Origin of the sequence: Phycicoccus sonneratiae (assembly GCF_016887965.1) — a bacterium.
Lineage (GTDB): Bacteria > Actinomycetota > Actinomycetes > Actinomycetales > Dermatophilaceae > Phycicoccus > Phycicoccus sonneratiae.
In genome coordinates this window covers 57,378-113,280 of the sequence record NZ_JAFDVD010000007.1, presented here as the reverse complement: position 1 = coordinate 113,280, position 55,903 = coordinate 57,378, and the positions used below count along the sequence as shown (strand labels likewise).

Annotated in this window: 54 protein-coding genes and 1 pseudogene (1 of these 55 running past the window's edge); 39 read left to right on the top strand and 16 right to left on the bottom strand. The window is 73.6% G+C overall.

Features of this window, described 5'->3' with window-relative positions; translation table 11 throughout:
- Positions 1–1,059, bottom strand: partial view of a hypothetical protein gene (locus JQN70_RS05970; protein WP_239110854.1) — the 5' portion only. It extends 210 nt beyond the left edge of the window; the window shows 1,059 of its 1,269 coding nt (coding positions 1–1,059); its start codon is at positions 1,057–1,059; the stop codon falls past the left edge of the window.
- Between the two features lie 109 nt (positions 1,060–1,168).
- Between JQN70_RS05970 and JQN70_RS05965 the strand changes: the two genes are divergently transcribed.
- Positions 1,169–1,630, top strand: a complete 462-nt coding sequence (locus JQN70_RS05965; RefSeq protein ID WP_204130412.1) for a DUF1203 domain-containing protein — start codon at positions 1,169–1,171, stop codon at positions 1,628–1,630.
- 270 nt (positions 1,631–1,900) lie between these two features.
- Here JQN70_RS05965 and JQN70_RS05960 read toward each other — a convergent pair whose 3' ends face one another.
- Positions 1,901–2,440 (bottom strand): YceI family protein, encoded by a 540-nt coding sequence (locus JQN70_RS05960; RefSeq protein WP_204130411.1) that lies wholly within the window; start codon positions 2,438–2,440, stop codon positions 1,901–1,903.
- A 175-nt stretch (positions 2,441–2,615) separates the two neighbouring features.
- Between JQN70_RS05960 and JQN70_RS05955 the strand changes: the two genes are divergently transcribed.
- The 8 genes from JQN70_RS05955 (at position 2,616) to JQN70_RS05920 (ending at position 9,548) form a co-directional block, all read left to right on the top strand.
- Positions 2,616–3,107 (top strand): MarR family winged helix-turn-helix transcriptional regulator, encoded by a 492-nt coding sequence (locus tag JQN70_RS05955; RefSeq protein WP_204130410.1) that lies wholly within the window; start codon positions 2,616–2,618, stop codon positions 3,105–3,107.
- Positions 3,108–3,122: 15 nt separating this feature from the next.
- On the top strand, positions 3,123–4,445 hold the full coding sequence (gene hemL, locus JQN70_RS05950; RefSeq protein WP_204130409.1) for a glutamate-1-semialdehyde 2,1-aminomutase: 1,323 nt from the start codon (positions 3,123–3,125) through the stop codon (positions 4,443–4,445).
- A gap of 78 nt (positions 4,446–4,523) precedes the next feature.
- Complete coding sequence (locus JQN70_RS05945; protein ID WP_204130408.1) at positions 4,524–5,192, top strand: histidine phosphatase family protein; 669 nt, start codon at positions 4,524–4,526, stop codon at positions 5,190–5,192.
- Positions 5,189–5,788: a TlpA family protein disulfide reductase gene (locus tag JQN70_RS05940; RefSeq protein ID WP_307835842.1), complete on the top strand. Its 600-nt coding sequence runs from the start codon at positions 5,189–5,191 to the stop codon at positions 5,786–5,788. The genes JQN70_RS05945 and JQN70_RS05940 overlap by 4 nt, the downstream gene beginning before the upstream one ends.
- A complete protein-coding gene (locus tag JQN70_RS05935) occupies positions 5,785–6,546 on the top strand; it encodes a cytochrome c biogenesis CcdA family protein (protein ID WP_307835841.1) in 762 nt (253 codons plus the stop codon). The genes JQN70_RS05940 and JQN70_RS05935 overlap by 4 nt, the downstream gene beginning before the upstream one ends.
- Entirely contained in the window at positions 6,543–8,147 is a 1,605-nt protein-coding gene (gene resB, locus JQN70_RS05930; protein ID WP_307835840.1) for a cytochrome c biogenesis protein ResB, read from the top strand. The genes JQN70_RS05935 and resB overlap by 4 nt, the downstream gene beginning before the upstream one ends.
- The gene (ccsB, locus tag JQN70_RS05925) at positions 8,144–9,142 is read left to right on the top strand and encodes a c-type cytochrome biogenesis protein CcsB (RefSeq protein WP_204130407.1); all 999 of its coding nucleotides are present in this window, start codon (positions 8,144–8,146) and stop codon (positions 9,140–9,142) included. Before resB ends, ccsB begins: the two co-directional genes overlap by 4 nt.
- 16 nt (positions 9,143–9,158) lie before the next feature.
- Entirely contained in the window at positions 9,159–9,548 is a 390-nt protein-coding gene (locus tag JQN70_RS05920; RefSeq protein ID WP_204130406.1) for a DUF4229 domain-containing protein, read from the top strand.
- A 381-nt stretch (positions 9,549–9,929) separates the two neighbouring features.
- Here the strand turns inward: JQN70_RS05920 and JQN70_RS05915 are convergent, their stop codons facing one another.
- From JQN70_RS05915 to menE, 3 genes are read right to left on the bottom strand one after another with little or no spacing between them, the layout of a single operon-like run.
- Entirely contained in the window at positions 9,930–10,814 is an 885-nt protein-coding gene (locus tag JQN70_RS05915) for a 1,4-dihydroxy-2-naphthoate polyprenyltransferase (protein ID WP_204130405.1), read from the bottom strand.
- A 7-nt stretch (positions 10,815–10,821) separates the two neighbouring features.
- A complete protein-coding gene (locus JQN70_RS05910; protein WP_204130404.1) occupies positions 10,822–11,142 on the bottom strand; it encodes a PLD nuclease N-terminal domain-containing protein in 321 nt (106 codons plus the stop codon).
- A gap of 4 nt (positions 11,143–11,146) precedes the next feature.
- Entirely contained in the window at positions 11,147–12,313 is a 1,167-nt protein-coding gene (menE, locus tag JQN70_RS05905) for an o-succinylbenzoate--CoA ligase (protein WP_204130403.1), read from the bottom strand.
- A 91-nt stretch (positions 12,314–12,404) separates the two neighbouring features.
- Here menE and JQN70_RS05900 point away from each other — a divergent pair, with 91 nt between their 5' ends.
- Positions 12,405–12,860: a hypothetical protein gene (locus tag JQN70_RS05900; protein ID WP_204130402.1), complete on the top strand. Its 456-nt coding sequence runs from the start codon at positions 12,405–12,407 to the stop codon at positions 12,858–12,860.
- On the opposite strand, the gene JQN70_RS19875 is transcribed toward JQN70_RS05900, so the two are convergent.
- Genes JQN70_RS19875 through JQN70_RS05890 form a run of 3 tightly spaced genes read right to left on the bottom strand, consistent with a single transcriptional unit; the run spans position 12,857 to position 15,270 of the window.
- Positions 12,857–13,006: a hypothetical protein gene (locus JQN70_RS19875; RefSeq protein ID WP_239110852.1), complete on the bottom strand. Its 150-nt coding sequence runs from the start codon at positions 13,004–13,006 to the stop codon at positions 12,857–12,859. The two genes, JQN70_RS05900 and JQN70_RS19875, sit on opposite strands and share 4 nt — an antisense overlap.
- Complete coding sequence (locus tag JQN70_RS05895; protein ID WP_239110850.1) at positions 12,934–14,289, bottom strand: TIGR00366 family protein; 1,356 nt, start codon at positions 14,287–14,289, stop codon at positions 12,934–12,936. Before JQN70_RS05895 ends, JQN70_RS19875 begins: the two co-directional genes overlap by 73 nt.
- A gap of 39 nt (positions 14,290–14,328) precedes the next feature.
- Entirely contained in the window at positions 14,329–15,270 is a 942-nt protein-coding gene (locus JQN70_RS05890; protein ID WP_204130401.1) for a 1,4-dihydroxy-2-naphthoyl-CoA synthase, read from the bottom strand.
- 68 nt (positions 15,271–15,338) lie between these two features.
- Here JQN70_RS05890 and JQN70_RS05885 point away from each other — a divergent pair, with 68 nt between their 5' ends.
- The 3 genes from JQN70_RS05885 to JQN70_RS05875 are packed head-to-tail and all read left to right on the top strand — an operon-like array spanning position 15,339 to position 18,387.
- Positions 15,339–16,610, top strand: coding sequence for an Nramp family divalent metal transporter (locus tag JQN70_RS05885; RefSeq protein WP_204130400.1), 1,272 nt, complete (start codon positions 15,339–15,341; stop codon positions 16,608–16,610).
- A gap of 32 nt (positions 16,611–16,642) precedes the next feature.
- A complete protein-coding gene (locus tag JQN70_RS05880; protein ID WP_204130399.1) occupies positions 16,643–17,644 on the top strand; it encodes an o-succinylbenzoate synthase in 1,002 nt (333 codons plus the stop codon).
- Entirely contained in the window at positions 17,641–18,387 is a 747-nt protein-coding gene (locus tag JQN70_RS05875) for a VOC family protein (RefSeq protein WP_204130398.1), read from the top strand. The genes JQN70_RS05880 and JQN70_RS05875 overlap by 4 nt, the downstream gene beginning before the upstream one ends.
- Positions 18,388–18,390: 3 nt before the next feature.
- Here JQN70_RS05875 and JQN70_RS05870 read toward each other — a convergent pair whose 3' ends face one another.
- A complete protein-coding gene (locus JQN70_RS05870; protein ID WP_204130397.1) occupies positions 18,391–19,791 on the bottom strand; it encodes a mycothione reductase in 1,401 nt (466 codons plus the stop codon).
- Between the two features lie 135 nt (positions 19,792–19,926).
- Here JQN70_RS05870 and JQN70_RS05865 point away from each other — a divergent pair, with 135 nt between their 5' ends.
- From JQN70_RS05865 to JQN70_RS05850, 4 genes are read left to right on the top strand one after another with little or no spacing between them, the layout of a single operon-like run.
- Positions 19,927–20,196 (top strand): hypothetical protein, encoded by a 270-nt coding sequence (locus JQN70_RS05865; RefSeq protein WP_204130396.1) that lies wholly within the window; start codon positions 19,927–19,929, stop codon positions 20,194–20,196.
- The gene (locus JQN70_RS05860) at positions 20,193–21,329 is read left to right on the top strand and encodes an alpha/beta hydrolase family protein (RefSeq protein ID WP_204130395.1); all 1,137 of its coding nucleotides are present in this window, start codon (positions 20,193–20,195) and stop codon (positions 21,327–21,329) included. The genes JQN70_RS05865 and JQN70_RS05860 overlap by 4 nt, the downstream gene beginning before the upstream one ends.
- A complete protein-coding gene (menD, locus tag JQN70_RS05855) occupies positions 21,326–23,047 on the top strand; it encodes a 2-succinyl-5-enolpyruvyl-6-hydroxy-3-cyclohexene-1-carboxylic-acid synthase (RefSeq protein WP_204130394.1) in 1,722 nt (573 codons plus the stop codon). Before JQN70_RS05860 ends, menD begins: the two co-directional genes overlap by 4 nt.
- 47 nt (positions 23,048–23,094) lie before the next feature.
- Complete coding sequence (locus JQN70_RS05850; protein WP_204130393.1) at positions 23,095–24,330, top strand: geranylgeranyl reductase family protein; 1,236 nt, start codon at positions 23,095–23,097, stop codon at positions 24,328–24,330.
- 119 nt (positions 24,331–24,449) lie between these two features.
- Here the strand turns inward: JQN70_RS05850 and JQN70_RS05845 are convergent, their stop codons facing one another.
- Positions 24,450–25,766 (bottom strand): isochorismate synthase, encoded by a 1,317-nt coding sequence (locus JQN70_RS05845; protein WP_204130392.1) that lies wholly within the window; start codon positions 25,764–25,766, stop codon positions 24,450–24,452.
- Positions 25,767–25,826: 60 nt separating this feature from the next.
- Here JQN70_RS05845 and JQN70_RS05840 point away from each other — a divergent pair, with 60 nt between their 5' ends.
- The 16 genes and pseudogenes from JQN70_RS05840 to JQN70_RS05765 all read left to right on the top strand — a co-directional run bounded on the left by JQN70_RS05840 (position 25,827) and on the right by JQN70_RS05765 (position 44,171).
- A complete protein-coding gene (locus JQN70_RS05840) occupies positions 25,827–26,543 on the top strand; it encodes a demethylmenaquinone methyltransferase (RefSeq protein WP_204130391.1) in 717 nt (238 codons plus the stop codon).
- Positions 26,544–26,788: 245 nt separating this feature from the next.
- Entirely contained in the window at positions 26,789–27,151 is a 363-nt protein-coding gene (locus JQN70_RS05835) for an NADH-quinone oxidoreductase subunit A (RefSeq protein ID WP_204130390.1), read from the top strand.
- Between the two features lie 40 nt (positions 27,152–27,191).
- Positions 27,192–27,791 carry a NuoB/complex I 20 kDa subunit family protein gene (locus JQN70_RS05830; protein ID WP_204130389.1) on the top strand — a complete coding sequence of 200 codons (600 nt, stop codon included), beginning with the start codon at positions 27,192–27,194 and terminating at the stop codon, positions 27,789–27,791.
- On the top strand, positions 27,788–28,621 hold the full coding sequence (locus tag JQN70_RS05825) for an NADH-quinone oxidoreductase subunit C (protein WP_204130388.1): 834 nt from the start codon (positions 27,788–27,790) through the stop codon (positions 28,619–28,621). Before JQN70_RS05830 ends, JQN70_RS05825 begins: the two co-directional genes overlap by 4 nt.
- Positions 28,621–30,030: an NADH-quinone oxidoreductase subunit D gene (locus tag JQN70_RS05820; protein ID WP_204130387.1), complete on the top strand. Its 1,410-nt coding sequence runs from the start codon at positions 28,621–28,623 to the stop codon at positions 30,028–30,030. Before JQN70_RS05825 ends, JQN70_RS05820 begins: the two co-directional genes overlap by 1 nt.
- Positions 30,030–30,890 (top strand): annotated as a pseudogene (gene nuoE, locus JQN70_RS05815) (NADH-quinone oxidoreductase subunit NuoE); the annotation flags it as partial. The gene JQN70_RS05820 and the pseudogene nuoE, both read left to right, overlap by 1 nt.
- Positions 30,891–31,240: 350 nt before the next feature.
- Complete coding sequence (gene nuoF, locus JQN70_RS05810) at positions 31,241–32,569, top strand: NADH-quinone oxidoreductase subunit NuoF (protein ID WP_204130386.1); 1,329 nt, start codon at positions 31,241–31,243, stop codon at positions 32,567–32,569.
- Complete coding sequence (locus JQN70_RS05805; RefSeq protein WP_204130385.1) at positions 32,566–35,046, top strand: NADH-quinone oxidoreductase subunit G; 2,481 nt, start codon at positions 32,566–32,568, stop codon at positions 35,044–35,046. Before nuoF ends, JQN70_RS05805 begins: the two co-directional genes overlap by 4 nt.
- Positions 35,043–36,425, top strand: a complete 1,383-nt coding sequence (gene nuoH, locus JQN70_RS05800; RefSeq protein ID WP_204130384.1) for an NADH-quinone oxidoreductase subunit NuoH — start codon at positions 35,043–35,045, stop codon at positions 36,423–36,425. The genes JQN70_RS05805 and nuoH overlap by 4 nt, the downstream gene beginning before the upstream one ends.
- Positions 36,418–37,032 carry an NADH-quinone oxidoreductase subunit NuoI gene (nuoI, locus tag JQN70_RS05795; protein ID WP_204130383.1) on the top strand — a complete coding sequence of 205 codons (615 nt, stop codon included), beginning with the start codon at positions 36,418–36,420 and terminating at the stop codon, positions 37,030–37,032. Before nuoH ends, nuoI begins: the two co-directional genes overlap by 8 nt.
- Complete coding sequence (locus JQN70_RS05790) at positions 37,029–37,799, top strand: NADH-quinone oxidoreductase subunit J (protein ID WP_204130382.1); 771 nt, start codon at positions 37,029–37,031, stop codon at positions 37,797–37,799. The genes nuoI and JQN70_RS05790 overlap by 4 nt, the downstream gene beginning before the upstream one ends.
- A complete protein-coding gene (gene nuoK / locus JQN70_RS05785) occupies positions 37,796–38,095 on the top strand; it encodes an NADH-quinone oxidoreductase subunit NuoK (protein WP_204130381.1) in 300 nt (99 codons plus the stop codon). The genes JQN70_RS05790 and nuoK overlap by 4 nt, the downstream gene beginning before the upstream one ends.
- A gap of 40 nt (positions 38,096–38,135) precedes the next feature.
- Positions 38,136–40,049, top strand: a complete 1,914-nt coding sequence (gene nuoL, locus JQN70_RS05780) for an NADH-quinone oxidoreductase subunit L (protein ID WP_204130648.1) — start codon at positions 38,136–38,138, stop codon at positions 40,047–40,049.
- Entirely contained in the window at positions 40,046–41,587 is a 1,542-nt protein-coding gene (locus JQN70_RS05775) for an NADH-quinone oxidoreductase subunit M (protein ID WP_204130380.1), read from the top strand. Before nuoL ends, JQN70_RS05775 begins: the two co-directional genes overlap by 4 nt.
- An 11-nt stretch (positions 41,588–41,598) precedes the next feature.
- Positions 41,599–43,146 (top strand): NADH-quinone oxidoreductase subunit NuoN, encoded by a 1,548-nt coding sequence (gene nuoN, locus JQN70_RS05770; RefSeq protein ID WP_239110848.1) that lies wholly within the window; start codon positions 41,599–41,601, stop codon positions 43,144–43,146.
- Positions 43,143–44,171: a polyprenyl synthetase family protein gene (locus JQN70_RS05765; RefSeq protein WP_307835839.1), complete on the top strand. Its 1,029-nt coding sequence runs from the start codon at positions 43,143–43,145 to the stop codon at positions 44,169–44,171. The genes nuoN and JQN70_RS05765 overlap by 4 nt, the downstream gene beginning before the upstream one ends.
- Here JQN70_RS05765 and JQN70_RS05760 read toward each other — a convergent pair.
- Positions 44,155–45,474 carry an MFS transporter gene (locus JQN70_RS05760; protein WP_204130378.1) on the bottom strand — a complete coding sequence of 440 codons (1,320 nt, stop codon included), beginning with the start codon at positions 45,472–45,474 and terminating at the stop codon, positions 44,155–44,157. The genes JQN70_RS05765 and JQN70_RS05760 overlap by 17 nt on opposite strands.
- 28 nt (positions 45,475–45,502) lie before the next feature.
- Here JQN70_RS05760 and JQN70_RS05755 point away from each other — a divergent pair, with 28 nt between their 5' ends.
- The 4 genes from JQN70_RS05755 (at position 45,503) to JQN70_RS05740 (ending at position 49,472) form a co-directional block, all read left to right on the top strand.
- Positions 45,503–46,666, top strand: coding sequence for an alanine racemase (locus JQN70_RS05755; RefSeq protein WP_204130377.1), 1,164 nt, complete (start codon positions 45,503–45,505; stop codon positions 46,664–46,666).
- Positions 46,659–47,972, top strand: coding sequence for a D-arabinono-1,4-lactone oxidase (locus tag JQN70_RS05750; RefSeq protein ID WP_204130376.1), 1,314 nt, complete (start codon positions 46,659–46,661; stop codon positions 47,970–47,972). The genes JQN70_RS05755 and JQN70_RS05750 overlap by 8 nt, the downstream gene beginning before the upstream one ends.
- A gap of 136 nt (positions 47,973–48,108) precedes the next feature.
- Positions 48,109–49,137, top strand: a complete 1,029-nt coding sequence (locus tag JQN70_RS05745) for an aldo/keto reductase (RefSeq protein WP_204130375.1) — start codon at positions 48,109–48,111, stop codon at positions 49,135–49,137.
- A 158-nt stretch (positions 49,138–49,295) separates the two neighbouring features.
- Positions 49,296–49,472, top strand: a complete 177-nt coding sequence (locus JQN70_RS05740; RefSeq protein WP_204130374.1) for a YegP family protein — start codon at positions 49,296–49,298, stop codon at positions 49,470–49,472.
- A 36-nt stretch (positions 49,473–49,508) separates the two neighbouring features.
- On the opposite strand, the gene JQN70_RS05735 is transcribed toward JQN70_RS05740, so the two are convergent.
- Entirely contained in the window at positions 49,509–50,090 is a 582-nt protein-coding gene (locus JQN70_RS05735) for a DUF8817 family protein (protein WP_204130373.1), read from the bottom strand.
- 53 nt (positions 50,091–50,143) lie between these two features.
- Here JQN70_RS05735 and JQN70_RS05730 point away from each other — a divergent pair, with 53 nt between their 5' ends.
- Positions 50,144–50,638 (top strand): GNAT family N-acetyltransferase, encoded by a 495-nt coding sequence (locus JQN70_RS05730; protein WP_204130372.1) that lies wholly within the window; start codon positions 50,144–50,146, stop codon positions 50,636–50,638.
- Positions 50,639–50,687: 49 nt separating this feature from the next.
- Here JQN70_RS05730 and JQN70_RS05725 read toward each other — a convergent pair whose 3' ends face one another.
- Entirely contained in the window at positions 50,688–50,975 is a 288-nt protein-coding gene (locus JQN70_RS05725) for a hypothetical protein (RefSeq protein ID WP_204130371.1), read from the bottom strand.
- 84 nt (positions 50,976–51,059) lie between these two features.
- Here JQN70_RS05725 and JQN70_RS05720 point away from each other — a divergent pair, with 84 nt between their 5' ends.
- The gene (locus tag JQN70_RS05720; protein ID WP_307835838.1) at positions 51,060–51,755 is read left to right on the top strand and encodes an alpha/beta fold hydrolase; all 696 of its coding nucleotides are present in this window, start codon (positions 51,060–51,062) and stop codon (positions 51,753–51,755) included.
- Here the strand turns inward: JQN70_RS05720 and rarD are convergent, their stop codons facing one another.
- The 3 genes from rarD to JQN70_RS05705 all read right to left on the bottom strand — a co-directional run bounded on the left by rarD (position 51,756) and on the right by JQN70_RS05705 (position 55,784).
- Positions 51,756–52,715, bottom strand: a complete 960-nt coding sequence (gene rarD / locus JQN70_RS05715) for an EamA family transporter RarD (RefSeq protein ID WP_204130369.1) — start codon at positions 52,713–52,715, stop codon at positions 51,756–51,758.
- Positions 52,716–52,812: 97 nt separating this feature from the next.
- Positions 52,813–53,889, bottom strand: coding sequence for a 2-oxoacid:ferredoxin oxidoreductase subunit beta (locus JQN70_RS05710; protein ID WP_204130646.1), 1,077 nt, complete (start codon positions 53,887–53,889; stop codon positions 52,813–52,815).
- Between the two features lie 17 nt (positions 53,890–53,906).
- Entirely contained in the window at positions 53,907–55,784 is a 1,878-nt protein-coding gene (locus JQN70_RS05705; RefSeq protein ID WP_239110847.1) for a 2-oxoacid:acceptor oxidoreductase subunit alpha, read from the bottom strand.
- Positions 55,785–55,903 lie beyond the last annotated feature (119 nt).

The following is a 55,903-nucleotide window of genomic DNA, read 5'->3' as shown; positions in this document are numbered from 1 at the left end:
GATGACGGGGATGCGGCGGGTGACCGTCGCCGCGTCGACGTCCACGACGGCGAGCGAGCCGTCGTCGGTCAGCACGACGCCGTCGCCGTCGGCGCTGCGGCCGAGCGAGCGGAACCAGTAGGACGACCCCAGGTCGACGAGCCGCAACCGGTCGGTGCGGGTGTCGACGAGCGCGACGCGGGTCGTGCGCTCGACCGGGTCGGCGTCCGGGTCGACCTTGTAGTCGGTCAGCACGACGGGGGAGGCGGGGCTGCCGGCCGCGTTCCCGGTGCGGGCGTAGGCGTCCTTCACCGGGACCTTGTGGAACCCGCCGTCGCGGAACACGATCGGGCCGTCCTCGCACCCGAAGAGCACGACGTCCCCGTCCGCGTCGGGGGCCGCCGCCGCCTCGCCGTGGACGCCGGTGCAGTCGTCGGTGGAGGCGAGGACCTTCCCGTCGCGCACGAGCCGCACGCTCGAGCGGGCCTCCTCGGTGCCGTGCGTCGTGAGGACCCCGCCCCCGACGGGGACGGCGACGCCGTGGTGGGGCGCGGGCGTCGTCATCCTCCGGACGGGGGCGACGTCCGAGCCGATCTGCTCGGTCGGCACGAGCTGGATGGAGCCGTCGCCGTCGCCGAACAGCGCGGTCGTCCCCTCGTGCGGCACGACGTGGCCCGCGTGTGCCGCCGGGTACTCGACGTCCGTCAGGCCGGGGGTGTACTCGAAGGCGTGGTCGTGGTCGCCGTGCGGTTGTCGCTCGATTCCGGTGTCGTACACGCGGAAGACGTCACCGTCGGCGACGACGACGTGGCGTCCGTCGCCGGCGTCGCTGAGCCGGAGGAAGCCCGCACGACGCTCCTCGTGGACGGTCCTCCCCGTCGACGCGTCGAGCAGGGTCAGGCCGCCCTCGTGGGCGAGGAGGACGCGGGGCTCGACCCCGCGCACCTCGCGCTCGTTCGCGCCGACCGACGCGGAGGGCGCGGGTGAGCGAGAGCCGTCCGTGGAGACACAGCCGGCGAGGACGACGACGGGGGCGAGGAGGAGGGCGGCGGGGCGCAGGGCGCGGGGGCGGGATCGCATGACCGGCACCCTAGATCATAATGACAATCATTCTCAACTGAGGAGTGACCGGTGACGGGAGGACTCACGTCGAGGGCGGCTCCGGCGTTCCACGAGCATGGATGACGTCGTGCTGCTGCCCATCGGTCCCGACGAGCTCGAGGTGGTCCGCCGCGACCGCGTCGACGCGTGGGGCCGCCGCGCCGAGGAGTCCACCGACCTCGAGGGCGGGTCGCAGCTGAGGTGCTGCCTGGCTCGGGCGGAGCCGGGTGAGCGGATCCTCCTCGTCGGCCACGCGCCGTCCGGGATCGAGCGCCCGTGGCAGGAGGTCGGGCCGGTGTTCGTCCACGCGGGCCGGTGCCCCCACGCTGCCGACGGAAGCGTCCCGGCCTGGTTCGACGAGGACGCCCGGGTGCTGCGGGCCTACGACGCAGAGGGGGCGATGCGCTACGACCACAACCGGGTCGTCGCGGCGGGCGAGGGCGTCGAGGCGGCGTTGCGCGAGGTGCTGGCGCACGCCGAGGTCGCCGAGGTGCACGTGCGCAACCTCCTCGCACAGTGCTTCATCGCGCGGGCGGTCCGTCGGCCGTGACGTCACCGGCGTCCAGGCACTGGCGCAGCCGCTCGACCCCCCGCGGAGCATCGCCCCGTAGCCGTCGTCGCCGAGGTTGAGGTGCAGGCTCGGGGCCAGGCCCGACGCCGACGGGTAGTGCGCCAGGACGCACCGCTGGGCACCCGCTCCGACGGGCCGGGACGACGGACCGCCCGCCACGCGGTGCGTGACGGGCGGTCGGGCGACCTCGCTCGGGCCCTGCCCCGAGGGTCGCCGGGCCCCGCCGGAGGGTGCGGGGCGGAGGGAGGCTCAGGCCTGCTTGGCGAGCTGGACGTCGATGACGAGCTTGATCTTCTCGGAGACGAGGACGCCGCCCTTCTCGAGGTTGGCGTTCCAGGTCAGGCCCCACTCGGTGCGGTCGATCTCGCCGCTGGCCTCGAAGGCCGCCTTCTCGTTACCCCACGGGTCGGTGGCGACGCCGCCGAACTCGACGTCGAGGGTGACCGGCTTCGTCACGCCCTTGATGGTGAGGTCGCCGACGAGGGTGTCGCCGTCGAACGAGGTCGAGCGGAAGGTCATGTCCGGGTGGGCGTCGGAGTCGAAGAAGTCGCCGCTGCGCAGGTGGGCGTCGCGGTCGGCGGTGCCGGTGGCGACCGAGGCGGTCTTGATGGTGACCTCGGCGGTGGAGTCCGCGAGCGAGTCGGCGACGACGACGGTGCCGGCGACCTCGGTGAAGGAGCCGCGGACCTTGGTCACCATGAGGTGGCGGGCGACGAAGCCCACCTCGGTGTGGGTCGGGTCGATGGTCCAGGTGCCGGTGCTGAGGCCGGTGAGGGTGGCGGTGCTCATGGGAACTGCTCCTTCGGAGGTGGCGAGGGCCACAGGTCGACGGGTTCGACCCGGTAGTTGACGCTTCAACTATGACCCATCGACGTCTATTCCGCCTCCCGGGTGCCATCTCGCGGGACACGGCGGCCGCCGGCGCCACGGCGGTCCCGGGGCTCCGACGTGCGACGATGGCCCCGTGGTCGACGACGTTCGCTGGCTCAGCGTCGAGGAGCAGTGGTCGTGGCGCGCGTACCTGCGCGCCACCCGCGAGCTCGACGCCGCCCTCGACCGCGACCTCCAGTGCTCCGGGGTCTCGCTCCCGGAGTACGAGCTGCTCTCGATGCTCTCCGAGGCCGACGGCAGCCGGCTGCGCATGTCGACCCTCGCCGAGCTCATCGTCCAGTCGCGCAGCCGCGTCACGCACACCGCGGCCCGCCTCGAGCAGCGCGGGTGGGTCCGGCGCACCCCCGCCCCGGACGACCGCCGCGGAGTCGTCCTCGAGCTCACCGACGAGGGGCGCGCGGCCATCGAGCGGTTCGCCGTCGTCCACGTCCGCAGCGTCCGTCGCCACCTCGTCGACGTCCTGAGCCCCACGCAGTTCCACGCCCTCGGCGAGGCGATGCAGGCGGTGCGCGTCGCCTACGCCGCCGACCCGACGACCCCGGACCGACCCGCCGCGCCCTGCTGACCCGACAATGGACGGGTGACCGACCCCACCGCACCGTCCACCGCCGAGCGCGCCCCCGCCTCCGCCGCCCTCCTCGCCCGCGCCCGCGCGGTGACTCCGGGAGGCGTCAACAGCCCGGTGCGCGCGTTCCGCTCGGTCGGCGGCACCCCGCGCTTCATGGCGAGCGGCCGCGGCCCGACCCTCACCGACGTCGACGGCCGCGAGTACGTCGACCTCGTCGGCAGCTGGGGGCCGATGATCCTCGGCCACGCCCACCCCGAGGTCATCGCGGCCGTGCACGACGCCGCCGCCCGAGGCACCTCCTTCGGCACGCCGTCCGAGAACGAGGTGCTGCTCGCCGAGGAGATCGTCGAGCGGGTCGCCCCCGTCGAGCGCGTCCGGCTCGTCTCCAGCGGCACCGAGGCGACGATGAGCGCCATCCGCCTGGCCCGCGGCTTCACCGGCCGCCCGCTCGTCGTGAAGTTCGCCGGGCACTACCACGGCCACGTCGACTCGCTGCTCGTCGCCGCGGGCTCCGGCGTCGCGACGCTCGCGCTGCCCGACTCGGCCGGCGTCCCGGCCGAGATGGCCGCCGAGACGGTCGTCCTCCCGTACAACGACGTCGCGGCACTCGAGGCGGTGTTCGCGGCACGGGGCGAGCAGGTCGCCTGCGTCATCACCGAGGCGGCCGCCGGCAACATGGGCGTCGTCCCGCCGGACCCGGGCTTCACCGAGGCGCTGCGCCGGGTCACCGCCGAGCACGGCGCGCTGCTCGTGTCGGACGAGGTGATGACCGGCTTCCGCTGCAGCCGGGCCGGCTGGTGGGGTCACGAGGACCTCGACGTCGCCCCGGACCTCCTGACCTTCGGCAAGGTGATGGGTGGTGGCTTCCCGGCCGCGGCCTTCGGCGGCCGGGCCGACGTCATGGCCCTCCTCGCCCCGGACGGTCCGGTGTACCAGGCGGGCACGCTCTCGGGGAACCCGGTGGCGACCGCGGCGGGCCTCACCACGCTGCGCCTCTGCGACGACGCGGTGTACTCGCGCCTCGACGAGGTGTCGTCGACCATCCGCGAGGCCGCGTCCGAGGCGCTGACGAAGGCCGGTGTGCCGCACCGGGTCCAGACGGCATCCTCGATGTTCTCGGTGTTCTTCCGCGACGGCACGGTGCGCGACTACGACGACGCGCGGGCCCAGGACACCGAGGCCTTTGCGCGCTTCTTCCACGCGATGCTCGACGCCGGCGTCTACCTGCCGCCGAGCGCCTACGAGTGCTGGTTCGTGTCCGCCGCCCACGACGACGCCGCCGTGGAGAGGGTCCTCGCCGCGCTGCCCGGCGCGGCCGCCGCGGCGGCCGGCTGAGGCGCGGTCCGACCAGGCGCCCGACCGGCCGTCGAACCCCGGTCGGGACGCTCAGGAGGGTTTGCGACAATCGCCGCCATGACCTCGTCCCCGGGCGCGCCCGCCGAGCCGCAGCGCACCGTGGTGCACCTGCTGCGCCACGGCGAGGTCGACAACCCCGCGCACGTCCTCTACGGACGGCTGCCCGGGTACCACCTCAGTGCGCTCGGCGTGCGGATGGCCGAGCTGGCCGCCGAGCACCTCGCCGACCACGACGTCGTCCACGTCGTCTCCAGCCCCCTCGAGCGAGCCCGCGAGACGGCCGCCCCGGTCGCCGCCGAGCACGGCCTCGAGGTGCACACCGACGAGCGGCTGCTCGAGGCCGAGAACGCCTTCGAGGGGCTGCCGGTGGCCGGTGGCAAGGGCCTGCTGCACCACCCGCGGCTCTGGCCGAAGATGCTCAACCCGCTGCGTCCGTCGTGGGGCGAGCCGTACACCCGCATCGTCGAGCGGATGCGCGACGCCGTCGTCTCGGCGCGCGAGGCGGCCCGCGGGCACGAGGCGGTGCTCGTCAGCCACCAGGCACCCATCTGGATGATCCGTCTGGCCACCGAGGGGCGCTCCCTCGTGCACAACCCGGCCCGGCGCGAGTGCAGCCTGGCCAGCCTCACGTCGCTGACCTTCGTCGGCGACGAGCTGCTCTCGCTCGAGTACTGCGAGCCCGCCGCCGCCCTGCTCCCGCAGGCGCAGAAGGGGGCCGGCGCATGATGTCGGGTCGCGCCCGTCGGGCCGCCGTCGTCCTCGCCGCCACCGGTGCGGTGGCGCTGGCCGGCTGCAGCGAGGACCCCAACTCGGTCGCGGCACAGGCCAAGTCGGGTGACCAGAAGGGCTTCGTGTCCGGCGACGGCAGCGTCGAGACGATCGCCGCCGCCGACCGCGCCGAGCCCGTGACGATGACCGGCGAGCTCCTCGACGGGTCGGCCTGGGACATCGCCTCGACCCGCGGCCAGGTGCTCGTCCTCAACGTCTGGGGGTCGTGGTGCGCGCCGTGCGTCGCCGAGGCCCCCGACCTGCAGAAGGCGTGGGAGGGACAGCAGGCCAAGAAGGCCCCGGTGCAGTTCCTCGGCATCGACTTCCGGGAGGAGGCCGAGCGCGGCGCCGCGTTCGTCCGCAAGGCCGGCGTCACCTACCCGAGCCTCAGCGACGAGGCGGGCGTGACCCTCCTGCGCCTTCAGGGCAAGGCGCCGACCACCCCGAGCACGCTGGTGCTCGACCGGCAGGGCCGGATCGCCGCCCGCGTCAACGGCCCCGTGTCGACGACGACCCTCACCGGCCTCGTCGACGACGTGGTCGCCGAGTCGTGACCCCCGCGCTGGCCGCCGCCGGTGGTGAGGCCGTGACGAGCGGCGCCCTGCCGCTGGCCGTCGGCGTCGCCGCGCTGGCCGGCCTCGTCTCCTTCGCCAGCCCCTGCGTCCTGCCGCTCGTCCCCGGGTTCCTCGGGTACGTCACCGGGCTGACGGGCGAGTCGGCCGCCGAGCGCTCGCGCGGCCGCACCCTCGCCGGGGCGCTGCTCTTCGTCGTCGGCTTCACCGTCGTCTTCGTGCTCGGCTCGATCTTCGTCACGACGCTGGGCCAGGGCCTCGTCGAGCACCGCGAGGCCCTCATGCGGGTCGGCGGCGCCGTCGTCGTCCTCATGGGGCTCGTGTTCGTCGGGCTCGGCCGGCAGGGCGAGGCGCGCATCCACTGGCGGCCGCGGGCCGGGCTGCTCGGGGCGCCGCTGCTCGGGGCGGTGTTCGCCCTGGGCTGGGCGCCGTGCACCGGCCCGACGCTCGCCGCCGTGCTCGTCATGGCCACCGCGTCGGCCGACCCCCAGGTCGCCCGCGGCGTCACCCTGGCCGTCGCCTACGGCCTCGGGCTCGGGCTGCCCTTCCTCCTCGTCGCCGCCGGGCTCGACCGCGCCGGCCGGGCGTCGGGATGGCTGCGCCGGCACACGCGCGGCATCCAGGTGTTCGGGGGCGTCCTCCTCGTCGCCGTCGGGCTGCTCCTGCTCACCGGCGTCTGGGAGTCGATGAACCGCTGGGTGCAGACCGAGCTCGTCAACGGGTTCGTGGTGTCGCTGTGAGCACGACCGACGACCGGACCCTGTCCACCCAGCCCGCGCCCCCGGACGGCGGCGCCGGCGGCCCGGTGACCCTCCCGCGGCTCGGCCCGGTCGGCTGGCTGCGCTTCGTGTGGCGCCAGCTGACGAGCATGCGCACGGCGCTCTTCCTCCTCCTGCTGCTCGCGGTCGGGGCCATCCCCGGCTCGACGTTCCCGCAGCGCTCCATCGACGCCGCCCGCACCGCGCAGTGGATCAGCGACCACCCGAGCGCCGGCCCCCTGCTCGACCGGCTCGGGTTCTTCGAGGTCTACGCCTCGCCGTGGTTCGCGGCGATCTACCTCCTGCTCTTCGTCTCGCTCATCGGGTGCGTCGTGCCGCGCAGCCGGATCCACTGGCACCAGCTGCGCGCCCGGCCGCCGCGCGCCCCGCGCCGGCTCGACAGGCTTCCCGCACACCGTGAGGAGGTCGTCGACGGCTCGCCCGACGAGGTGCGCGACCGGCTGCGGACGGCGCTGCGCGGACGTCGCTACCGTGTGCACGCGCACGACGACTCGACGCTCTCGGCCGAGAAGGGCTACCTCAAGGAGACCGGCAACCTCGTCTTCCACCTCGCGCTCATCGGGGTGCTCGTCGGGGTCGGCTGGGGGCACCTGCTCGGCTGGAAGGGCGACGTCATCGTCCCGGTCGGCAAGACCTTCGCCAACACGCTCGGCGGGTACGACACCTTCAGCCCCGGGCCCTGGGTGGACCCGACCGACCTCTCGCCGTACACGATCCGCCTCGACACGATGGACGTCGCGTTCGAGACCGAGGACAAGGGTGCCGGCCAGTTCGGGATGCCCCGCGACTTCCGGGCGACGACGACCTTCACCGGTCCCGACGGTCGGGCCGAGCAGCGCGAGATCGCCGTCAACCACCCGCTCGAGACCGGGGGCGGCACCGTCTTCCTCCTCGGCAACGGGTACGCCCCGAGGGTCACGGTCCGCGACGCCGACGGCACCGCCATCTACACCTCGGCCACCCCGTTCCTCGCCCAGGACAACAACTACACGTCGGTCGGGGCGATCAAGGTGCCCGGGGCCCGGCCGGACGACCTCGGGTTCGCGGGCTTCTTCCTGCCGACCGGGGTCATCGACGACGAGCGCGGGCCGCACTCGGTCTTCCCCGACACCCTCGACCCGCAGCTCGCGCTCACCGCGTTCAGCGGCAACCTGCTGCCGGGCGGCCGTCCGCAGTCGGTGTACACCCTCGACACCGCGGCCATGAAGCCGCTGCCGGGCAAGGACGGCGCCGACCAGCTGCGCATCCTGCTGCGCCCCGGCGAGACCTTCGAGCTGCCCGGCGGCCGGGGCTCGATCACCTTCGACGGGGTCGAGCGGTTCGCCGGCTTCTCCATCCGCACCGACCCCGGCAAGACCCTCACCCTCGTCTCCGCCCTGCTGGCCCTCGCCGGGCTGGTCCTCAGCCTCGTCGTGCGGCGCCGCCGGGTGTTCGTGCGGGTTCGACCCGACGAGACCACGGGTCGTACCGTGGTCTCCGTCGGCGGCCTCGCCAAGGACGACGACGAGGGCATGGACGACGAGGTCGCCGCCGTGCTCACCGGACCCGAAGGAACCCGATGACCGACTACACGCTCGCCCAGCTGTCGAACTACTCCGTGTACTCGGCGATGGTCGTGCTCACGCTGGCCATGCTCGCCCACGGGCTCTACCTCGCCCGGATCGTGCCGGCCCGCGAGAGCGCCTCGACGCGCGAGGAGGCCCCGGCCCGCGAGCTCGTGGCCGCCGGGGTCGGTTCGGAGGGCTCGGCCGCGTCCGCGGAGGGCGCCGGCGGTGCGACCGCGGACGCTGTCGAGGCCGAGCCGCGGTCCGCGCGCAAGGCGGCGGGCATCGCCCGGATGCTCACGCTCCTCGGCACGCTGCTGCTCGTCGCCGGTGTCGTGCTGCGGGCGGCGGAGGTGCACCGCTGGCCGCTCGGCAACATGTACGAGTTCGCCATCGTCGGGGCGATGTTCACCCTCCTCGCCTACGTCGGCTGGTCCACCCGGCGTGACCTGCGCTGGCTCGGGCTCTTCGTCGTCGGGCCGGTGCTGCTCGTGCTCGGCGCGGCCACGACCGTCTGGTACACCGACGCCTCCGAGCTCATGCCGTCGCTGCGCTCGTACTGGCTGGCCATCCACGTCACCGTCGCGACGATGACCGTCGCCGTGTTCACCCTCGGGGCGGCGCTCGGCATCCTCTACCTCGTCCAGGACCGGCTCGAGGCCTCGGACGCGCCCCCGCGCTCCTTCATGGGTCGCCTGCCCTCGGCCCGGGCGCTCGAGCGGATGACCTACGGCGCGCACATCATCGCCTTCCCGATGTGGACCTTCACCGTCATCGCCGGCGCCATCTGGGCCCGCCAGGCCTGGGGCTCGTACTGGAACTGGGACCCCAAGGAGGTGTGGAGCTTCGTCATCTGGGTCGTCTACGCGGCCTACCTCCACGCCCGCGCGACGACCGGGTGGAAGCGCCAGAACGCGGTGTGGATCGCGCTCGGGGGGTTCGTGTGCGTCGTGCTGAACTTCGCCGTCGTCAACCTCTTCCTCGTCGGCATGCACTCGTACTCCGGTCTCTGAGGAGCGAACTCCCACGATGAACGCCGTCCTGCGGTACTCCGTCCTGCGCCTGATGATCTTCCTCGGGTGCCTGCTGGTCCTGTGGCTCGTCGGGCTGCGTGACGAGGAGGACTACGTGCTCCTCGTCGTCCTCGCCGCGCTGGCGTCGATGGTCATCTCGTACGTGGCGCTGCGGCGCTTCCGCGAGGCGTACTCGGACCAGCTCGCCCGGACCGTCGAGCGCCGGGCCGCGGCCCGGCGGGAGCGGGCCGGGCACCCGGTGGGTGACGAGGAGGCCGAGGACGCCGAGGTCGGGAGCGGGAGCGGTGGCTCGCTGCCCGCGAGCCGGGCCGAGGGTGCCGCGGCGAGCGGGTCCGGTGGGGCGGCGGCCTCGGCCTCGTCCGGCGAGGACGACGACTTCCGCTGAGCTGCGGCGGCAGGCCCTGCGCGCTCGAGCGGGAACGCCGTCGGGGAGGCGGGGTGCGGTGTGTCGGGGACTCTCGGTCGAGTCAGATCTCGGGGCAACCGAGAGGGGCGGAGCCGGGGTGGGGTGTGTCGGGAACTCTCGGTTGCTCCCGATGGTGAAGCAACCGAGAGCAGTCGAGACACCCCCTCCGAGGAGGCGCCCCTCTCCGTGGAGACCACCCGTGGCCGAGGGGGAGAGCCCGGTCCCCGGGGGTGGGTGGTGCGGAGACTCTCGGTTGCTCCCGATGGTGAAGCAACCGAGAGCAGTCGGCACACCCCCTCCCGAGTGGCGGTCCAGCCCCGACCACCAGCCACCGGGCGCCGTCGGCCACGCGCCCCGGACTCAGCCCAGCGCCACCCCGAGCGCCACCCCGACCAGCACGAGCACGGCCCAGGCCACCTCGTACAGCCCGGTCGACGCCAGCACCGGGATGAGCCCCGGCCCGGTCGTCCCGGCCCGCACGACGCGCACCCCGCGCCACCCGAGCGGCACGGCCAGCAGCGCCACGAGCACCCACGGCCCCCACACCGCCATCACGGCGAGCGCGGGCAGCGAGGCCGCCATGAGCCCCACGTAGAGCGCCCGCGTCCGACCGTCCCCGAGCCGCACCGCGAGGGTCCGCTTGCCGTGCTCGGTGTCGGTGGGGATGTCACGCAGGTTGTTCGCGACGAGGATCGCCGAGGCGACGGACCCGACCCCCACGGCCCCGGCCAGCCCGAACCACGACAGCGCACCGGCCTGCGTGTACTCCGTGCCGAGCGTCGCGAGCAGCCCGAAGAACACGAAGACGTACACCTCGCCGAGCCCGCGGTAGCCGTACGGGTTGTCGCCGCCGGTGTAGCGCCAGGCCGCGAGGACCGCCAGCGCACCGAGCGGCAGCATCACCCAGGCCTGGGACAGGGCCACGAGCGCCAGCCCGAGCACCCCGGCCGCCCCGAAGGACAGGAACGCCGCGAGCCGTACGTTCCGTGGGTCGGCGAGCCGCTGCCCGACGAGCCGCACCGGGCCGGCGCGCACCTCGTCGGTGCCGCGGATGCCGTCGGAGTAGTCGTTGGCGTAGTTGACCCCGACCTGGAGGGCCAGCGCCACGAGGAGGGCGAGCAGTGCGTGACCGGCGTCGGCCGCGTCGACGCGCAGCGCGGCGGCCGTGCCGAGGACGACGGGGGCGACGGCGGCGGGCAGGGTGCGCGGGCGGGCGCCCGCCACCCACTGGGAGAGGGAGGCCATCGGGAGGTCAGATGCCCTTGAGGAAGTCGGGGTCGTCGTCCGGCCCGCGCGGCGGCTGCCGGCGCTCGCGGACCTCCTTGTCGCGCTCGCGGCGGCGGTAGTCGGCCTCCCAGCGCTCCTGCTGGGTCATGTACTGGCGGGCGGAGTCGCGGTCGGGGCGGCCGGCCACGAGCCAGGCCACTGGTCCGACGACCGGGAAGAGCAGGACGAGCATCACCCAGGCGATCTTGGGCAGGTTGCGGACGACCACCTCGTCGGTCTGGAGGCAGTCGATGAGGCAGTAGACCGTCAGCGCGAGGCTGAGGACGTAGGGCAGGTACCGCAACACGGGGTCATCCTCGCACGTCGAACAACGCGGCGACGGCGGCTCGGTCCGGCTTGCCCGGCCCCCGCAGCGGCACCGCACCCGCCGCGGTGACCCGGCGGGGCAGGGCGTGGTCGGGGACGTGGCCGCGCAGGTGCTCGCGCACCTCGACGACCGACAGCGGCCGGGCGCCCGCCTCGGGCACGACGAGGAGACTCACCGCCTGCCCCCACTCCGGGTCGGGGGTACCGACGACGACGGCCTCGCGGACCCCCGGGACGTGCTCGACGGCCGCCTCCTCCACCGGCCGCGGCGCGACCTTCATCCCGCCGGTGACGACCACGTCGTCGAGCCGGCCGTCGACGTGCAGCCGGCCGTCCTCGTCGACCCGTCCCGCGTCGTCGGTGCGGAACCAGCGCGAGCCGTCGGGGTCGACCGCGAAGGAGCCGAAGGTGAGGTCGGGCCGCCCGAGGTACCCGTGGGCCAGCATCGCCCCGCCGAGGTGCACCCGACCCTCGTCGTCGATGCGCACCGTCGCTCCGGTGAGCGTCCGGCCGTCGTACACGCACCCCCCGCACGTCTCGCTCATGCCGTACGTCGTCACGACGCGGATCCCGGCGGCCTCGGCCCGTCGCCGCAGCGCCAGTGGCGTGGCCGCGCCCCCGACGAGGACGCCGTGGAGGGACGCGAGGGCCGAGGTGGCGGCGGGGTCCTCGAGCAGCCGGACGAGCTGGGTCGGCACGAGCGAGGTGTAGTGCCGGTGTTCGGGGTCGAGGCGCCGGACCCCGGCGGCGAAGGCGGTGGGGGAGAACCCGGTCGAGAGGTCGACCGACACCGGTACCGTGCCCGCGTCGAGCCCGCGCAGGAGCACCTGGAGCCCGGCGACGTGTCCGGCCGGCAGCGTCAGGAGCCACTGTCCCGGACCACCGAGCCGCTCGTGGGTGGCGTGCGCGCTCGCGGTGAGGGCGGCGGCGCCGAGCATCGCGAGCTTGGGAGTCCCCGTCGAGCCCGAGGTGCCGACGACGACGGCGAGGTCGTCCGGGAGGGCCGCGGCCGCGAACCGGGGGAGCGCGGGAGGCGGCGACCCGGCGACGTGCGGGAGGACCGCCCCGCCGCCGTCGAGCGCCCGGCGCAGGCGCGGCAGCACCGACCGGGCGTCCTCGCCGAGCGGCACGGGCAGCGGGTCGAGGTCCACGGCGCCCACTCTAGGAGCCGCGTGGCTGCGCCCAGCACTGGCCGCCGGCCCCCGGATCCGGGACCATGGCCCCAACCCGAGGAGGTGGCCCGTGGACGAGGCGATCGCATCCCACCTGGAACAGGTCCGTGCCCACCGGGCCGAGCTCGGCGACGCGATGGCCGCCCTCGACGCCGCGCTCGCCCTGCCGGTCGGGCTCGGGCCGGTGTGGCGCCGGAGGGTGCGGGCCGCCCTCACCGAGCTGGCCCACGACCTGCGCGACCACGTCGACCTCACCGAGGCGCCGGGCGGTCTCTACGACGACCTGCGGGCCCACGCCCCGCGCCTCTCGCGCGAGGTCGACTCCCGGACGGCCGAGCACGTCGAGCTCCTCGCCGAGGTCGACCGGCTGCTTGGCGAGCGCGACGACGGGCTCGAGGGGGACGAGGCCGTCGCCGCCCACCGGGAGGCGACGACGGCGCTCATCGGCCGGCTGGTCCGGCACCGGCAGCGCGGCTCCGACCTCGTCTTCGAGGCCTACGAGGTCGACCTCGGCGGGTCCGGCTAGGGCTGGACGGCCGGCACGAAGTCGAAGGTGTTGCCGAGCAGCCAGACGAGCAGCAGGACCACCGGCAGGTGGATCACGAACTGCAGGAACGTGAACCCGACGAGGTCGCGGGCGCGCAGCTTGAGCACGGCGAGCAGCGGCAGCATGAAGAACGGGTTGACGAGGTTGGGCAGCGCCTCGGCCAGTTGTAGATCTGCACGGTCCAGCCCAGGTTCATCTGGACGTCCGTGGCGGCCTGCATCACGTACGGCGCCTCGACGAGCCACTTGCCGCCGCCGGACGGGACGAGGATGCCGAGCACGGCGGTGTAGAGAGCCAGTGCGACCGCGAAGCCGCCCCCGCCGCCGAAGGACGTGAAGATCGAGGACAGGTGGTCCGAGAGGGTCTCGCCGCCGCGCCCCTCGGCCTTCGTGAGGACTGCGGCCATCGCGGCGTAGAGCGGGAACTGCACGAGGATGCCGGCCGTGGCGGGCACCGCCTTCTGCACGGCCATGAGGAACCGGCGGGGCGTGCCGTGGAGGACGAGCCCGAGCACGAGGAAGACGAGCAGGTAGCCGTTGAGGCTGCTCAGCACCGCGACGGCCGACTTCTCGAGCAGCTGCCCGACGAGCCAACCGAGGGTGATGACGCCGAGCAGCACCGGCAGCACGCGCGAGTACTCGAGCCACTCGCCCGGCCGCTCGCGCACCGGCGGCTCGTCGGGGAGGTCCTCGGTGTCGATGCCCATGTCCTGCGCCGTGCGGACCGACGCCCCCCGCGGGCAGGAGGCCCAGGCGATGACCGTCGTCAGGACGACGAGCACGAGCGCGGCGAGCATCGACTGCCACGTGAAGATCGTCGTCCCGAAGTCGAGCACGCCGGTGATCTCCAGGAGTGGCGCCGGAAGGGACGCCGGCGTGGCCTGGAGCTGGGCGGCCGAGGAGGAGAGGCCGAGCGCCCACACGGCGCCGAGACCCATGAACGCGGCGGCGCCGAGCGCGCGGTAGTCGACCCGCAGGTCCTCGCGGCGGGCGACGGCCCGGGCGAGCAGGCCGCCGAAGATCAGCGACAGGCCCCAGTTGAGCAGCGAGACGCTCATCGACAGGAAGGCGACGAAGGCGACGGCACGCCGCGGGTCGCCGGGCACGCGGGCCAGCGCCTCGATGAGCCGGGCCACGGGCGGAGCGGTCGCGACGACGTAGCCGGTGAGCACGACCATCGCCATCTGCAATGTGAAGGCCGTGAGGTCCCAGAAACCGGTGCCGAAGGTCTCGGCGACGGCGGCCGGCGTCGACCCGTTGAGCATCGCCGCCACCGAGACGATGACGACGCCCGCCGCCGCGAAGACCCAGGCGTCGGGGAACCACTTCTCGGTGAAGGCGGCGAAGGTCTGGGCGACGCGGGCCAGCCCGCGCTCCTCGGTGTCAGGGGTGGCGGTCGCTGTCGACATGGCAGACCACCCTGCCAGAGCCCGAGGGCCCGGAGCGCCTCAGAAGTACCAGGGGAAGGGCGACCAGTCGGGGTCGCGCTTCTCGAGGAACTGGTCGCGGCCCTCGACGGCCTCGTCGGTCATGTACGCCAGCCGCGTGGCCTCGCCGGCGAAGACCTGCTGGCCCATCAGCCCGTCGTCGAGCAGGTTGAAGGCGAACTTGAGCATCCGCTGCGCCTGGGGGCTCTTGCCCATCACCTCGCGCGCGACCTGCAGTGCCTCCGCCTCGAGCGACGCGTGGTCGGCGACGATGTTCACGGCACCCATCCGCTGCATGTCCTCGGCGGAGTACTCACGGCCGAGGAAGAAGATCTCGCGGGCGACCTTCTGCCCCACCATCTTCGCGAGGTAGGCGCTGCCGTAGCCGCCGTCGAAGGAGCCGACGTCGGCGTCGGTCTGCTTGAACCGCGCGTGCTCGCGGCTGGCGAGGGTCAGGTCGCAGACGACGTGCAGGCTGTGCCCGCCGCCGGCCGCCCAGCCGTTCACGACCGCGACGACGACCTTGGGCATCGTCCGGACGAGGCGCTGCACCTCGAGGATGTGCAGCCGCCCGCCCTCGGCCTTGACCCGGCGCTCGTCGACGGTGTCGGCGGTGGTGCCCTCGGCGTACTGGTACCCGGAGCGGCCGCGGATGCGCTGGTCGCCACCGGTGCAGAACGCCCACTTGCCGGCGGCGCCGTTGCCCTCCGGGCCCGGGCCGTTGCCGGTGAGGAGCACGACGCCGACGTCCGGGGTGCGGCGGGCGTGGTCGAGGACGCGGTACAGCTCGTCGACGGTGTGCGGGCGGAAGGCGTTCATCACCTCGGGGCGGTCGAACGCGACGCGGACGCAGCCGAGGTCGACGGCGCGGTGGTACGTGACGTCGGTGAGGTCCTCGAAACCGGGCACCTCCTGCCAGGCGGCGGGGTCGAAGGTCTCGCTGACTCCGGGGATCGCGCTCACGGCGCCAAGGCTATCCGCGGCGACGCGAAAGCCCCGATGCGGCACCGGGTCCGGCAGGGTGGGGACGCATGTCGACGACGACCTCGCCGCCCCAGCAGTCCGAGTCCGGTTCCGCGCCCCGCTGGAGGCTCGTGGGACCCGGGCTCGTCGTCGCCGCGACGGGCGTGGGCGCCGCCGACCTCGTGGCCACCCTCATCGCCGGCCAGAAGTACGGGTACGCCCTGCTCTGGGCCGTCGTCGTCGGCTGCCTCATGAAGATCGTCCTCGTCGAGGGGGCAGGTCGCTGGACCCTCGCCACGGGGCGCACGATCTACGAGGGCTGGTCGAGCCTCGGCCGCTGGACGACGGTCTACTTCGCGCCGTACATCGTCGTCTGGGGCTTCGTCTACGGGGCCGCGGCGATGGCCGGCACCGGCCTCCCGCTGCACTCGCTCTTCCCCGCGGTGTCGGTCCCGGTGTGGGGCATCGGGTCCGGGGTCGTCGGGGCGCTGCTCGTGTGGTTCGGCCGGTACGAGCTGTTCGAGAAGCTCTGCGCCGCCCTCGTCGGGTTGATGTTCGTCACCGTCGTCGGTGCCGCCGTCCTCACCGTGCCGAACCTCCCGGACCTGCTCGTCGGCCTCGTCCCGACCGTGCCCGCGGGGTCGGTGGTCAACGTCCTCTCGGTCGCGGGCGGCGTCGGCGGCACCATCACGCTGGCGGCGTACGGCTACTGGATCCGTGAGAAGGGGTGGACCACACCGAAGTTCATGCGCGTCATGCGCCTCGACAACCGGGTCGCCTACCTCGTCACCGGCATCTTCGTCGTCGCCACGCTCATCGTCGGCGCCGAGCTGCTCTACTCCGCGAAGATCGCCGTGAAGACCGGCGACCAAGGCCTGCTCGACCTCGCGAGCGTCCTCGACGACCGGTACGGCACGTGGGCCAGCAAGGTCTTCCTCGTCGGCTTCTGGGCCGCGGCGATGTCCTCGCTGCTCGGCGTCTGGAACGGCGTCAGCCTGATGTTCGCCGACTTCGTCGGCCACGTCCGCGGCCTCCCGGACGACGCGCCCGAGCGGGGTATCGGCGGCACCTGGTACCGGGCGTACATCCTCTGGCTGACCATCCCGCCCATCGTCCTCATCCTCGTCGGCAAGCCGGTCTGGCTGCTCCTCGCCTACGGCGTGCTCGGCGCGTTCTTCATGCCGTTCCTCGCCGTGACGCTGCTCTGGATGCTCAACACCGACCGCGTCCCGCGCGAGTGGCGCAACAGGACGTGGTCGAACCTCTGGATGGGCCTGACGGCGGTCGCCTTCGTCGCCCTCGCCGTCAACGAGCTCGTGAAGGCGGTCACCGGCGACTGACCGCGCGGACGGTCTGGTCCTACGGTGGACCCGTGACCGCCCCCGCGCTCGACGACCTGCTCGGCGGGATGCACGTCGTCGCCGTACCGATGCGGGTGCCGTTCCGCGGTGTCCGCGTGCGCGAGGCGGTGCTGCTGGAGGGGCCGAGGGGTTGGGGCGAGTTCGCGCCCTTCCTCGAGTACGGGCCGGCCGAGGCGTCCCGCTGGCTGGCGTCGGGCATCGAGGCGGCGTGGGAGGGATGGCCGGAGCCGGTGCGCGACACCGTGCCCGTCAACGCGACGGTGCCGGCGGTCGGGCCCGACGAGGTCGCGGGGGTACTCGCGCGGTTCCCGGGCTGCACGACGGCGAAGGTCAAGGTCGCCGAGCGCGGGCAGCCGTCGTCGGCCGACGTCGACCGGGTCGCGGCCGTGCGCTCGGCGCTCGGGCACGGCGGGCGCATCCGGGTGGACGCCAACGGGGGCTGGGGCGTCGACGAGGCGGCCGACGTCCTCGGTCGGCTGGCGCGCTACCACCTCGAGTACGCGGAGCAGCCGTGCGCCTCGCTCGAGGAGCTGCGCGACCTGCGGGTCGTGCTCGGCCGGCGCGGGCTCGACCTGCCGGTCGCCGCCGACGAGTCCATCCGCAAGGCCGCGGACCCGTTGCGGGTCAAGGCCCTCGGGGCCGCCGACGTCGTCGTCGTCAAGGTGGCCCCGCTCGGCGGGGTGCGCCGTGCCCTCGAGGTCGTGGCGGCGTGCGGGCTGCCGGCGGTCGTGTCGTCGGCGCTCGACACGAGCGTCGGGATCGCCGGGGGAGTGGCGCTGGCGGCCGCCCTCCCGTCGCTCGAGCACGCGTGCGGGCTCGGCACCGTCGCGCTGCTCGGCGGTGACGTCACCACCGAGCCGCTTGTCCCGGACCACGGCTCGCTCCCCGTGGGTCGGGTGCCGGTCGACCCGGCCCTGCTGGAGCGCTGGTCGGCGCCCCCCGACCGGACGGCGTGGTGGCGCGACCGGGTCGTCGCCGCCTACGCCCACCTCGACGCCGGGGGTCCCGGATGAGCGCGCCCCTGAGCCTGCGCTGGACCTGGCTCTTCCTCGACACGCCGCGCGCCGAGGCCGGCGCCGCGTGGGCGTTCTGGTCGACGGTGACCGGGTGGCCCGTCGTCGACCGGCGCGGCGGGTCCGGCGAGTTCGCCACGCTCGCACCGGCATCGGGTGACGCGTGGGTCAAGCTCCAAGCCGTCGACGACGGACCGGGCGGCGTGCACCTCGACCTCGACGTCGAGGACGTCCACGCCGCCGCGCGGACCGCGGAGGCGCTCGGTGCCGTGCGGGTCGGGGCGATCGGTGACACGGTGGTCGTCCTGCGGAGCCCCGGCGGGTTCACCTTCTGCCTGACGACCTGGCACGGCGCGCGCGACGTGGTCCGGGGCGGCGACGAGCTGGTCGACCAGGTGTGCCTCGACATCCCGTCCTCCGTGCACGGGACCGAGACCGCCTTCTGGCGCGACCTCACCGGGTGGGCGGAGCGGGGCTTCGACGACGAGCCCGAGCTGACGGCGCTGCGGCGGGCCCCGCACGTCCCGCTGCGCCTGCTGCTCCAACGGCTCGGGGAGCCCGACGGGCCGGTGCGCGCGCACGTCGACCTCGCCTGTGCCGACCGTTCCGTGTCGGTCGGGCGGCACGTGGCCGCCGGGGCGACGGTCGTCGAGCTGCACGACGGGTGGACGGTGATGTCTGACCCGGTCGGCCGCCCCTACTGCCTCACCGGTCGCAGCCCGTCGGCGCCGGCGGGGGAGTGAGCCTCAGCCCTCCAGCGGGAGACCGAGGAGCGCGTTCTCGACGACCTCGGCGAGGGCCGGGTGGATCCAGTACTGGCCGCGCGCGACGTCGTGCGCGTGCTGCCCGAAGGAGGCGGCCTGGACGAGCGGCTGGATGATGCTCGAGGCCTGCGGCCCGACCATGTGCGCGGCGAGGAGGCGTCCGTCGGGCGCGGCGTGGACGGTGAGGAGCCCGGTGGTGTCCTCGAGCGCCCAGCCGTAGGCGACGTCGCCGACCTTCTGCGTGTACGACACGAACTCCGTTCCGTCCGAACGCAGCTGCTCGGCCGTGGGACCGAAGGAGGCGACCTGCGGGTGTCCGAAGACGGCGTGGGGGACCGGTCGGTCGTCCTGCTCGCGCGGCGGTCCGGCGACGCGTCCGAGGTCGACCGCGAGGTTGTGCGCGACGATCCGCGCGTCCCCGTTCGCGACGTGCTTCAGCTGGTGCTCGGACGAGATGTCGCCGAGGGCCCAGACCTTCGGCACGCTCGTGCGCTGCTGCGCGTCGACGACGAGCCGGCCGTCGGGGTGGGTCTCGAGCCCCCCGGCCGCGGCGTCGAGGAGGTCGGTGTTGGGGCGCCGGCCGACGGCGAGGAGCACGACCTCGGCCTCGAGGTGGTCGGTGCCACCGTCGGGTCCCTCGGTCGTCAGTCGCCAGGCGTCGCCGACCCGCTCGGCGGTCGTGACCTTCGTGCCGAGCCGCACGTCGTAGTGCTCGCGGGCCACGTCGGTGTAGCGCTGCGAGATCTCCTGCTCCTCGGCCATGAGGAGCCGGGCGGAGCGCTGCACCTGGGTCACCCGCACCCCGAGGGACGAGAAGACGTGGGCCATCTCGCACGCGACGAACCCGCCGCCGACGACGATCATCCGCGGGGGGAGGGTGTCCATCCGCATGACGGTGTCGGAGGTGTGGACGCCGCGGTCGGGGTCGACGCCGGTGAGGCCGTCGACGGCCAGCCCGACGGCCCGGCTGCCGGCGGCGACGACAACGCGCTCGGCCGTCAGCTCCTCGCCGGTGTCGAGGAGCAGCGCGCGGGGGCCGGTGAAGCGGGCGCGTGTGCGGTACAGGGTGACGTCGTCCTGGCCGCGCCGGTAGTCCTCGCCGCCGCGCGAGATGGGGTCGATGCGGCCGAACACGCGGTCGCGGATGGCCGGCCAGTCGACGTGCGGGGGGTCGAAGGCCACGCCGAGGCGATGGGCGTCGTCGGCCTCGACGACCCGGTCGGCCGGCAGGACGAACATCTTCGTCGGGATGCAGCCGACGTTGAGGCAGGTGCCCCCGAAGGTGCCCTTCTCGACGATCGCGACGTCCAGGCCCTCGAGCTCGGGAGTGAGGAGCGAGTTGCCCGAGCCGCTGCCGATGATGACGAGGTCGTGGTGGGGCATGCGGGCCAGCGTAGGTGGCGGGCGGTCGTCCACAGGCGGCCCGGTCCGCCAGGTCGTCCACAGGGCGGGCGGGGGCGGTGGTGGGGCGCCGCGGGTCCGGGGTCTGCTGGGGGCCGGACGGAGGAGGGGATGACGATGGCCGAGGTCGACGACCTCGAGCGGCTGGCCGCGCGGGTGCGGGCTGGGGCCGAGCTGGTCGGGGTCCGGCGGGCCGGGCTGCTGGGGACGGTCGTCCCCGGGTGGGTCGGCGGTGCGGCGGAGGGGTTCCAGGAGGCGGTCGCGCACCGGGTGGCGTCCCTCGCCGCGCTCGAGGACGAGCTGGGATGGCTCGCGGAGGCGGTCGACGGCCTCGCGGCGGCGGTGCGGTCGGAGGCGGCGGACGGCGGGCTGGGGCGGGCCTCGTGACGGTCGTCGGGGTGCGGTCCGAGGGGCTGTTCGTCGTGGCCCGCCACCTCGCTGCCGTGGCCGAGGACCTGCGGGGCGAGGCGGAGGGCGTCGCGAGTGCTCTGGCGCGCTGTCGCTCCCCGGGCCTGCTCGGGGGTCCCGGGCTGCTCGGCGGTCCGGCGGTCCTCGGGTCCTGGGTGCGGGTCGAGGCCGCTGCCCTCCGGGTCCTCGGTCCGGCCGGGCTCTGGGGCGAGGCGCTGGGGCTCGACGCGCTCGCCGTCCGGCTGCGGCTGGCGGCCCGCGGCTACGAGGAGGTCGAGCGGTGGGCGGCCGCCGTCCTCGGTGGCGTCCGCGTCGGCTCCGACGTGGCGGCGCGCGGCGGGCTGCTCACCGACGGCGGCGCCGCGGTGGCGGTCACGCCGGTCGTCCCGTCCCGGGAGGTGTCGCCGCTCACCGGGCCCGGGGACCTCGTCGCGCTCGGTGACGGGCTCGACGGGGGGCGCGTGCGGGTCGTCGAGCTGGCCGCGCCGGGCGGGGGCTCGGCGTGGGTGGTCGCCGTCCCGGGCACCCAGGAGTGGTCGCCGCGGCCGGGGTCCGACCCGTTCGACCTCACGAGCGACGTACGGGCCGTCACGGGGGACGCCACGCTGGCCGCGGCCGGGGTGGCCGCCGCCCTCGACGTCGCACGGGGTGCGGGTCGGGGCGCCGACGACGAGCCGGTCCTGCTCGTCGGCCACAGCCAGGGCGGCATCCTCGCGGCCGCCCTCGCGTCCGACGCCGGCTTCCGCGGGCGGCACCGGGTCACGCACGTCGTGACCACGGGCTCGCCGGTGGCGGTGTTCGACCTGCCCGCGTCGGTTCGGGTCCTGTCGGTCGAGCACGCGGACGACCCCGTCCCGACCCTCGACCTCTCGCCGAACCCCGCGACTCCGTCGTGGCTGACCGTGCGGGTCGGGGAGGGGCCGGGGGTCGACGTGCGGCGGCACGCCCTCGCCGAGTACCTGCGCACCGTCCGCGCCGCGGAGGACGCGCCACGCGGCACGGTGCCGGGGATGGGGGCCTGGGAGGCCTCCGCCGGCGACTTCCTCCATCGGCCGGTGCGCTCCGTCACCGAGGTCGTCGTCGAGAGGGGGTGGCAGAATCCACGCCCGTGACCCCCTCCTCGGCGCTCGCCACGGTCCTCGTCGACGAGCTGGTCCGGGGTGGGGTGCGCGACGTCGTCCTCGCGCCGGGGTCGCGCTCGGCGCCGCTCGCGTACGCGTTGCTCGACGCCGACCGGGCGGGGCGGACCCGGCTGCACGTGCGCGTCGACGAGCGCTCGGCCGGGTTCCTCGCGCTCGGCCTGGCGAAGGGCTCGGGGCGCCCGGTGGCGGTCGTCACGACGTCCGGCACGGCGGTCGCCAACCTTCACCCGGCGGTCCTCGAGGCCCACCACGCCGGGGTCCCGCTCGTCGTCGTCTCGGCGGACCGGCCGCACGAGCTGCGCGGCACCGGTGCCAACCAGACGACGCGGCAGCCGGGGCTCTTCGGCCCGGCGGTGCGCTGGTCCGCCGACCTGCCGGCGCCGGACGCCGTGCCCACCGCCGGTGACGGCCGGATGCCCTCGTGGCGCACGGCCGTCTGCCGGGCGCTCGCCGCGGCCTCCGGGCTGCTCGACGGGAGCGCCGGTCCGGTGCACCTCGACGTCGCCTTCCGCGACCCCCTCGCGCCCGAGGTCGGCGACGGCGCCGACCTGCCGGAGCACCTCGCCGGCCGCCCCGGCGGCACCCCTTGGACCGAGGTCGGGCCCGCGGCCCCCACGGTCGCGGCCGCCCGCCTTGAGGACGTCGGCCGCACGCTCGTCGTGGTGGGCTCGGTCGACGACCCGCAGGTCGCGCGGGACGCCGTGGCGTGGGCCCGGGCGCGCGCGCACCCGTTGGTCGCCGAGCCCTTCGGCCCGGCGGACCTCCGCGAGGCGGCGGTCGCGCACGGTCCGCTCCTCCTCACCGCCACCGACTGGCTCGACGCCCACCTCCCGGAGCGGGTCGTCGTCGTCGGCCGGGTGACCCTGTCGCGCGCGGTCGGGGCGCTCCTGCGCCGCCCGGGCCTGCGCGTCGAGGTCGTCTCGGAGGGTGGGGAGTGGCCCGACCCCTCGCACGTCGCGGCCGCCGTCCACGGCGCCGGGGCGCTGCGGGTCACGGCCGAGGTGACCCGTACCGACGAGGACGACGCGTGGGCCGGGGCCTGGTGGACGGCCGGCCAAGAGGTCGCGGACGCCGTTGCGGCACGAGCTCGTCCCTGGGGGACGGGGCTGGCGGTGGCCGAGGTGCTCGCGGCGTCCGTCCCGCACGGCGCCGTCCTCGTCGTCGGCTCGTCCAACCCGGTCCGCGACCTCGACCTCGGGGTGGCGCACAGCTGTGCCGGGGAGGTCGTCGCCAACCGCGGTCTGGCCGGTATCGACGGCATGGTCTCGACCGCCGTGGGGGTCGCGCTGACCCGGACCGAGCCGGTGCTCGCGCTGCTCGGTGATCTCACCTTCCTCCACGACGCCAACGGCCTGCTGGCCGGCCCCGACGAGCAGCGCCCCGACCTCACGCTCGTCGTCGTCAACGACGACGGGGGCGGCATTTTCACGACGCTCGAGCACGGGGCCCCCGAGCGCGCCGCGTCCTTCGAGCGGGTCTTCGGCACGCCCACCGGCACCGACCTCGCCGCGCTCTGCCGGGCCCACGGCGTCGGGCACACACGGGCCGACACCGCGGACGCCCTCGCCGCGGAGGTGCGCCGCCGGCCCGAGGGTCTGCGGGTCGTCGAGGTCCGGGTCGACCGGTCCACCCACCGGCAGGCGCACGCCGACCTGCGCGACCTCGCGGCCCGCACCCTCGACAGCTGACCGGGGCCGGATTCGGCCGACGGCGCAGCGGTTGCGAGAATCGGGCCGTGCCCACGACCCCCACCCGCACCGACGTCCTCGTCGTCGGTGCCGGCCCCGCCGGAGCCTCCGCCGCCGCCTGGGCGACCCGCGCCGGGCGCGAGGTCGTCCTCGCCGACGCCGCCACCTTCCCTCGCGACAAGACCTGCGGCGACGGCCTGACCCCCCGGGCCATCGCCGAGCTCGACCGCCTCGGCCTCGGCGCCTGGGTCCGCGAGCACACCGTCAACCGAGGACTGCGGGCGCACGGCTTCGGCCAGACCCTGCACCTCCCGTGGCCGGGCGGCACCCTCCCCGACCACGGCTCGGCCGTCCCGCGCACCGAGCTCGACGCCGGCATCCGGCAGGCCGCGCTCGACGACGGCGCCACCGGCCTCGAGGGCGCCAAGGCCGTCGACGCCACCGTCGACGGCGGACGCGTCCGCTCCGTCACCTTCCGCCGCTCCGACGGCACGACGCACGAGATCGCCTGCGAGCGGCTCGTGGTCGCCGACGGTGTGCGCTCCGGGCTCGGCAAGGTCCTCGGCCGCGAGTGGCACCAGGACACCGTCTACGCCGTGGCCGGCCGCTGCTACGTCGACTCCGACCGCGCCGACGACCCGTGGATCAGCAGCCACCTCGAGCTGCGCTCCGAGGCCGGCGAGGCCCTCCCGGGTTACGGCTGGATCTTCCCCCTCGGCGGCGGTCAGGTGAACGTCGGCGTCGGCACGCTCGCGACGACACGGCGCCCGGCCGACGTCGCCATCAAGCCGCTCATGCGGCACTACACCGACGAGCGCCGCGCCGACTTCGGCCTCACCGGCGAGCAGCGGATGCCGACGAGCGCGCTCCTGCCGATGGGCGGGGCGGTCAGCAACGTCGCCGGGACCAACTGGGCCCTCGTCGGCGACGCAGCAGCCTGCGTCAACCCGCTCAACGGCGAGGGCATCGACTACGGCCTCGAGACCGGCCGGCTCGTCGTCGACCACCTCGACGACGACCTCTCCGTCACCTGGCCCGCCCTGCTGGCCGACCACTACGGCGAGGCGTTCTCCATCGCGCGCCGACTGGCCGGCGTCTTCACGACCCCGCGCATCCTCTCCGCGCTCGGCCCGGTCGGGATGCGCAGCGACTGGCTGATGACCCTCGCGCTGCGCTGGATGGGCAACCTCGTCACCGACGAGGACCGCGACGCCTCCGCGCGGGTGTGGCGCTGGGCCGGCCGGCGCTCGGTCGCCGTCGACGCCCGTCCGCCCTTCACCTGAGCACGATCCGCCGGCAGCGTGCAGGAACTGACACATTCGTCGAGTCCTGCACCCCCGGAGGTGCAGGAACTGACACATTCGTCGATTGATGCACGCCGTACGCGCGGCGGGCGCTCGCGTCAGGGAGCGTCGGCGGTCAGCGCGTCGCGCATCGGCACGAGCTTGGCCGAGGACTCGGCGAGCTCGTCGGCCGGCTCGGACCCCGCGACGATGCCGCAGCCGGCGAACAGCCGCATCCGCGACGGGTCGTCCGGCGAGACCGCCCCGCAGCGCAGCGCGATGCCCCACTCGCCGTCACCGTCGGCGTCGATCCAGCCGACCGGGCCGGCGTAGCGCCCGCGGTCCATGTGCTCGAGCTCGGCGATGACCGCGTCGGCCTCGGCGCGCGGCGTGCCGCACACGGCCGCCGAGGGGTGGAGCGACGCGGCCAGCCGCAGCGACGAGGTGTCGTCGACGAGCACCCCCGCGACGTCGGTGGCCAGGTGCATGACGTTGGAGAGGTGCAGGACGAACGGCGCCTCGGGCACGTTCATCGACGAGCAGTGCGGCGCCAGGGCGTCGGCCACCGACCGCACGGCGTACTCGTGCTCCTCGAGGTCCTTCGACGACCGCGCCAGCGACGCGGCCAGCGCGAGGTCGTGCGCGTCGTCGCCGGTCGGGCGGATGGTCCCCGCCAGCACCCGAGACGTCACGAGACCCTTCTCGCGCCGCACGAGCAGCTCGGGCGTCGCGCCGACCAGGCCGTCGACGGCGAACACCCACGTCGTGTCGTAGCGCTCGGCGAGCCGGTGCAGCAGCCAGCGCACGTCGAGCGGCTCGCGCACCGACACCTCGAGGTCACGCGCCAGCACCACCTTGTCGAGCCCGCCGGCGGTGATGCGCGACACCGCGTCGGCGACCGCGCCCTCCCACGCCGCGGGCGAGAGCGCACCGTCGGCGAAGGCGACGTCGAGCGGGCGCGCCGGTGCCGCCTGCCGCACGACCTCGGCCGGCCCCGGCACGGCGGCCACCGCGCCCTCGGCGCTCACGGTCGTCAGCCACGCGGCGTCGCCCCGTCGCCCGACCACCACCGACGGCACGACCAGCGTTCCGCCGGAGGGCGATCCGTCGGCGTAGGCGACCGACCCGAAGGCGACCGGTCCGGTGCCGGGCAGGTCGACCTCGTCGCGGACGACGGCCGACCCGACGAGCCCCTCCCACCAGGACGACAGCTCGGCGAAGCGGTCCGGACCGACGGCCACGTGCGACGCCGCCCGCCCCCAGCCGACGAGGCCCTCGCCGCGACGGACCCACGAGCACGGTCCGGTGGCGCCACCACCGGCGGGCAGCACGGCGAGCAGGTCGGCCGCGAGTGCGGGGTCGAGCGGCACGGTGCGGGCCACGAGGGGCGCCGCCGCGGCGGGAGGGGCCGGGCGGCCCGCGGGGAGCGAGGTCATCAGCACGCAACGATACGGCGCCGTGCGTCGGCCCCCGGCATCGGTGCGAGGATGTCGGCCATGTCCCGCGCCTCCCTCGAGAAGGACCCCCGCGACGTCGCCGCGATGTTCGACGACGTCGCCGGCCGCTACGACGTGACCAACGACGTCCTCTCCCTCGGCCAGGACCGCCTCTGGCGCCGGGCCGTCGTCGCGGCCTGCGACGCGAGGCCGGGTCAGCGCGTCCTCGACATCGCGGCCGGCACCGGCACGAGCAGCGAGCCGTTCGCCGACGACGGGGTCGACGTCGTGCCGGCCGACTTCTCGCTCGGGATGCTGCGCGTCGGCCACCGGCGGCGCTCCGACCTCGGCTTCACCGCGGCCGACGCGATGCACCTCCCGTTCGCCGACGACTCCTTCGACGTCGTGACGATGAGCTTCGGCCTGCGCAACGTCGCCGACCCCGACGCGGCGCTGCGCGAGTTCCTCCGCGTCACCAAGCCCGGCGGACGACTCGTGGTGTGCGAGTTCAGCACTCCCAAGAACGCGGCCTTCCGCACCGTCTACACGAACTACCTCATGCGCGCGCTGCCCCCGGTGGCCCGCAAGGTCAGCTCGAACCCCGAGTCCTACGTCTACCTCGCCGAGTCGATCCGCGCCTGGCCCGACCAGCGCGGCCTCGCCGGCCAGGTCGCGGACGCCGGCTGGGAGGGCGTCCAGTGGCGCGACCTCAGCGGCGGGATCGTCGCCCTGCACCGGGCGACGAAGCCGCGGCCCGGGCCGGTCGTCGAGGGTTAGGCCGACCTAAGTGCAGGTCGCCGGAGGGGCGTCCTAGACTTCCGACCGTTCGTGAAGACATTCACAAGCAGCAGAGGACCCGTGACGACCACGCCGTGCGCACCCGGACGCGCCGGGACCGAGGGCGAGACACCCTCGGGTGCGACGTCCGTCACGCCCCCTAGGATGGCCGGGACGCCGCACGCGGCCCCGGCGCCCGTCGACCACCCGACGACTCCGAGCAGCGAAAGGGGAGTTCGCCCGCGATGAGCAACCCCTACGTCCCCCTCCTCATCCTCCTGGCGTTCGGCTTCGGCTTCGCGGCGCTGTCGGTGGGGACGAGCCTCGTCGTCGGGCCGAAGCGCTACAACCGCGCCAAGCTCGAGGCCTACGAGTGCGGCATCCAGCCCACCCCCCGCGCCCAGGGCGGCGGGCGCGTGCCGATCAAGTACTTCCTCACGGCGATGCTCTTCATCATCTTCGACATCGAGTCGGTGTTCCTCTACCCGTTCGCCGTCGCCTTCGACCAGCTCGGGCTCTTCGCGCTCGTCGAGATGGTCCTCTTCATCATCACCGTGTTCGTCGCCTACGCCTACGTCTGGAAGCGGGGCGGCCTCGAGTGGGACTGAGCACCGCACGCACGATCATCGACACCGCCGAGGAGGCGTGATGGGACTCGAGGAGAAGCTGCCCGCAGGGTTCGTCCTCACGACGCTGGAGAACGTCGTCGGCTACATGCGCAAGGCCTCGATCTGGCCGGCGACCTTCGGGCTCGCGTGCTGCGCCATCGAGATGATGGCCGTCGGCACCCCCGACTACGACATCGCCCGCTTCGGCATGGAGCGCTTCAGCGCCACCCCGCGCCAGGCCGACCTCATGATCGTCGCCGGCCGGGTGAGCCAGAAGATGGCCCCCGTCGTCCGCCAGGTCTACGACCAGATGCCCAACCCCAAGTGGGTCATCTCGATGGGCGTCTGCGCCTCCTCGGGCGGCATGTTCAACAACTACGCGATCGTCCAGGGCGTCGACCACGTCATCCCGGTCGACATCTACCTGCCCGGCTGCCCGCCGCGGCCCGAGATGCTCCTCAACGCGATCATCGAGCTCCACGGGCAGATCCAGAACAGCAAGCTCGGCGTCAACCGCGTCGCGGCCGCCCGCGCCGCCGAGGCCGCCGCGCTGCGGGCCACTCCCACCTCGCAGATGCCCGCCACCCACGACCACCTCGCGCACCTCGCTGCGCCGGCCGGGAAGAACCTCCTCGGATGAGCGACGAGAGCACGGACCCGAAGCACCTCGACAGCGGTGAGGGGGCCCCGGTCCCCGACAAGGAGACCGACAGCGCGGCCACCCGCACCGACGACGACCCGCGTTCCTCCGACGCCGCGCAGCACACCGGCGGCGGCCGGGTCGTCGAGCTCGCGGGCGCCGACTCCGAGCCGGTGCAGATCGGCGAGCGGCGGGGCATGTTCGGCGCCACCCGCGGCCAGGACACCTCCGGCTACGGCGGGCTCGTCACCCCCACGCTGCTGCCCGGCGCCAGCCCGCGCCCGTACGGCGGTTACTACGACGAGGTCGCCGACGTCCTCGCCACCGCCCTCGAGGAGGGCGCCGGCTTCGGCGCCGCCGTCGAGAAGGTCGTCGTCGACCGCGGCGAGATGACCGTCTTCGTCCGCCGCGAGCACCTGCCCTCCGTGGCCCGCACGCTGCGCGACCACCCGAGCCTGCGCTTCGAGATGTGCATGGGCGTCTCCGGCGTCCACTACCCCGGCGAGGCCGGCCGCGAGCTGCACGCCGTCTACCCGCTGCTCTCCATCACGCACGGCAGCCGGCGCCTCCGCCTCGAGGTCACCTGCCCCGACGCCGACCCGCACATCCCGTCGGTCGTCGAGGTGTGGCCGGGCAACGACTGGCACGAGCGCGAGACCTGGGACATGTTCGGCATCGAGTTCGACGGCCACCCCGCGCTCACCCGCATCCTCATGCCCGACGACTGGCCGGGCCACCCGCAGCGCAAGGACTACCCGCTCGGCGGCATCCCCGTCGAGTACAAGGGCGGCACCGTCCCGCCGCCGGACCAGCGGAGGGCGTACAGCTGATGACGACCCACGACCAGGACACCGTCCACGACGACCCGGCCACGAGCCCGGGCCTCGACCCCTCGCTGCCGGGCAACGACCCGTACGGCGCGTCCGTCGACGACGACACCGAGGGCGCCCGCGTCTTCACCGTCTCCGGCGGCGACTGGAACGACCTCGTCGACGAGGCCACGGCCCTCCACGAGGAGCGCATCGTCGTCAACATGGGCCCGCAGCACCCGTCGACCCACGGCGTGCTCCGGCTCATCCTCGAGCTCGACGGCGAGACGGTCACCGAGGCGCGGGCCGGCATCGGCTACCTGCACACCGGCATCGAGAAGAACATGGAGTTCCGCACCTGGACGCAGGGCGTCACGTTCTGCACCCGGATGGACTACCTGACGCCGATGTTCCAGGAGACCGCGTACTGCCTCTCCATCGAGAAGCTGCTCGGCATCACCGACCGCATCCCCGAGCGTGCCTCGGTCATCCGCGTGATGATGATGGAGCTCACCCGCGTCAACTCCCACCTCGTGGCCCTCGGCACCGGCGGCATGGAGATGGGCGCGACGACGGTGATGACCGTCGGCTTCCGCGAGCGCGAGCGCATCCTGCGCGTCTTCGAGGCGATCACCGGCCTGCGGATGAACAACGCCTACGTCCGCCCCGGCGGCGTGGCCCAGGACGTCCCGCACGGCGCGGTCGCGATGATCCGCGGCGTCGTCGGCGAGCTGCGCACGGGGCTCGGCGAGCTCGAGGCGCTGCTCAACGAGAACCCGCTGCTCAAGGGCCGCACGGTGGGCGTCGGCTACCTCGACCTCACCGGCTGCATCGCCCTCGGCGTCACCGGCCCGGTCCTGCGCTCCACCGGCCTGCCGCACGACCTGCGCAAGTCGGCGCCGTACTGCGGCTACGAGACCTACGACTTCGAGGTCGTCACCCGCACCGGGTGCGACGCCTACGACCGCCTGCGCATCCGCATCGACGAGATGTACGAGTCGCTGAAGATCGTCGAGCAGTGCCTCGACCGGCTCCAGCGCACCGAGGGCCAGCCGGTCATGGTCGAGGACAAGAAGATCGCCTGGCCGGCCCAGCTGGCCATCGGCGGCGACGGCCAGGGCAACAGCCTCGACCACATCCGCGAGATCATGGGCACCTCGATGGAGGCCCTGATCCACCACTTCAAGCTCGTCACCGAGGGCTTCCGCGTGCCGCCGGGCCAGGCCTACGCCGCCGTCGAGTCCGCGAAGGGCGAGCTGGGCTGCCACACCGTCTCCGACGGCGGCACCCGTCCCTACCGGGCGCACTTCCGCGACCCGAGCTTCAACAACCTCCAGGCCACGGCCGCGATGTGCGAGGGCTCGCAGGTCGCCGACGTCATCGTCGCCGTCGCCTCCATCGACCCCGTCATGGGAGGTGTCGACCGCTGATGGCCGGTGACTTCGGTCTGCAGTCCGCTTCCGGGCACCTCACGGTGCCCGAGGAGTCCAAGGAGCGTTACCCCGCCGACGTCGAGGCGCAGTTCCGCGCCGACGCCGCGGAGGTCATCGCGCGCTACCCGCAGAAGCGGTCCGCGTTGCTCCCGCTGCTCCACCTCGTCCAGTCGGTCGACGGCTACGTCACCGGTCGCGGCATCGACCTGTGCGCCGAGCTGCTCGACCTGACGACCGCCGAGGTCAGCGGGGTCGCGACGTTCTACACGCAGTACAAGCGCCACCCCAACGGCGACTACACGGTCGGTGTCTGCACCAACACGCTGTGCGCGATCATGGGCGGCGACGAGATCTGGGACGCCGTCTCCGAGCACCTCGGCATCGGCCACGACGAGACCACCGAGGACGGCAGGATCACCCTCGAGCGGGTCGAGTGCAACGCCGCGTGCGACTACGCCCCCGTCGTCATGGCCAACTGGGAGTTCTTCGACAACCAGACGCCCGAGTCCACGAAGCAGCTCGTCGACGACCTGCGCGAGGGCGCCGAGGTGCGCCCGACCCGCGGCCCGAACCGGGTGTGCACCTTCAAGGAGGTCAGCCGCACCCTCGCCGGGTTCTCCGACGGCCTCGCCGACGAGGGCGTGGGCGCCGGCCCGGCCTCGCTCGTCGGTCTCGAGCTCGCCAAGCGCAACGGCTGGACCGCTCCCGAGGGAGACTCGGCCGCGGGTGCCGGCGCCGGCCGCAACGGTCGCGGTGGCGCCGCCGGCAAGGCCGCGGGCAGCACCGAGGTGACCCCCGACCACGACGAGGCGAAGGCCGACAAGGCCGAGCCCGCCGCCGAGCGCGACGAGGCCGACGACGCCCCGCGCGAGGAGGAGCCCGCCACCTCGGGCGGCGACGCGAAGCCCGCGAAGAAGCGCGCGCGCAAGGCCGCCCCCAAGAAGGCGGCCGAGGCCGCCGAGGGCCCGGCCGTCGTCTCCACCGGAGACGGCGTCAGCGGGGTCGCCCGGCAGGCCGAGGCCGCCGCCGACCGCGTCGACGTCGCCCCCGTCCAGGGCGCCGACCCGCAGGACGCGACGGACCGGGCGGCCAACGTCTCGGCCCAGAGCGCCTCCGTGCCCGCCGGTGACGACGCCACCCCCGAGGCGACGCTCTTCGACACCGCGGACGCCGAGACCGACGACACCACCGACGGGAAGGGCGAGTGATGGCTGGCACGCTGACCCCCATCCTCAGCAAGGACTGGGACCACGCCACGTCCTGGACCCTCGAGACCTACCGCGAGGGCGGCGGGTACAAGGCGCTCGACAAGGCGCTCGGCATGGAGCCCGCCGACATCCTCGCGATGGTCAAGGACTCCTCGCTGCGCGGCCGCGGCGGCGCCGGCTTCCCCACCGGCATGAAGTGGTCGTTCATGGCCCCGCCGGACGGTGGCCCCCGCTACCTCGTCGTCAACGCCGACGAGTCCGAGCCGGGCACGTGCAAGGACATCCCGCTGATGATGGCCAACCCGCACGTGCTCGTCGAGGGCGTCGTCATCAGCTCGCTGGCCATCGGCTGCGAGCACGCGTTCATCTACCTGCGCGGCGAGGTCGTCCACGTCTACCGCCGGCTGATGCGCGCCGTCGAGGAGGCCCGCGCGGCCGGCCTCGTCGGCCGCGACATCAACGGCACGGGCAAGAACGTCGAGATCACCGTGCACGCCGGCGCCGGCGCCTACATCTGCGGCGAGGAGACCGCGCTCCTCGACAGCCTCGAGGGCCGCCGCGGCCAGCCGCGCAGCAAGCCGCCGTTCCCCGGCGCCGCCGGCCTGTACGCGCGGCCGACCTCGGTCAACAACGTCGAGTCCATCGCGTCGGTCCCCGGCATCGTCCTCGAGGGCGTCGACTGGTTCACCGGCATGGGCACCGAGAAGTCCACCGGCTTCGGCATCTTCAGCCTCTCCGGGCACGTGAAGAACCCCGGCCAGTTCGAGGCGCCGCTCGGCATCACGATGCGCGAGCTCATCGACCTCGCCGGCGGGATGCGCGACCCCGACAAGGAGCTGAAGTTCTGGACCCCCGGCGGGTCGAGCACCCCGCTCTTCACCGCCGAGCACCTCGACGTGCCGCTCGACTTCGAGTCGGTCGCCGCGGCGGGCTCGATGCTCGGCACCCGCGCCCTCCAGGTCTTCGACGAGACCGTCTGCGTCGTGCGCGCGGTCGACCGCTGGACCGACTTCTACCGGCACGAGTCGTGCGGCAAGTGCACCCCGTGCCGCGAGGGAACGTGGTGGCTCAAGCAGATCCTCGGCCGGCTCGAGCACGGCCAGGGGTCCGAGGAGGACCTCGACAAGCTCCTCGACATCTGCGACAACATCCTCGGCCGCAGCTTCTGCGCCCTCGGTGACGGCGCGACGAGCCCGATCACGAGCTCGATCCAGTACTTCCGCGACGAGTACGTCGCCCACCTGACCCACGGTGGCTGCCCGTTCGACCGGGCCGCCTCGACGCTGTGGGCCAAGGACGGCGGCGCGAAGGAGACCGTCTCCGCATGACTGCCACGCCCGAGACCCAGGCCCCGGTCGAGCTCGTCACGCTGACCATCGACGACGTGGAGGTGTCGGTGCCCAAGGGCACCCTCATCATCCGCGCCGCCGAGACCGCCGGGATCGACATCCCGCGGTTCTGCGACCACCCGGGCCTCGACCCGGTCGGCGCCTGCCGCCAGTGCCTCGTCGAGGTCTGGATGCCCGGCCGCCCCGGCCCCGACGGCACCCCCGGCGAGCCGACCCAGATGCAGGGCCCGCCCGGCCGGATGAAGCCGCAGGCCTCGTGCACGATGACCGTCGCCCCCGGCATGGTCGTCAAGACGCAGTACACGTCCGAGGGCGCCGACAAGGCGCAGAAGGGCGTCATGGAGCTGCTGCTCATCAACCACCCGCTCGACTGCCCGGTCTGCGACAAGGGTGGCGAGTGCCCGCTGCAGAACCAGGCGATGAGCAACGGTCGCGGCACCTCGCGCTTCGAGGACGTCAAGCGCACCTACCCCAAGCCGATCAACATCTCCTCGCAGGTCCTCCTCGACCGCGAGCGCTGCGTGCTCTGCGCCCGCTGCACCCGTTTCTCCGACCAGGTCGCCGGCGACCCGTTCATCGCCCTCGTCGAGCGCGGCGCGCTGCAGCAGGTCGGCATCTACGAGGAGAAGCCGTTCGAGAGCTACTTCTCCGGCAACACCGTCCAGATCTGCCCGGTCGGCGCCCTCACCGGCGCTGCCTACCGCTTCCGCAGCCGCCCGTTCGACCTCGTGTCGACCCCGAGCACCTGCGAGCACTGCGCCAGCGGCTGCGCCACCCGCACCGACCACCGCCGCGGCACCGTCCTGCGCCGGATGGCCCAGGCCGACCCCGCCGTCAACGACGAGTGGAACTGCGACAAGGGCCGGTGGGCGTTCGCGTACACCGGTGTCGGCGACCGCATCACGCTGCCCCAGGTCCGTGGTGAGGACGGCGAGCTGCGCGTCGCGTCGTGGCGCGAGGCCCTCGAGCGGGCCGCGGCCGGTCTGCGCGGGGCGCGCGCCGGCGTGCTCGTCGGCGGCCGGGTCAGCGCCGAGGACGCCTACGCCTACGGCAAGTTCGCCCGCACAGTGCTCGGCACCAATGACGTCGACTTCCGGGCCCGCCCGCACTCCGCCGAGGAGGCCGAGTTCCTCGCCGCCACGGTGGTCGGCACCGGCCCGGCCGGTGGCGCGGTCACCTACGCCGACCTCGAGGCCGCGAAGAGCGTCGTCCTCGTCGGCTTCGAGCCCGAGGACGAGTCGCCCATCGTCTTCCTCCGCCTGCGCAAGGCGTTCCGCCGGAACAAGACCCGCGTCTTCAGCATCTCCCCGGTCGCCACCCGCGGCCTCGCCAAGACCGGCGGCACGCTCATCCCCACCGCCCCGGGCACCGAGCCCGAGGTGCTGCGGGCCCTCGCCGGTGGGAAGGGCACCGAGGCCGTCTCCGCCGCCTCCGAGGCGCTGCGCGACGGGGGCATCGTCCTCGTCGGCGAGCGCCTCGCCATGGTGCCCGGTGCGCTGTCCGCGGCCCTCGCCGCGGCCGAGGCCACCGGCGCCCGCCTCGCGTGGGTACCCCGCCGGGCGGGGGAGCGCGGGGCCCTCGAGGCCGGCGCCTTCCCGACCCTGCTGCCCGGCGGTCGCCCGCTCGCCGACGCCGCCGCCCGCGCCGAGGTCGCCTCGGCCTGGGGCGTCCCGTCGGTGCCCGAGGCCGCCGGCCGCGACACCGCCGGCATCCTCGGGGCCGCCGCTGCCGGCGACCTCGACGCGCTCGTCGTCGGGGGCGTCGACCCCGCCGACGTCGGGGTGGCCGGCGCCGCCGAGGCGCTCGCGACGGCCTTCGTCGTCTCCCTCGAGCTGCGCCCGTCGGCCGTCACCGCCGTCGCCGACGTCGTTCTGCCCGTCGCGGCGCACGCCGAGAAGGGCGGCACGTTCGTCGACTGGGAGGGTCGCCCGCGCGCCTTCGAGGCCGCCCTCGACACCTCCTACGTCAGCGACTACCGCGCCCTCGAGATGCTCGCCGACGAGATGGGCGAGTTCCTCGGCACGCGCACGCTGCGCGAGGTCCGCGACGAGATGCAGCGCCTCGGCCCCTGGGCCGGCGAGCGTCCGGCGGCGCCGCAGGTCGAGGCCGGTGAGGTGCCGAGCCTCGAGCCGGGCACCCTCGTCCTCGCCACCTGGCGCCACCTGCTCGACAAGGGCTCGCTCCAGGACGGCGAGCCGCACCTCGCCGGCACCGCGCCCCGGCCCCTCGCCGGGGTCTCGGCCGCCACCGCCGCCGCGCTCGGGGTCGTCGACGGCGACCACCTGCGGGTCTCGGCCGCCGGCACCACCGTCGTCGCCCCGGTCCTCGTCCGCGAGATGGCCGACCACGTCGTCTGGCTCCCCACGAACTCCGCGGGCTGCGACCTGCGGGCGACCCTCGCCGGCGCACCCGGCGCGCTCGTCACCGTCACGAAGGACAGCGAGGTCTCCGTATGAGCGGCACCGTCACGGCCCTGCCCGACCTCGTCGCGCTCGCGACGGCCGGCACCGACAACCCGCGCGCCGACTTCAGCGACACCCCGGTGTGGCTGAGCCTCGTCAAGGCCGCCCTCGTCTTCGTCTACCTGCTCGTCTCGACCCTGCTCGTCATCTGGTTCGAGCGCCGGGTCATCGGCCGGATGCAGCAGCGCCCCGGCCCGAACCGCAACGGTCCCTTCGGCCTGCTGCAGACCCTCGCCGACGGCATGAAGTCGATGCTCAAGGAGGACGTGCGCCCCAAGGCCGCCGACGCCTTCGTCTTCACCCTCGCGCCGCTCATCACCGCGACGATGTGCTTCGTCTCGTTCTCGATCATGCCGCTGGCCGGCGAGGTCTCGATGTTCGGGCACACGACGCCGTTCCAGCTCACCGACACCCCCGTCGCGGTCCTCCTCGTGCTCGCCGTCGCCGGCGTCGGCATCTACGGCGTCGTCCTCGCGGGCTGGTCCTCGGGCTCCACGTACCCGCTCATGGGTGGCCTGCGCTCCTCGGCGCAGATGATCTCCTACGAGATCGCGATGGGCCTCTCGCTCGTCGCCGTCTTCCTCTACGCCGGGTCGATGTCGACCTCCCAGATCGTCAACGCGCAGAGCGACCTCTGGTTCGTCGTGCCCGCGTTCTTCAGCTTCTTCGTCTACGTCATCACGATGGTCGGCGAGACCAACCGCCTGCCGTTCGACCTGGCCGAGGGCGAGGGCGAGCTCACCGGTGGCTTCCACACCGAGTACGGCTCGATGCGCTTCGCGATGTTCTTCCTCGGCGAGTACATCAACATGTTCACCGTCGCGGCGCTGGCCACGACGATGTTCCTCGGCGGCTACCAGGCGCCCCCCGGCATCGCCGCGATCAACGGCGGGATGTTCGACCAGGGCTGGTGGGGCCTGCTGTGGTTCACGGCCAAGCTGTGGGCGTTCATGTTCGTCTTCGTCTGGCTGCGCGGCTCGCTTCCGCGCGTCCGGTACGACCAGTTCATGCGCTTCGGCTGGAAGTTCCTCATCCCGGCCACGCTCGGCTGGGTCGTCCTCGTCGCGTTCTTCCGCGCCGGCCAGCAGGGCTGGCTCGGTGACGACGTCGTCGTGGCCGGCCGCAGCTTCCCGGTCTTCTCGCTCGCCCTCGTCGGCATCATCGCCGTCGCCGCCCTCGTCGGCGGCTGGCTGTGGGACAGCCGGGTCGAGCGCAAGGAGGCCTCGCTGCACCCGCGCGTCCCCGAGGAGATCGACCCGTACGCCGGCGGGCACCCCGTGCCGCCCATGCCCGGGCAGCGGCTGCGCGAGCCGTCGCTCGCGGCGCCGGCCCTGACCTCCGCGTCCGACACCAAGGAGGCCACTCGTGGCTGACGAGCAGAAGAAGTCCGGCTTCTTCTCCGACCTGTTCGCCCCCGTCGCCGGGTTCGGCGTCACCTTCTCGACGATGTTCCGCAAGGTCGTCACCGAGGAGTACCCGGAGGAGAAGCGCCCGACCCAGCCGCGCTTCCACGGCCGGCACCAGCTGAACCGCCACCCCGACGGGCTCGAGAAGTGCGTCGGCTGCGAGCTGTGCGCGTGGGCCTGCCCGGCCGACGCGATCCTCGTCGAGGGCGCGGACAACGACGACAGCGAGGGCGGCGAGGGCCGCTTCAGCCCCGGCGAGCGGTACGGCCGCGTCTACCAGATCAACTACCTGCGCTGCATCTTCTGCGGGCTCTGCATCGAGGCCTGCCCCACCCGGGCGCTGACGATGACGAACTTCTACGAGCTCGCCGACGACAACCGCGCCGACCTCATCTACACCAAGGACCAGCTGCTGGCGCCGCTCCAGCCGGGGATGCTCCGCCCGCCGTTCCCCATGGCCGACGGGATGGAGGAGCGCGACTACTACCTCGGGAAGGTCACCGAGGCCAGCGACTCCCAGCGCGAGGTCGTCGCCGCCCGCGCCCACACCGACGACGCGGAGGTGGCCCAGTGACCGGCACCGGCGAAGAGGTGATGTTCTGGATCCTCGGGCCGCTGGCCGTCGTCGGCGCGCTCGGGCTGGTCTTCGCGCGCAAGGCCGTCCACGCCGCGCTCGGCATGGCGATGACGATGATCATCCTCGGCGTCTTCTACATCGCCCAGGACGCCGACTTCCTCGGGGTCATCCAGATCTTCGTCTACACCGGCGCCGTGATGATGCTCTTCCTCTTCGTGCTCATGCTCGTCGGGGTCGACTCCAGCGACAGCCTCGTCGAGACCCTCACCGGGCAGCGCTGGGCCACGGCGGTCCTCGCGCTCGGCCTCGGCGGCCTGCTCGGCTTCTCGGTCGGGCACGCCACGTGGGGCCGGGCCGCCGGGCTCGCCGAGGTCAACGCCGACCCGGGCAACGTCTCCGGGGTCGCGCAGCTGATCTTCGGCCGCTACGTCTGGGTCTTCGAGACCACGAGCGCCCTCCTCATCACCGCCGCCCTCGGCGCGATGGTCCTCGCCCACCGCGAGCGCCTCGGCAAGGGCCCGGACCAGAAGGAGTGGAGCAAGCGGCGTTTCAAGGAGGGCCGGCACCTCGCGGGCCTCCCGGCGCCCGGTGTCTACGCGCGGCACAACGCCGTCGACACCCCGGCGCTGCTGCCCGACGGCACGCCCTCCGAGCTGTCCGTCTCGCGCGTGCTCACCGCCCGCGACCAGAACCGCTCGCCCGAGCTCTACACCGAGGGCGAGCTCCAGATCGAGCGCGACGTCCAGGAGGGCAGCGAGCGATGAGCCTCGTCAACTACGTGTACCTGGCGACGATCCTCTTCGTCATCGGTGGCGCCACGGTGCTCACCCGGCGCAACGCGATCATCGTCTTCATGGGCGTCGAGCTGATGCTCAACGCGGCGAACCTCGTCTTCGTGACCTTCGCCCGGATGCACGGCTCGCTCGACGGCCAGGTCCTCGCCCTCTTCGTCATGGTCGTCGCGGCCGCGGAGGTCGTCGTCGGCCTCGCGATCATCATGGCGATCTTCCGGTCCCGCCGGTCGGCCTCGGTCGACGACGCCAACCTGCTGAAGCTCTGAGGAGTCGGACGTGCACTCACTGATCACCGAGGGCGACGCGATGACCGCGGGCGCCGCGAGCGGCATGGCCTCGCTCGCGTGGCTGCTCGTCGCGCTGCCCCTCCTCGGTGCCGCCGTCCTGCTCCTCGGCGGGCGGCGCACCGACAAGGTCGGCCCGGCCCTCGCCACGGGACTGTCCTGGGCGAGCTTCGGCGTCGGCGTCCTCGTCATCGTCCAGCTGCTCGGGCAGGACGCGGCGCAGCGGGCGCACCACCTGACGCTGTGGAACTGGGTGCCGGCCGGCTCCTTCCAGCTCGACCTCGGGATGCTCGTCGACCCGCTGTCCGTCGCGTTCGTCATGCTCATCACGTTCGTCGGGTCGCTCATCCACGTGTACTCGCTCGGGTACATGGAGCACGACCCGGACAAGCGGCGCTTCTTCGCCTACCTCAACCTCTTCGTCGCGGCGATGCTCCTGCTCGTCCTCGCCGACAGCTACCTGCTGCTCTTCGTCGGCTGGGAGGGCGTGGGCCTGGCGTCCTACCTGCTCATCGGGTTCTGGAACCACAACCCGGCGTACGCCACGGCCGCGAACAAGGCGTTCTTCGTCAACCGCGTCGGCGACCTCGGCCTGTCCATCGCGATCATGACGATGTTCGTCACCTTCGGCGGCGTCGACTACGCCACCGTCAACGAGGGCGTGGGGGGCGCCAACCAGGCCACGCTCACCGCGATCGGGCTGCTCCTGCTCGTCGGCGCGTGCGGCAAGTCGGCCCAGTTCCCGCTCCAGTCCTGGCTCGGTGACGCCATGGCCGGCCCGACCCCGGTCTCCGCGCTCATCCACGCGGCGACGATGGTCACCGCCGGCGTCTACCTCGTCGTCCGCTCGCACGTCATCTTCGACGCCGCCCCGGACGCCGCCCTGGCCGTCGCCATCGTCGGCGCGATCACGCTGCTCTTCGGTGCGGTCGTCGGCTGCGCCAAGGACGACATCAAGAAGGCCCTCGCGGCCTCGACGATGAGCCAGATCGGCTACATGATGCTCGCCGCTGGGCTCGGCCCGGTCGGGTACGCCTTCGCGATCTTCCACCTGCTCACCCACGGCTTCTTCAAGGCCGGGATGTTCCTCGGCGCCGGCTCGGTGATGCACGGGATGAACGACCAGGTGAACATGCGCCGCTTCGGGTCGCTGTCGGGCGCCATGAAGGTCACCTGGGCCACCTTCGGCCTCGGGTGGCTGGCCATCCTCGGCGTCCCGCCGTTCTCCGGCTTCTGGTCCAAGGACAAGATCATCGAGGCCGCGTTCGTCGGCGAGGGCTGGAAGCCGTGGGTGCTCGGGGGGGCCGCGCTCGTCGGCGCCGGCGTCACCGCGTTCTACATGTCGCGCCTGTTCTTCATGACCTTCCACGGCGAGAAGCGCTGGACCGACGACGTGCACCCGCACGAGTCGCCGAAGATCATGACCGTCCCGATGATGGTCCTCGCCGGCGGGTCGGCCTTCCTCGGCCTGCTCCTCGCGTGGCCGTTCGCCGAGACCGCCCCGATCGTCTCCTGGCTCTCGCCGGTCGTCGGCGAGCACGGCGAGGAGCACCCGGTGCTCGCGGTGCCGGTGCTCATGACGCTGACGCTCGTGTTCGTCGCCGTCGGCATCTTCCTGGCCTGGCGCCGCTACTGGTCCGAGGAGGTGCCCGAGGTCGCCCCGCGCGGCTCGGTGCTCACCCGTGCGGCCCGGGTCGACCTCTACCAGGACGCCGTCAACGAGGGCCTGTTCATGCGCCCCGGCGTCCACCTCACGCGCTCGCTCGTCTTCGCCGACGCCAAGGGGATCGACGGCGCCGCCGGCGGGCTCGCCGCCCTGGTCGGCGGGTTGTCCTCGAGGCTGCGTCGCCTCCAGACCGGCTACGCCCGGTCGTATGCCCTGACGATGCTCACCGGTGTCGTCGCCGTCCTCGGTGCTCTGTGGGTGATCCAGTGAACTCCCTGCCCCTGCTCACGGTCATGATGGTCGTGCCGGTCCTCGGCGCGGTCGTCGTCGCGGCGCTGCCCGCGGGCTCGGCGCGCCTGGCCCGGCCGGTGGCGCTCGGGGCCTCGCTCGTCACGCTCGCGCTCGCGGTCGCGGGGTGGGTCGCCTTCGACACCGGCTCGGACGCGATGTTCCAGCTCACCGAGACGCACTCGTGGATCCCGCAGTTCGGCGTCTCCTACGCGCTCGGCGTCGACGGCATCGCGCTGGCCCTCATCGTCATGGCCACGATCCTCACGCCGGTCTGCCTGCTCGCCGCGTGGAACGACGTCGACGAGGCCGAGACCGGCCGGCTCAAGCGCTACTTCGCGCTCATGCTCGTCCTCGAGGCGTTCATGGTCGGCGTGTTCGCGGCCACCGACGTCTTCCTGTTCTACGTCTTCTTCGAGGCGATGCTCATCCCGGTGTACTTCCTCATCGGCCTCTACGGCGGTGGGCGCCGGCAGTACGCCGCGATGAAGTTCCTCCTCTTCTCGCTCGCCGGCGGGCTCGTCATGCTCGTCTCGGTCATCGCCGTGTACTTCGTCGGCCCGGGCGGCGACCAGGGCTTCCTCGTCGAGAAGCTCATCGGCAACCTCGACGGCTCCGAGGCCGCGCTGCGCTGGATGTTCGTCGGGTTCTTCGTCGCCTTCGCCGTCAAGGCCCCGATGTGGCCGGTGCACACCTGGCTCCCGGACGCCGCCACCGAGTCGCGCCCGGCGACGGCCGTGCTCCTCGTGGGCGTCCTCGACAAGGTCGGCACCTACGGGATGATCCGCTTCTGCCTCCAGCTCTTCCCGGAGGCCTCGCAGTGGGCGACCCCGGTCGTCATCACCCTGGCCGTCGTCTCGGTCATCTACGGCGCCCTGCTGGCGATCGGCCAGAAGGACATGATGCGGCTCATCGCCTTCACCTCGATCAGCCACTTCGGCTTCATCGTCCTCGGCATCTTCGCGATGACGAGCGTGGGCGGCGCCGGCTCGACCCTCTACATGGTCAACCACGGGTTCTCGACCGCCGGGCTCTTCCTGCTCGCCGGGTTCCTCGTGACCCGCCACGGCAGCAAGATGATCCCCGACTACGGCGGCTGGCAGCGGGTCACCCCGGTGCTCGCCGGCACCTTCCTCGTCGCGGGCCTGTCCTCGCTGGCGCTGCCCGGCCTGTCGAGCTTCGTCTCGGAGTTCCTCGTCCTCCAGGGCACGTACCAGCGCTACCGGGTCGCGGCCGTCGTCGCGGCCCTGGGCATCGTCCTCGCCGCGCTCTACATCCTCCTCATGTACCAGCGCGTCATGACCGGCCCGAAGCCCGCCTTCCCCGAGGACCAGGCGCCGCCGCGTGACCTGTCCCTGCGCGAGCGCTGGGTCGTCGCGCCGATCATCGCCTCGTTCGTCGTCCTCGGCTTCTACCCGAAGCCGGTCCTCGACATCATCAACCCGGCCGTGGACAAGACGCTGCAGATCATCGGCGTCTCCGACCCGCAGCCGGCCGAAGCCTCCGGGAGTGCCCAGTGATGCCCGCCGCGATGCCCGCCGCGTTCCAGGCCGTCACCATCGACTACCTCGCGGTCCTGCCGATGTTCGTCGTCGTGGGCGGCGCCCTCGTCGGCGTCCTCGTCGAGGCCTTCGCACCGCGCGAGCGCCGGCACGCCGTCCAGGTCTGGCTGACCTGCGGCACGCTGCTCGCCGCGCTCGTCGTCCTCGCCGTGTGGAGCCGCGACCACCAGTCGGTCACGCTCGGTGGCTCGGTGGCCATCGACGGCGTCGCGCTCTTCCTCCAGGGCACGCTGCTGCTCCTCGCGGTCATCGGCGTGCTCGTCATGGCCGAGCGCTTCGGCGGGGTCGGCTCCGACGCCTTCACGCCGATGGGCGCCTCGACCCCCGGGTCGAGCCAGGAGGACGCCGCCACCCGCGCCGGCTACGCCACCTCCGAGGTCTTCCCGCTCACCCTCTTCGCGGTCTTCGGGATGCTGATCTTCGTCAGCGCCAACGACCTCATCACGCTGTTCGTCGGCCTCGAGGTCCTCTCGCTGCCGCTGTACGTGATGACCGGCCTGGCCCGGCGGCGCCGGCTGCTCTCGCAGGAGGCGGCCCTGAAGTACTTCCTCCTCGGGGCGTTCTCCAGCGCCTTCTTCCTCTTCGGCGCGGCGCTGCTCTTCGGCTACGCCGGCTCCTCCGACCTCGCGCAGATCTCGCAGGCCATCTCCACCGGTGCCGGCGACCTCGACGGCCTGCTGCTGCCGGGCGTCGTCCTCACCCTCGTCGGGCTGCTCTTCAAGGTCGGTGCGGTGCCGTTCCACCAGTGGACCCCCGACGCGTACCAGGGCGCCCCGACCCCGGTCACCGGGTTCATGGCCGCCTGCACCAAGCTCGCCGCCTTCGGCGCGATCCTGCGCCTCACCTACGTCGGCGTCGGCGCGAACCGCTGGGACTGGCAGCTCGGCGTGGCCGTCATCGCCATCCTCACGATGGTCGTCGGCGCGGTGCTGTCGGTCACCCAGACCGACGTCAAGCGGCTCCTCGCCTACTCGTCGGTGGCGCACGCCGGGTTCATCCTCGTCGGCGTCCTCGCGTTCTCGCAGGCGGCGATCGGCGGCGTGATGTTCTACCTGCTCGCCTACGGCGCGACGACCATCGCGGCCTTCGCGATCGTCGCGATGGTCCGCCAGGACGGCTCCGAGGCCTCGCACCTCTCGCAGTGGGCGGGCCTCGGCCGGCGCCACCCGGTCGTCGCGGGCGTCTTCGCCTTCCTCCTCCTGGCCTTCGCGGGCATCCCGCTGACGTCGGGCTTCACGGCGAAGTTCGCGGCCTTCGCGCCGGCGGTCGAGTCGGGAACCACCGGCGTCGTCATGGTCGTCGTCGGTGTGCTCGCCTCGGCGGTCACCGCGTTCGTCTACGTCAAGCTCATCGTGCTCATGTACTTCACCGACCCGGTCGAGGGCGTCGTCGCGCTCCAGCCGTCGGTGCCGTCGACGATCGCCATCAGCCTCGGCGTCATCATCACCGTCGTCGCCGGTGTCGCGCCGGCGACGATCCTCCAGCTGGCGGGCAACGCCTCCCAGTTCCTCCTGTGAGCGGGGTGGGCGGCGACACGGCGCAGCGCGGCACGCCGTCCGTCCTCGCGCTGCCGGGGGCCGGTGACGAGCTGCGGGCGCGGCTCGCCGACGGGCTCGCCCGGGTCGAGGAGCTCATCGCGGCGCGGGTCGACCACGAGGACCCGTTCATCGCGCAGGCCTCGTCGCACCTCACGGCGGCCGGGGGCAAGCGGTTCCGGCCGCTGCTCACGCTGCTGGCCTCCGAGCTGGGCGACGGGGCGTCCGAGGCGGTCGTGGCCGCCGCGGCCGGGGTCGAGCTGACCCACCTCGCGTCGCTGTACCACGACGACGTCATGGACGAGGCCGACGTACGACGCGGTGCCCCGTCGGCGAACGCGTTGTACGACAACTCGACCGCGATCCTCGTCGGCGACCTGCTCTTCGGCACGGCCTCCGACATCGTCGCCGACCTCGGCCCCGAAGCCGTGAAGATCCAGGCGCAGACCTTCGTCCGGCTGTGTGCCGGGCAGATCCGCGACGACCGGCCATGCCCCGAGGGCCAGGACCCGGTGGAGTACTACCTGCGGGTCCTCGAGGACAAGACCGGCGTCCTCATCGCCACGGCCGCCCGGTACGGCGCGATGTTCGGCGGGTGCTCGCCCCAGGTCGTCGAGACGATGCGCGAGTACGGCGAGCGGCTCGGGATGGCCTTCCAGCTGGCCGACGACCTCATCGACATCGCCTCCGAGGCCGACGAGACCGGCAAGACCCCCGGCACCGACCTGCGCGAGGGCAAGCGGACCCTGCCGGTGCTGTACGTGCTGGCCTCGACCGACCCCGCGGACGCGCGGCTGCAGGCGCTGCTCACCGGCGACCTGTCCGGCGACGCCGAGCTCGACGAGGCGCTGACGCTGCTGCGGGCGCACCCGGCGATGGAGCGGGCCCGCGAGCACACGTTCGCCGTCGCCACCCGCGCCCAGCAGGTGCTCGACGCGCTGCCGGCCAGCGATGCCCGGGACGCGCTGCACGCCCTCGCCACGGGAGTCGTCACCCGAGTGGGGTGAGCACCGGGTCCTGCTCGCGCACGGTCGTGCGCGGGATGGCCAGGGCGATGGCGACGGCGGCGAAGCAGAGCACCGCGGCCCCGAGCCACGCCCAGTGGTAGTCACCCTGCGCGGTGCGCACCCACCCGGCGACGCTCGCCCCCACTCCGGCGCCGACCATGTGCGAGGCGAACACCCAGCCGAACACGACGCCGGAGTCCTCGAGCCCGAAGTGCGTGCGGCACAGCGCGACCGTCGGCGGCACGGTGGCCACCCAGTCGAGACCGTAGAAGACGATGAACACCCACATCCCCGGCTCGACCCCCGGGGCGAGCACGGCGTCGAGCGCCAGCAGCGAGACTCCGCGCCCGAGGTAGTAGCCGGCGAGCAGGAGCCGGGGGTCGACCCGGTCGGTGAGCCATCCCGACCCGACCGTCCCGGCGATGTCGAAGATGCCGACGACGGCGAGCAGCCCGGCGGCGGTCGTGGCCGGCATCCCGTGGTCGTGCGCGGCGGGGACGAAGTGGGTCTGGATGATGCCGTTCGTCGACCAGCCGCAGACCCAGAAGGTCAGCACGAGCGCCCAGAACGGCCACGACCGTGAGGCGCGGGCGAGGGTGGTGAGGGCCCGGCGGGCGGGGGAGAGCGTCGACGGGGCGGCGGGTGGTGTGGGCGCCGTGGCGCCGTAGGGCAGCAGGCCGCGCTCGCGGGGGTGGTCGACGAGGCCGATCGCGACGAGCACCGCCACGAGCAGGGCGAGGACGGCGACGATGCCGGCCGCCCACCGCCACCCGGGCCCGTCGGCCGCGCGTGCGATGACCGGGAGGAACACGAGCTGCCCGGTGGCGTTGGCGGCGGAGAAGAGGCCGGTGACGAGCCCGCGATGCGTCTCGAACCACCGGTTGGCGACGACCGCGCCGAGCACGAGGGCCATCGCGCCCGTGCCGATGCCGATGAGGACGCCCCAGAGCAGCCAGAGCTGCCAGGCGGCGGTCATCACGGTGGTGGCGGCGCTCGAGAGGCCGACGACGACGAGGGCGACGGCGACGGTGCGGCGCACGCCGAAGCGCTCCATGAAGGCGGCGGCGAACGGGGCCGTCAGGCCGTAGAGGACGAGGTTGAGGCTGACCGCGCCGGAGGTCGTCGCGCGGCTCCACCCGAACTCGTCCTCGACGGGCTCCAGGAGGACACCGGTCGAGGAGCGGAAGGCCGCTGCGGCGACGAGCGCGGCGAGCGTGACCGCCGCGACGACCCAGGCGCGGTGGGGGAGGGTGCGTGGGCCGCGGCTCCGGTCCCCGACGAACTCCTCGAGGTCCTCGGTCACCGGCCCATCGTCGCACTAGGGTCGGGGCGTGGAACACGTCTCCGGCGCCGTGACCGCCGGCTGGCACGCGGCCGTGGCGGGCCTGCCGGCGCCGCTCGTCGTGCTCGACCTCGACGCCTACGAGGCGAACGCCGCCGACCTCGTGCGGCGGGCGGCGGGTCGTCCGATCCGGGTGGCGTCGAAGTCGCTGCGCTGCCGGTGGGTGCTGGCCGACGTGCTGGCGCGGCCGGGCTTCGCGGGGGTCATGGCCTACGCGGTCGCGGAGGCGGTGTGGCTGGCGGGCGCCGGGGTGCGGGACGTCTACGTGGCCTACCCGTCGACGGACGTCGGTGCGCTGCGGGAGGTGGCGACGTCGGACGAGCTGCGGCGCGAGGTGACGGTCACCGTCGACTCGGTCGAGCACGTGCGCTTCCTGCGGGATGTGCTGGGAGACAGGGTCCGTGGACTCGGCGTGGCGCTCGACGTCGACGCCTCGGTACGGGTGGGGCGGCTGCACCTCGGCGTGCGGCGGTCGCCCACGCGCACACCGGCGGAGGCCCTGGCCGTCGTGCGGGCGGCGCTGGGGATCGGGCTCGACGTGCGTGGGGTGATGTTCTACGACGCCCAGGTCGCCGGGCTGCCCGACTCCCCGCCGGTGCGGGTGCTCAAGAAGCGGTCCGTGGCCGACCTGATCGAGCGCCGCGCGGCGGTGGTCTCGGCCCTGCGCACCGAGGCGGACGTGCGGTTCGTCAACGGCGGCGGCACCGGGAGCCTGCACACCTTCGGCGGCGACCACGCCGTCACCGAGCTGGCGGCCGGGTCGGGCCTGTACGCCTCCACGCTGTTCGACGGCTACGACGACTTCTCCCCCCGGCCGGCGATGGCCTACGCGCTGGACGTCGTCCGGCGGCCGGGGCGCGGGCTCGTCACGGCGTTCGGCGGCGGGTACGTCGCGAGCGGTGAGCCCGGGTGGGCGCGCGTGCCGGCGCCCGTGCGCCGCGGCTGGTCGCTGCTGAGGAGCGAGGCGGCCGGGGAGGTGCAGACCCCGGTGTCGGGCGACGTCGACGGGCTGCGGCTCGGCGACCGGGTGTGGATGCGCGGCGCCAAGGCCGGCGAGCTGCTCGAGCGCTTCGACCGGCTGCACCTCGTCCGGGGCGGCGAGCTCGTCGACACCGTGCCGACGTACCGCGGCGAGGGGAGGAACTTTGGCTAGCGACGGCGCGACCTGGCGGAACTGGGGCGGCAACGTCGAGGCCCACCCGGCCGTCGTCACCGACGTGGCGACGGCCGAGGGTGTCGTCGGGGCGGTGCGGACGGCGGCCGAGCGGGGGCTGGGCCTGCGGGTCGCCGGCACCGGCCACTCGTTCACGCCGCTGGTGGCGACCGACGGCGTCCTCCTGCGCATCGACGGCCTGCGCGGCGTGCTCGGGGTCGACCGCGAGCGGATGAGGGTGCGCGTCGCCGCGGGAACGCCTCTGCACCAGCTGAACCCAGCACTGCAGGCGCTCGGGCTCGCGCTGCCGAACCTCGGCGACATCGACCGGCAGACCATCAGCGGGGCCGTCGCCACCGGGACGCACGGCACCGGCGTGCGGCTGCAGGGCATCGCGGCGGCGGTGTGCGGGCTGACGCTGGTCCTGGCCGACGGGTCGGTGCTGCGCTGCTCGGCCGAGGAGTCGCCGGACGTCTTCGAGGCGGCGCGGGTCGGGCTCGGAGCGTTGGGGGTGGTCGTCGAGGTCGAGCTCCAGTGCGTCCCGGCCTTCCGGCTGCACGCGCGCGAGTCCGGGGAGTCGTTCTCGGCGGTGCTGGCGGGCCTCCACGAGCTGGCCGACGCTCACGACCACGTCGACATGCACTGGTTCCCGCACACCGACCGCGTGCTCCTCAAGCGCAACGACCGGGTCGGGCCGGGGGAGGGGCCGGGGCCGCTGCCGGCGTGGCGGCGCACGCTCGACGACGACCTGCTCGCCAACCGGCTCTACGAGGGGGTCAACCGAGTGCTGACGCGGGTGCCCGCGGCGACGAAGCGGGTGAACCGGTTGAGCGCCAACGTCCTCGGCGCCCGCGAGTTCGCCGACGACTCGTGGAAGGTGTTCTGCTCCTCGCGCGAGGTGCGGTTCGTCGAGTCCGAGTACGCGGTGCCCCGGGCGTCGGTCGTCCCGGTGCTCGAGGAGCTGCGCGCCTGGTTCGACCGCACCGGCGAGCCGGTGCCCTTCCCGGTCGAGGTGCGCTTCATCGGCGCCGACGACGTCTGGCTCTCGACCGCGTACGAGCGCGACAACGCGTACGTCGCGGTGCACCAGTACCACCGGATGGACCCCAGGCGGCTGTTCGCGGCGTTCGAGGCCATCGTCGCCGAGCACGACGGGCGTCCGCACTGGGGCAAGGTCCACACCCTCGGCGCCGAGCGGCTCCGGGCGCTCTACCCCCGCTTCGACGACTACCGCGCCGTCCGCGACCGCCTCGACCCCGGCCGGCTCTTCACCAACGCCCACGTCGGCCACCTCCTCGGGGACTGACCGAGCCGGAGAACCCGCGCCGTCAGCGGGACGGCGCGGAAACCGGCTCAGGACGGGGATACATCCGCGTCACGAGCCGACAACCCCGCCACCGGTGCGACGCATCGCGATCGACGCCCGGGTTAGCCTCGAGCACATGCGCTATCGAACCCTCGGCCACAGCGGCTGCGCCGTCTCCGAGCTGTGCCTCGGCACGATGACCTTCGGCACCGAGACCGACGAGGCCGGCTCGCACGAGCAGCTCGACGTCTTCCTCGAGGCCGGCGGAACGCTCGTCGACACCGCCGACGTCTACTCCGGCGGCGCGTCCGAGGAGATCATCGGCCGCTGGCTGGCCGACCGCCCGAGCGAGGTCACCGAGCGCGTCGTCCTCGCGACCAAGGGCCGGTTCGCCACCGACCGGGGACCCAACGGCAACGGCCTGTCGGCCCGACACCTGACCCGCGCCCTCGACGCCTCGCTGCGCCGGCTCGGCGTCGACTCCGTCGACCTCTACCAGGCCCACGCCTACGACGCCCACACCCCGCTCGAGGAGACGCTGCGCACGCTCGACGGGTTCGTGCGGGCCGGCAAGATCCGGTACTACGGCCTCTCGAACTTCACGGGGTGGCAGCTGACCAAGGCGGTGCACACCGCCCGCGCGCTGGGGCTGCGCCCGCCGGTGACGCTCCAGCCGCAGTACAGCCTCATCGTCCGCGAGATCGAGTGGGAGATCGTGGCGGCGGTGCTCGACGCCGGCATGGGGATGCTCCCCTGGAGCCCGCTCGGCGGCGGCTGGCTCTCCGGCAAGTACCGGCGCGACGAGCGGCCCACCGGCGACACGCGCCTCGGTGACGACCCGAACCGGGGGATGGAGGCCTACGACCGGCGGGGGAGCGACCGCACCTGGCGGGTCATCGACGCCGTCGACCGGGTCGCCGAGGCCCGTGGGGTCTCGATGGCCGAGGTCGCGCTCTCGTGGGTCACGAACCGTCCGGGGGTGACCTCGACGATCCTCGGGGCCCGGACGACCGAGCAGCTGCGGAGCAACCTGCGGTCGGTCGACCTCGACCTCACCGCCGAGGAGGAGGCCGCGCTCGACGAGGCCAGCGACCTCGGGTCCACCGACTACCCGTACGGCGAGATGGGGATCGAGCAGCGCGACCGCGACCTCGCGGGCGGCTGAGGTGTCGCCGGCCGGGACGCCACGGACGCCGGCTCGTATCAGCGGCGTCGCCCGGCCCTCCTCACGGCGACGGCGGACCTCCGTCGTCACCCCGAGATCAGCCGGCGCCCCCCTCGTCAGGTGAGTAGCCGTCGAGGTGTCGGCAGAAGGAGATCGCCATGGCCGCGAAGTTCGTCCTCACGAAGAGCGGGACCCAGTTCATGTTCAACCTCAAGGCCGGCAACGGCGAGATCATCGCCACGAGCGAGCGCTACACGACCAAGCGAGCGGCACTCGACGGGATCGACTCCGTCAAGGCGAACGCACCGGGCGCCCCGGTCGACGACCAGACGTGACGGCACCGGGCGCTGCCGAGGCCCGGTCGTCGCCGGTCAGGTGCGCTCGTCGAGCTCGGCGAGGAAGTCGCGGGCCTCGGAGATGGCCGGGTCGGACGGGTCGGCGCGCCGCAGGGCACCCCTGAGGATCTTCGCCGCCTGCTGCGGGTCGTCCTTGCTGTCGGCGAGCACGACGGCGTCCATCAGGCTCTCGCGCACCGGGGACGACTCGGCGGCCGGGTCCGGGGCGCCGGCCTGGAAGAACCGGATCCAGTTGCCCGCGGGGTCGACCAGGCTGAACCCGGAGACGCCGCCCGCGTTCTTGCGGGGCCGAGGGCGGGTGATCCGGGGGAAGCCCGACACCGGCAGCCTGCCGTACCGCGCCCGCAGCGCGGCGGCCAGCGTCTCGAACATCGCGCCGGTGTCCTCGACCACGACCCCGCAGGTGCTGTGCGACGCCGCGGGGACGTGCCCCTCGAGCCCGTAGTACTGGATCGGGAACCCGTGTCCCTCCAGCGCGACGAACGGGTTGGGCCGGGTCTGCCGGTAGGTCACGGTGAAGCCCAGCGCGGTGAGCAGGTCGGCGACCTCGTCGATGTCCCCGCAGGGAAGCATCGGGATGACGAGAGGCGCCGGCATGGTCCCATTCTGACCGGCGGTGCCCGGCGGCGCCCGCTGTCTACAGTCGGAGGATGCCCGAGCTCGAACGCCTGCGGGCCGACCACGCGCCGGCCGTCCTCGCCTTCGAGCGGGCGAACCGCTCGTACTTCGCCCGCTCCGTCTCGGACCGGGGCGAGGAGTACTTCGCGCAGTTCGCGGCTCGGCACGCCGAGCTGCTGGGCGAGCAGGAGGCCGGGGTGTGCGCCTTCTACCTGCTCGTCGCGGACGACGGCTCGGTGCTGGGGCGGTTCAACCTGCGGGACATCGCGGACGGCACGGCGGAGGTGGGCTACCGGGTCGCCGAGGCGGCCGTCGGCCGGGGTGTCGCGACGGCCGGGGTCGAGCGGCTCTGCCGGGAGGCGTCCGGCCTCGGGGTGCGGATGCTCCGCGCCGCCACCTCCGACGCGAACCTCGCCTCGCAGCGGGTGCTCGTCAAGGCCGGGTTCGTGCGCGTCGGGGCCGCCGACCCCGACGACGTCGGGGGGCGGCCCGGGAGCTGGTACGAGCGCCGCCTCGCGGCCCGCTGAGGGCGTGATCCATCGGGGTCGGGTCGGCGCCGGTGCAGGAGCGGGCGGGTCATCCGAGGCCGCGGTGGGCCGCCCAGCGCGTCGCCGCCGTGGTGGCGGCGGCCTCGACGAGGGTGGCCAGCCCGGGGGAGTCCGGCAGCCGGAAGGACGTGTAGGCACCGCGGCCGCCGGCGGTCGGGCGGCCGTAGGCCTTCGCGGCCAGCGTGCCGTCGGGCAGCATCCGGACGTTGAGGGTCGTCAGCAGGAACTCCTCGCCGCGCCGGGAGTCCGTCCACTGCAGGCGTTCCGGCACGGCCACGTTGATCGCCATCGCGCTGACCTCGACCTCGTCGTCCATCCGGTCATCCTCCCCCGATGGGCGCAGTTCCGCCCACGGCGGACAACCTTGCCGATGTCCGCCGCGTGCCGCAGGGTCGGGGGCGTGGAGAGCATCGAGCGGGTCGACGTCGGAGGCCGCGTGCACCTGTCCCGGCGCGTGCGCCGGCCGTCGACACCGGGTCCTGCGTGCCCGGTCGTCCTCCTGCCGGGGACTGGTCTCACCGCCGCCGACTGGGACCCGGTCGTCGCCGAGCTCGCCGAGGACCGGGCGACGCACGCCGTCGACCTGCGCGGCCACGGCGACAGCGACCGGCCCGGCACCTACTCCATCGCGCTCATGGCGGCGGACGTCGCCGGCCTGCTCGACGTGCTCGGTGCGCCGGCCGTCGACCTCGTCGGACACTCGCTCGGCGGGCTCGTGGCCTGCCGGGTCGCGGCCGAGCGCCCGCGGCTGGTGCGCCGGATCGTGCTCGAGGACGTCGGCGTCCCGCACCGGCGTCCGCCCGGGTTGCCGCCCCGGCCGGCGGGGGAGCTCGCGTTCGACTGGGCCGTCGTCGAGCAGGTCCGCCCGGAGATCGACGACCCCGACCCCGGGTGGCCGGACGTCTTGCGCCGCATCGCGGCCCCGACCCTCGTCATCGGCGGAGGACCGACCAGCCACGTCCCGCAGGAGCATGTCCGCGAGCTGGTGCAGACCCTGCCGGACGCATGCCTCGTCGTCATCGAGGCAGGACACCTCGTGCACGCCACCGAGCCGGAGCGGTTCAGCGTCGCCGTCCGCGCGTTCCTCGACGGCTGATCAGACGGTGGGCTCGGGGCACTCCGGGTCGCGGGCCGCGAGCACGGCCCGGCGCGACGAGCGCGCCGCCGTCAGCGAGTCCCAGGACAGCACGACGAGCGCCACCCAGACGATGCCGAACCCGACCCACAGCCGCCCGGACACGTGCTCACCGAGCAGCGTGACGCCGACGACGAGCTGCAGGACCGGCGTGATGAACTGGATGAGGCCGACCGTCACCAGCGGGATGCGCCGCGCCGCAGCAGCGAAGAGCAGCAACGGAATCGCCGTCACGACACCCGACAGCACCAAGAGGGTCGTGTGCCATCCGCCGTGCCCGCCGAAGGTGATCTCGTCACGCGCGGCGAGCACGAACAGCACCACGACGGCCACCGGCGCGAGCACCGTCGTCTCCGCCGCCAGCGAGTGCATCGCCTCGAGCGAGGCGCCGACCTTCTTCTTCACCAGCCCGTAGAGGCCGAACGAGAACGCCAGGGCGAGCGGGATCCACGGCACGACGCCACCGGCCACGGCCAGCCACACCGAGGCCAGCGCCCCGATGCCGACGGCCACCCACTGGAGCGGACGCAACCGCTCGCGCAGCACGAGCACCCCGAGCGCCACCGTGACGATCGGGTTGAGGAAGTACCCGAGGGCCGCCTCGTACGTCCGCCCCGTGAGGACCGCGAGGACGTAGATCGTCCAGTTCGCGGCGATGAGCAGCCCGGCGACGGTGATGCCGCCGACCAGCCGAGGACGTGTGACGAAGCCGCGCACCCACGCCAAGTCCCGGCGCACGAGCAGCACGAGGGCGCAGACGGCCAGCGTCCAGAGGATCCGGTGGGCGAGGATCTCGAAGGCCCCGGCCGGTTCGAGCGCCGCGAAGTAGAGCGGGAACAGCCCCCAGATGCCGTAGGCGAGGAACCCGTACCCGGTGCCCCGGCGGACCTCCGCAGCAGCCGCGTCGGACTCGGCGCTCACTCCCGGACCGACCTTGTGGGGTGGCAGCCGCCGGACGGGGGTGAAACGCGGCGTGTCGGGCGGACGTGGCCCCACAGAGTCGGGGAGAGCGGGGAGGTCACCCCACGGTCCAGGTGTCGCGCCCGCGCAGCAGCTCGGCGAGGTCCTCGTCACCGGCAGGCCCGCCGGCGGCGTCCACCGCGCCGGACACCTGGGCTCGGACGAGGTCGTCGTACGTCGGGCGCGAGACCTGCCGGAAGACGCCCATCGGGACGTGGGTCATCTCGGGGGAGTCGAGGCGCGAGATCTGGAAGGCCTGCGACGGGTCGTCGAGCGCCGGGTCGTGCACGACGACCGCGCCCTTCTCGCCCGTCTCGGCCTCGGCCTCGGAGACGAACTTCATGACCCCGGACCCCTGCCGGACGAGCACCTTGCGGTCGTCCTCGGCGCCGACGGTGATCGCCTCGCCGGCGCGCAGCCGGACGATGCGGGCCTCCTGCTGCGAGCGGTCCTTGAGCACCTCGAACGCGCCGTCGTTGAAGATCGGGCAGTTCTGGTAGATCTCGACGAGCGCCGTGCCCCGGTGCTCGGCGGCCGCCTTGAGCACGGCCTTGAGCTCGTCGCGGTCGGACTCCATCGCCCGCGCGACGAAGGTCGCCTCGGCCCCGAGGGCCAGCGACACCGGGTTGAACGGAGCGTCGACCGAGCCGAGCGGGCTCGACTTCGTGACCTGCCCGACCCGCGACGTCGGCGAGTACTGGCCCTTGGTGAGCCCGTAGATCTGGTTGTTGAACAACAGGATCGTCAGGTTCACGTTGCGGCGCAGCGCATGGATGAGGTGGTTGCCGCCGATCGACAGCGCGTCGCCGTCACCGGTGACGACCCACACCGACAGGTCCGGCCGCGACGTCGCGAGCCCGGTGGCGATGGCCGGCGCGCGCCCGTGGATCGAGTGCATCCCGTAGGTGTCGAGGTAGTACGGGAAGCGCGAGGAGCAGCCGATGCCCGAGACGAAGACGATGTTCTCGCGCTGCAGGCCCAGCTCGGGGAGGAAGGACTGCACCGCGGCGAGGATGACGTAGTCGCCGCAGCCGGGGCACCAGCGCACCTCCTGGTCCGAGGTGAAGTCGCGCTTGGTCTGCTTGCCCGCGTCGTCGGGCAGGTGCGGGACGTGCTGGAGCCCGCTGACGGGCATCCCCAGGTCGGTGGTGGTCACCGGACCTCCTCGAGGGTGGACGAGATGACGTCGGCGAGCTCGACCGTCGTGAACGGGAGCCCGCGGACCGAGCTGTGCGTGCGGACGTCGACGAGGTACGTGCCGCGCAGGAGCAGCGCCAGCTGCCCGGTGTTCATCTCCGGGACGACGACACGGTCGTACCGGCGCAGGACCTCGCCGAGGTTCGCGGGGAACGGGTTGAGGTGGCGCAGGTGCGCCCGGGCCACGGCCGCCCCGGTGTTCCGGACCACCCGGGTCGCCGCGGCGATCGGCCCGTACGTGGAGCCCCAGCCGAGGACGAGCACGCGCGCGTCGCCGCTCGGGTCGTCGACCTCGAGGTCGGGCACGGTGACGCCCGCGACCTTGCCGGCGCGCAGCCGGACCATCCGGTCGTGGTTGTCGGGGTCGTAGCTGATGTCGCCGGTGACGTCGGCCTTCTCGATGCCGCCGATGCGGTGCTCGAGCCCGGCGGTGCCCGGGACGGCCCACGGGCGGGCGAGGGTGTCGGGGTCGCGCAGGTAGGGCCGGAACACCGGCTCGCCCTTCTCGTCCGTGGCGTTCGGCGCCGAGGCCAGCTCGACCGGCCCTCCGGGGAGGTCCTCGACCCCCGGCACCGACCACGGCTCGGACCCGTTCGCGAGGTAGCCGTCGGAGAGCAGGACGACCGGCGTGCGGTACTCGGTGGCGATCCGCACGGCCTCCATCGCGGCGTCGAAGCAGTCGGCGGGCGTCTGGGCCGCGATGACCGGCACGGGCGACTCGCCGTTGCGGCCGAACATCACCTGGAGCAGGTCGGCCTGCTCGGTCTTGGTCGGCAGGCCGGTGGACGGCCCGCCGCGCTGGATGTCGACGACGACGAGCGGCAGCTCGAGCGACACCGCGAGCCCGATGGTCTCGGACTTCAGCGCGATGCCCGGCCCGGACGTCGTCGTCACGCCGACGGCGCCGCCGTACGACGCACCGAGCGCGATGCCGATGCCGGCGATCTCGTCCTCGGCCTGGATGGTCGTCACGCCGTGGCGCTTCATCGACGACAGGGCGTGGAGGATGTCGGACGCCGGCGTGATGGGGTACGAGCCGAGCACGAGCGGGCGCCCGGCCCGGTGCGCGGCGGCGACGAGCCCCAGCGAGAGCGCGGTGTTGCCGGTGACGTTGCGGTAGGTGCCCGGCGGCATCGGCGCGGGCTGCACGACGTACGTGGAGGCGAAGTCCTCGGTGGTCTCGCCGTAGTTCCAGCCGGCGGTCAGCGCGGCGAGGTTGGCCGCGAGGATCTCGGGCCGTCCGCCGAACTTCTTCTGCAGGAACGCCTCGGTGCCGGAGGTCGGCCGGGTGTACATCCACGAGAGCAGGCCGAGGGCGAACATGTTCTTCGCCCGCTCCTTCTCCTTGCGGGTCAGCCCGGTGAACTCGGCGAGCGCCTCGACCGTGATGGAGGTGAGCGCGACGGGGTGGACGTGCCACGACTCGAGCGAGCCGTCCTCGAGCGGGCTCTCGGTGTAGCCGACCTTCGCGAGGTTGCGCTTCGTGAACTCGTCGGTGTTGGCGATGATCGTCGCGCCGCGGGGCACGTCGGCGAGGTTGGCCTTGAGGGCCGCGGGGTTCATGGCGACGAGGACGTCGGGGGCGTCGCCCGGGGTGAGGACGTCGTGGTCGGCGAAGTGCAGCTGGAAGCTCGAGACGCCGGGGAGGGTGCCCTGGGGGGCGCGGATCTCGGCCGGGAAGTTCGGCAGCGTCGACAGGTCGTTGCCCATCGCCGCGGTCTCGGAGGTGAAGCGGTCGCCGGTCAGCTGCATCCCGTCGCCGGAGTCCCCGGCGAATCGGATGACGACGCGGTCGAGGGTCTGGACGGCCTTGCTGGTCAACGGTGGTCCCATGGGGTGTCGGGAGTGCTCTGGAGGGGCCCAACGCGCTGGTGGGCGCACCGTGTTCCATCCTACGTCTCGGGTGAGGGTCGCCTCATGGGTATCCACGGTGCGAGTGAGTGCTCTCGGTC

What these genes read in the sequence shown, in the direction of transcription:
- JQN70_RS05960 (WP_204130411.1), bottom strand. Translation starts at nt 2,440, where the DNA reads ATGAGCACCGCCACCCTCACCGGCCTCAGCACCGGCACCTGGACCATC.
- JQN70_RS05945 (WP_204130408.1), top strand. Translation starts at nt 4,524, where the DNA reads ATGACCTCGTCCCCGGGCGCGCCCGCCGAGCCGCAGCGCACCGTGGTG.
- JQN70_RS05940 (WP_307835842.1), top strand. Translation starts at nt 5,189, where the DNA reads ATGATGTCGGGTCGCGCCCGTCGGGCCGCCGTCGTCCTCGCCGCCACC.
- ccsB (WP_204130407.1), top strand. Translation starts at nt 8,144, where the DNA reads ATGACCGACTACACGCTCGCCCAGCTGTCGAACTACTCCGTGTACTCG.
- JQN70_RS05920 (WP_204130406.1), top strand. Translation starts at nt 9,159, where the DNA reads ATGAACGCCGTCCTGCGGTACTCCGTCCTGCGCCTGATGATCTTCCTC.
- JQN70_RS05915 (WP_204130405.1), bottom strand. Translation starts at nt 10,814, where the DNA reads ATGGCCTCCCTCTCCCAGTGGGTGGCGGGCGCCCGCCCGCGCACCCTG.
- JQN70_RS19875 (WP_239110852.1), bottom strand. Translation starts at nt 13,006, where the DNA reads ATGCTGCCGCTGCTCGCCGTGCTCAAGCTGCGCGCCCGCGACCTCGTC.
- JQN70_RS05895 (WP_239110850.1), bottom strand. Translation starts at nt 14,289, where the DNA reads ATGTCGACAGCGACCGCCACCCCTGACACCGAGGAGCGCGGGCTGGCC.
- JQN70_RS05885 (WP_204130400.1), top strand. Translation starts at nt 15,339, where the DNA reads ATGTCGACGACGACCTCGCCGCCCCAGCAGTCCGAGTCCGGTTCCGCG.
- JQN70_RS05875 (WP_204130398.1), top strand. Translation starts at nt 17,641, where the DNA reads ATGAGCGCGCCCCTGAGCCTGCGCTGGACCTGGCTCTTCCTCGACACG.
- JQN70_RS05870 (WP_204130397.1), bottom strand. Translation starts at nt 19,791, where the DNA reads ATGCCCCACCACGACCTCGTCATCATCGGCAGCGGCTCGGGCAACTCG.
- JQN70_RS05865 (WP_204130396.1), top strand. Translation starts at nt 19,927, where the DNA reads ATGGCCGAGGTCGACGACCTCGAGCGGCTGGCCGCGCGGGTGCGGGCT.
- JQN70_RS05845 (WP_204130392.1), bottom strand. Translation starts at nt 25,766, where the DNA reads ATGACCTCGCTCCCCGCGGGCCGCCCGGCCCCTCCCGCCGCGGCGGCG.
- JQN70_RS05840 (WP_204130391.1), top strand. Translation starts at nt 25,827, where the DNA reads ATGTCCCGCGCCTCCCTCGAGAAGGACCCCCGCGACGTCGCCGCGATG.
- JQN70_RS05835 (WP_204130390.1), top strand. Translation starts at nt 26,789, where the DNA reads ATGAGCAACCCCTACGTCCCCCTCCTCATCCTCCTGGCGTTCGGCTTC.
- JQN70_RS05830 (WP_204130389.1), top strand. Translation starts at nt 27,192, where the DNA reads ATGGGACTCGAGGAGAAGCTGCCCGCAGGGTTCGTCCTCACGACGCTG.
- JQN70_RS05825 (WP_204130388.1), top strand. Translation starts at nt 27,788, where the DNA reads ATGAGCGACGAGAGCACGGACCCGAAGCACCTCGACAGCGGTGAGGGG.
- JQN70_RS05820 (WP_204130387.1), top strand. Translation starts at nt 28,621, where the DNA reads ATGACGACCCACGACCAGGACACCGTCCACGACGACCCGGCCACGAGC.
- nuoF (WP_204130386.1), top strand. Translation starts at nt 31,241, where the DNA reads ATGGCTGGCACGCTGACCCCCATCCTCAGCAAGGACTGGGACCACGCC.
- JQN70_RS05805 (WP_204130385.1), top strand. Translation starts at nt 32,566, where the DNA reads ATGACTGCCACGCCCGAGACCCAGGCCCCGGTCGAGCTCGTCACGCTG.
- nuoH (WP_204130384.1), top strand. Translation starts at nt 35,043, where the DNA reads ATGAGCGGCACCGTCACGGCCCTGCCCGACCTCGTCGCGCTCGCGACG.
- nuoK (WP_204130381.1), top strand. Translation starts at nt 37,796, where the DNA reads ATGAGCCTCGTCAACTACGTGTACCTGGCGACGATCCTCTTCGTCATC.
- nuoL (WP_204130648.1), top strand. Translation starts at nt 38,136, where the DNA reads ATGACCGCGGGCGCCGCGAGCGGCATGGCCTCGCTCGCGTGGCTGCTC.
- nuoN (WP_239110848.1), top strand. Translation starts at nt 41,599, where the DNA reads ATGCCCGCCGCGTTCCAGGCCGTCACCATCGACTACCTCGCGGTCCTG.
- JQN70_RS05745 (WP_204130375.1), top strand. Translation starts at nt 48,109, where the DNA reads ATGCGCTATCGAACCCTCGGCCACAGCGGCTGCGCCGTCTCCGAGCTG.
- JQN70_RS05740 (WP_204130374.1), top strand. Translation starts at nt 49,296, where the DNA reads ATGGCCGCGAAGTTCGTCCTCACGAAGAGCGGGACCCAGTTCATGTTC.
- JQN70_RS05735 (WP_204130373.1), bottom strand. Translation starts at nt 50,090, where the DNA reads ATGCCGGCGCCTCTCGTCATCCCGATGCTTCCCTGCGGGGACATCGAC.
- JQN70_RS05730 (WP_204130372.1), top strand. Translation starts at nt 50,144, where the DNA reads ATGCCCGAGCTCGAACGCCTGCGGGCCGACCACGCGCCGGCCGTCCTC.
- JQN70_RS05725 (WP_204130371.1), bottom strand. Translation starts at nt 50,975, where the DNA reads ATGGACGACGAGGTCGAGGTCAGCGCGATGGCGATCAACGTGGCCGTG.
- JQN70_RS05710 (WP_204130646.1), bottom strand. Translation starts at nt 53,889, where the DNA reads ATGCCCGTCAGCGGGCTCCAGCACGTCCCGCACCTGCCCGACGACGCG.
- JQN70_RS05705 (WP_239110847.1), bottom strand. Translation starts at nt 55,784, where the DNA reads ATGGGACCACCGTTGACCAGCAAGGCCGTCCAGACCCTCGACCGCGTC.